This window comes from Pseudomonas sp. Z3-6 (assembly GCF_051131985.1).
Classification (GTDB): Bacteria; Pseudomonadota; Gammaproteobacteria; order Pseudomonadales; family Pseudomonadaceae; genus Aquipseudomonas; species Aquipseudomonas zanjanensis.
In genome coordinates, this window is record NZ_CP071644.1 from 57,672 (window position 1) to 114,517 (window position 56,846).

Below are 56,846 nucleotides of genomic sequence, written 5' to 3' on the forward strand. Positions count from 1 at the left end.
TAGGACGTTCTTGCATCCTGGCGTGCCACGCGCGCAGTGCGGCACATTCATCAGGCACGGGGAGCTGCACCAGCGAGGCGAAGATCATGCCGCCCAATACCGCAATGTCGGCCATCGAAAATCTGTCGCCCGCCACAAAGGGCTGGTCTTTGAGCAAGTTGTCGAAATAGCGCATACCTCTGATCGCCTTATCGCGCATCCGGCCGCCCCACTCGGCATTCTGGTACAGCTCGACCTCTGGGCCGAGGCCCGGCGTGGCATGGTGGAAGTATGTGCTGACGGCGTCGAGAAACTCGATCTCGGCACGCTTGGTCATCATGTGGATGAGGCCTTTTTCAACAGGCGTTTCGCCCGTCAGCGTCGGTTCGCCGACCAGGCTGTCCAGGTACTGGGTAATCGCCGTGCATTCGGCGATCCGCGTCCCATCGCTCAGCTCCAGGACGGGCAATGTCCCCGAGTAGTTGATGGCGCGGAATTCCGGTTTCTTATGCTCACCGGTCCAGAGATTCACTGGAATGAATTCGATTTTTGGCAACAGGCCTTTTTCCGCCAGTGCAATGCGCACGCGGGCGGGGTAGGGGCCGTTGAACCAATCGTAGATTTTCATTTCAGGAACCGTGGAAATGTCAGCGTGTGGATGTGAAGAAGACATGATTGGAATACCTGCCTGTCAATTGGTAGGTAAAAGACTGGACCGATATTTTGGCACTGTCAATCCCCTACCTGACAATTGGCAGGTAAGCGAATCTGGGCGTAGAATCGCATTCAAATGAGTGCATCGACTAGGTAAACGAGGCTGCAACGTGAACGAAAATGCTCGAGAAGCCATCTTGGCGGCGGCGAAATCCGCTGCCCAACTGCACGGTTACAGCGGGATCAATTTCCGTAGCATTGCCGACCAAGTAGGCATCAAGAACGCCAGCATTTACTACCACTTTCCGAGCAAGGCGGGGTTGGCTGCTGCGGTCGCGGAACGCTATTGGCGGGACGTGCAGCGGGCACTAGACGAGATACGCGCCGCCAATGCCGAGCCAAAAGTGTGCTTGCAGCTGTACCCGTCCCTTTTTCGAAAATCGCTTGAGGACGGCAACAGGCTGTGTCTGTCCAGCTTCATGGCCGCCGAATACGAGGACCTTCCCGATGAAGTCTTGCGGGAAATCCGGGCATTTGCGGACGTTAACGTAACGTGGCTCGCCCAGGTGTTGGCGGATGCCGGAATGGGCAGCGCAGCGGAGTGTGAACGTAGAGCCCTGGCCATTTACACCGCTGTGGCGGGTGCTCAGTTAATCGCGCGGACTCGGGCGGATGTCGGTCTGTTCGATGATCTGATTTTGAGCTACCGGGAGGCAGGATTGATCCCGGCCTGATTCCTGTAAAGAAGATGATGCAGTTTGTTTGTAGGAATGGTTGGGGCTGCTGCGCAGCCCAGCGGGAGCAAGCTCCCTCGCCACGGGGTTTCGGTTCAATCGGGGCCTTGGGTGTAATTCAGTTGTTTGCGTTGGTGGCAGGGTGCCACAATCGCCGTTTTCGTTGCGTCACGATCAGGTGGATCAAATGGATGGCCCAAGATCTCGGAACGGCCAGGCTTCTTTCATAGCCGAGCAGGTGCGAACGGACCGATTGCAGCAACTGTTTCGCCAGTCCGTTTCTGCGGTTTTCGGCAGTTACCTGGCTGCCATCATGCTGAGTTGGCTGTGTTGGGATCGGTTTGAGCACAGCGTCATTTTTTGGTGGATTGCCATCCTGACCGCATCGACGCTGTTGCGTATCGCGATGTTTGTCGCCTATTTCCGCAGCGACGAAAGTGAACGTACACCGCAACGCTGGGAGCGCCGATACTGGGTCACGCTGGTGTTATCCGCCAGCATCTGGGGCGGCGGGGCGTTTGTGCTCATGCCGGCGGATGATCTGTTGTCCCAGGCGTTGGTCATGCTCTTCACCGTCGGAATGTCCGTCAGCGCGGTGTCCTGCTATTCGGCTTACCGCGACATGACGCTGGCTTCCATTGGCGTGGTGCTGTTCCCTTGCACCGCCTGGCTGCTGTTTCAACCGTCGCCGATTCAAGTCGGCATGGCCCTTTCGATCCTGGTGTTTGCGGCATTTGCCGCCCGGGCCACGCACAAAATGTCCGAGGCACTGGAAATCGCCTTTCGACTCACCCGTGAAATGGAACAGGCGAACAGCATTTCGACCCGTGCCGCACAAACCGATGAACTGACCGGCCTGAAGAGTCGGCGGGCTTTTTTCGAGCATGCCCAGCAGCTATATGACGAATGTAAGAGCAGCCGGTTAGGGTTGTGCGCCGTCATGTTGGACATGGATCACTTCAAGCACATCAACGACACCTACGGCCATCAAGTGGGAGACCAGGTTTTACGCGAGATGGGGACGGTGATCAGTTCATCATTTAGGGCAACCGATATCCACGGACGACTCGGTGGGGAAGAGTTCGCCATTCTGCTTCCGGATACGTCCATCGAAGTCGCGACCCAAATTGCAGAACAGCTCATCGATACGATTTCGGGCTTGGTGATCGAGCCTGTTCAGGGCATATCCGCCAGCCTTGGCGTGGCGTCGACGGGGGCCTGTAATAAGGACCTTCACAGCTTGATGAACGATGCGGATAAGGCCCTGTATCGGGCGAAGGCGTTGGGGCGTAATCGAGTGGCGGTTGCTTAGTTGGGTTGATTTGTATTAACAGTCGGAATTCGATCGTTCCTCACGCTCTGCCTGGGAACGATCTCAATAGACTGGGCCTGCCTTTGTCGATGTCGGCTACGCGGATCGAGCTTCGGCTTTAGACAGGTCTATGGAAGCTCTGATGGCATCAATTGCGTCTTGAGCGAGCGCCATAACGATCGTTGTACTGGTTTCAATCCGACTGATGATGTCTTCTCTCGGACCCTGCTTCCAGGCAGCGCTTGCATAAAAAACTGCTTGAGATACCTGGCGATGGCTTTCGTTTTCATAGGAGCGAATCAGGTGATAGCTGTCACTATCATGTAATGAGCAGCCATAAGAAACGACATCCATGCCCGCCTCCAGGTGAAGCGGAACACTGACATTCTGCATTACTTTGTGAAAATCCAATCCCGATCCTGGGCTTAAGGTGTACGTCAGGATTTCAATAATTCGAGTCATTCCAAATCTTCCATGTGGCGTTTCCACGGGAGCATCCGCGCATTTCAGCTTACGCCATCAGGGCGAGCTGCGTTACGGCACGCGTTGGATGATCGAGAAGCCCATCATCGGCCTGTGAGTTTCCCTCCCTTTGAGAGTCTGCAATTGCGCGGGCCCTGCTGATTCCCTAGGCGCGTCCTCCCCTTGCTTCACCTCGCGGCTCACGCGGGCTGGCGATACTGCAAAGCCTAAAAAATAAATTTCCTTCCATATCAACTAGTTAATTCAGATTCAAAAGATTTTCCAAAATTTATCTTGCGCGCAAATTATTCATCCGTTAACTTTATCGCAACTAGTTAGCGCGCAAACATTTAGCGCCAAACTAAATCGATCAAACCCATCAGCAAGCGAGGAAACACCATGAACGTTCTCTACACCGCAGTCGCAACCTCCACCGGTGGCCGTGATGGCCGTGCTGTTTCCAGCGACAAGATTCTCGACGTGAAACTGGCCACTCCAAAAGCCCTGGGCGGCGCTGGTGGTGAAGCTACCAACCCTGAGCAGTTGTTCGCCGCCGGCTACTCGGCCTGCTTCATCGGCGCATTGAAGTTTGTCGCCAGCCAGAGCAAACGCAGCATTCCTGCTGACGCCTCGATCACGGCACACGTCGGCATCGGCCAGATCCCTGGCGGTTTCGGCCTGGACATCGACCTGCACATCAGCCTGCCAGGCCTGGATCAAGCCGATGCTCAAGCGCTGGTCGACGCGGCTCACCAGGTTTGCCCGTACTCCAACGCGACTCGCGGCAACGTCGACGTCCGTTTGCACGTGACCGTCTAACTCACATCATCTAAAGGATCAGGACATGAACACTCTCGGCAAAACTCTCGTTGGCTCGCTTCTGGCGCTGTCGCTCAGCAACGCGTTTGCGACTTCTTTTGTTCAACCTACGTTCGCTGAGGGTGGTTCGGATCGCCTGATCGAAAGCCGTGTCGCTGAAGGTGGCTCGGATCGATTGATCCAGAACCGCGTCGCTGAAGGCGGCTCCGATCGACTGATCCAAAACCGCATAGCGGAGGGCGGCTCGGATCGACTGATCCAAAACCGCATAGCCGAGGGCGGCTCGGATCGACTGATCCAAAACCGCATAGCCGAAGGTGGCTCGGATCGACTGATCCACAACCGTGTCGCCGAAGGTGGCTCGGATCGACTGATCGAAAACCGCGTGGCCGAAGGCGGCTCGGATCGTCTGATGGAAAACAGAGTGAGCTGAACGATCCCTTCACCACTCCGAAAGCCGGTCGAACCCACCCATGTTGCTTCCAAAACAAAAGCGCCGCTTATCTCTCACGAGGAAGCGGCGTTTTTTTTCAACGTGGCATAAGTCCTAGACGATGCTATCCACCACACCGCCATCGACGCGCAGCGCCGCTCCGGTGGTGGCCGAGGCCTGTTCCGAACTGGCGTAGATGATCATGTTGGCGACTTCCTCGACGCGCGCCGCGCGCTGGATGATCGAGGTGCTGCGGTGCTCGTTGACGAAATCTGCCGCGACCTTTTCCAGGCTTTCCCCGCTGCGCTCGACGTCTGCCTGGAGCATCTGGGCAACGCCTTCGGAAAGGGTCGGCCCTGGCAACACCGAGTTCACCGTCACACCCGTGCCGGCGAGGCGCTTGGCCAGGCCGCGAGCGATGGACAGTTGCGCGGTTTTGGTGAAGCCGTAGTGGATCATGTCGGCAGGAATGTTCACGCCCGATTCCGACGAGATAAACACAATCCGCCCCCAACCGCGCTCGACCATGCCCTGGGCGTAGGCCCTGGAAATTCGCACGCCGGACATTACGTTGGTTTCGAAGAAGCGCTGCCATTCGCTGTCTGGCGTTTCGAAGAAGTCTTGCTGTTTGAAAATGCCCAGGTTGTTGATGACGATATCGAAGCTTGGGTGCTTGGTGACGAGTGCCTGGCAACCGGACTCATGGCTGAGATCGCCGACAAAGCCAGTCGCCCTTGAAGAGAGGGTGCCCAAGCGTTGCAACGCATCCTCCACACTGCTCTCGCTGCGACCGTTGATGACCACGTGGGCGCCGGCTTCCAGGAAGCCTTTGGCGGTCGCAAAACCTATACCGCTGGTGGAACCGGTGACCAGGACGTGACGTCCGGTGAAGTCGATGTTCATGAGGGGACTCCTTGATGAATAGACCAGAGGAAGTGCGATCGTTCTGGCTGGACAGTCATCCAACGGACGTAGAGATGGCGTTGCCATCCCGACGTCGCCGATATCGCAGGTCTTTAATCATGGACACAATTGAGGCTTTGCGCCTCTTTGTGATCAGTCAGTCATCAGGAAGCCGACCACACGGCCAGTTCATAACCATCCGGATCGATAAAGTGGAAACGTCGGCCACCCGGAAAAGCGAACACTTCACGGCAGATGGTCGCCCCTGCGGCTTCGAGCCTGGATTGAGTGGCTTCAAGGTCATCGGCGTACAAGATGATCAACGGGCCGCCCGGGCGCACCGGTTCGCCGGTCGTGAAGCCACCGGTCAGGCGACCGTCGCTGAATTCGGTGTAGGTCGGGCCGTAGTCGACGAAATTCCAGCCAAACACACCGCCATAGAAGTCTTTGCTTCGGGCGATGTCGTTGACATTGAACTCGATGTTATCGATCTGACGGTCTTTTCCGCGAATGCCCATTGATGCTTCCTTGGCGAGTGGGGACAAGCAAGCTTAGGGCATCAGCCGACATTCATGTAAATGTGCCGGCCTCTTCGCGAGCAAGCTCGCTCCCACAGGGGTTGGTGGTGTTTGCTCATGGGGTGGGGCTGCTGCGCAGCCCAACGGGAGCAAGCTCCCTCGCCACAAGATTCGGTAGACCAACCTTTCAGGCCTGCGCGCTGAATCGCTGTGCAGCACGCCGTGCAAGCATCGCGGCTTCGGTCTCTCGCGTCGCCCGTTCGCCTTTGTAGGCCAGTTGGTTGAAAAACAACCCGTCCGAAAACTCCTGGGGAGACACCGAGCCTCTGGGTTTGAGCATCGGCGCCAAGTCGATGGTGTTGGCGAAGTTTTCCTTGGTCAGGTTGTAGCGGCCCAAGTAGCTGCCGGACCAGGGCGAGTCGGCGTCGACCATGTCGATAGAGGCGTCGCGGAACGCAACGGCTGCGGTTTTCAGGTCGCTGGATTCATTGAGCAAATCGGTCAGCCGCTGGGTGTCTGCGCTGCTGAGTTGGCCGGCCGTGTTGAGCACCTTGAGTCGGCCATCGGCCTCGACGGTGAAGCCGTACTTCTTGCCGGCCAGGTCCGGATGGGTTGCCGACAGCGTTGACTGGAAGGTCTCGAAAGAGGTCTTCAGGGTGTTTTTCGCGCTCTCGGCAAGTGCGGCGAATCGAGGGAAGTCTGGCGATTGGGAGCGACCGACCCAGGTTTCGATGACCACTGGCGATTCCACCATGATCTGGGCGTCGTCACTGGGGTGGTAGATCGCTGCAGGGCCGGCGTTTGCCAGCTGCTTTACGGCGTCTGCGGGAGGATTGGTTACCAGCTTCTGGTCGGAGCGGGTGAGGTTGGTGTTGGCGGGAGCGATAGCGGCAGAGCTAACTGAGAATTCCATTTCATCGGTCCATGATTGGCGGATACATCGGGTTATCGACAGCGGGGGACCGAGCTTTAGGAGCGAGGGCTGCTGCGCAGCCCGGCGGGAGCCAAGCTCCCTCGCCACAGGAGAGTGGCGTCCGTGGTTATGCGGCGGCTGACGGGGCGCTATCGCGAGCAGGCTCGCTCCCACAGGGATTTGGGATGGATGTGATGCGTGTGAATGACCTGGAAAAATTGTGGGAGCTGAGCTTGCTCGCGATGGCGGCGGCGCATTCAACATCGATGCAAGCAGACCCACCGCTATCGCGAGCAGGCTCGCTCCCACAGGGATTTGGGATGGATGCGATGCCTGTGAATGACCTGGAAAAACTGTGGAAGCTAAGCTTGCTCGCGATGGCGGCGGCGCATTTAACATCGATGCAGGCAGACCCACCGCTATCGCGAGCAGGCTCGCTCCCACAGGGATTTGGGATGGATGCGATGCCTGTGAATGACTTGGAAAAACTGTGGGAGCTGAGCTTGCTCGCGATGGCGGTGGCACATTCAACATCGATGCAGGCAGACCCACCGCTATCGCGAGCAAGCTCGGTTCCCACCGGGGTCTTGGGTGTTCACAGTTTCTGCATCCACCATAAATCCCAAGCCGCCTCGCTCATATGAAGCAACAGGCCTTCAGTACCACCGCGCCTCGCCCGGCGGGCGTTTCTTGAAGCGTTTCATGCTCCACATGTACTGGCTTGGGTAGGCCCGTACATAGCGCTCCACCACTTGGCTCATGGCGGCGCACGAGGTTTCGGTGTCGGTGCTGTACATCGCGTCCGGGGCGGCTTCGAGGATGACTTTGTAGCCCGAGCCGTCCGGCAGGCGCAGGGCATGAAGGAACACGCCGACTGCTTTACCGCCAGCCAGCATGTTCGGCACGAACTTGCTGGTCAGGGCCTGGGTGGCGAAGAAGGGCACGAAGATGCCGGCGGATTCGGACGGTTCCGGGTCGGCGGGAATGCCCACCTGGCCGCCTTTGCGCACTTCCTTGATGACGCTGAGAATGCCTTCCTTGGTCGACGCCGCGACTTTGTTGCCCAACTGTACGCGTTGTTTTTGCAGCAGTTCATCCACCGCCTTGAGCTTGGGCGGACGGTAGAAAATGATCGGTTTGCACTGGCTGCAATAGAAGTGGTTGAGCACTTCCCAATTGCCCAGGTGGCTGGTGATGCCAACCACGCCTTTTCCGGAAGCCAGGGCTTCTTTCAGCACTTCCAGGCCTTCGACTTCGCGCACCAGTTCGATGGAACGCTGGGCCGGCCAGATCCAGGCGCAGGCGCTTTCGGTCAGGGATTTGCCGATGTCCTTGAGGCTCTGGCCCACCAGGCGTTCGCGCTCGGCCGGGTCCATCTCGGGAAAGCACTTGGCGAGGTTGATCCGCACCACGTCGCGGGAACGGTTGGGAAATTTCCACATGAGCCAGCCAATCGCCGAACCCACTGCCTGCACCGCTCGCCAGGGCAGCAGCGCAAACAACCGCAGAGCGCCGACCAGCAAGGCGCCTTTCAACTTATCCACAGGTCACTCCTGAATGTATGGGCCGTGTTGCGAGCCGGCTATTCTAACCGCCGTTTACCAACTCGGCGTAGCGGTCGCAGTCCTGGGTGTGGTCCATGACCATGCCCGAGGCCTGCATCAACGCATAACAAATGGTCGGGCCGACGAAAGTGAATCCGGCTTTCTTCAGGCCTTTGCTCATCGCCACTGCCTCGGGCGTGATGGCCGGCACTTCGGTGCGGTCCTTGAAATGATTGATGATGGGTTGGTCGCCCACGAACGACCAGAGGAACGCCACCGGGTCTTCCAGCGCCAGCCAGGCCTGCGCATTGCGGCGGGCGGCCTTGAGCTTGAGACGGTTGCGGATGATACCGGGGTCGAGCATCAGTTCATCGATTTCCGCATCGCTCATTTGCGCCACCCGCTGCACATCGAAGCCGTACAACACTTCCCGGTAGCGCTCGCGTTTGCGCAAAACGGTGATCCAGGACAACCCGGCCTGGAACCCTTCGAGCAAAAGCAACTCGAACAAACCCTGCGCATCGCGCAGCGGCGTGCCCCACTCCTGATCGTGATAAGCCATGTACAACGGATCGTCAGAACACCAAAAGCAGCGTGGCATAAGGCTCCAGGGGGCGTGCGCACGAACGAATCGGGTATACTCCCGCTCTTTAAATCGCAGCCCAAGAAACAGGTGAATTTCGTGAGCCAGCCTACGCCAGCCGTGCGTACCTTCCAAGACTTGATCCTCGCCCTCCAGCAATACTGGGCCGAGCAAGGTTGCGTGGTACTTCAGCCCTACGATATGGAAGTAGGCGCCGGCACTTTCCACACTGCCACGTTTCTGCGTGCCATCGGCCCGGAAACCTGGAACGCCGCTTATGTGCAGCCCAGCCGCCGCCCGACTGACGGCCGCTACGGCGAAAACCCGAACCGCCTGCAGCACTACTACCAGTTCCAGGTGGTGCTGAAGCCGAACCCGGAAAACTTCCAGGAACTGTACCTGGGCTCCCTCAAGCACGTCGGCCTCGACCCGCTGGTGCACGACATTCGTTTCGTCGAAGACAACTGGGAATCGCCAACCCTGGGCGCCTGGGGCCTGGGCTGGGAAGTCTGGCTCAACGGCATGGAAGTGACTCAGTTCACTTACTTCCAGCAAGCGGGCGGCATCGAGTGCTACCCGGTTACCGGCGAGATCACCTATGGCCTGGAACGCCTGGCCATGTACCTGCAGGGCGTGGATTCGGTCTACGACCTGGTGTGGGCCGACGGCCCGTTCGGCAAAGTGACCTACGGCGACGTGTTCCACCAGAACGAAGTGGAGCAGTCCACCTACAACTTCGAACACGCCAACGTCGAGAAGCTGTTCGAGCTGTTCGATTTCTATGAGAGCGAAGCCAAGCGCCTGATCGAGCTGGACCAGCCGCTGCCGTTGCCGAGCTATGAAATGGTGTTGAAGGCGTCCCATACCTTCAACCTGCTGGACGCACGCCGGGCGATTTCCGTGACCGCGCGCCAGCAATACATCCTGCGTGTACGCACCCTGGCGCGTTCTGTTGCGCAAGCCTACCTGCTGGCCCGTGCCAAGCTGGGCTTCCCGATGGCGACCCCGGACCTGCGTGATGAAGTGTTGGCTAAGCTGGAGGCTGCACAATGAGTGCTCAAGATTTTCTGGTTGAACTGGGCACCGAAGAACTGCCACCCAAAGCCCTGAACACCCTGGCCGATGCGTTCCTGGCCGGTATCGACAAGGGCCTGCAAGCCGCCGGCCTGAGCTACGAAGCCAAACAGGTGTACGCCGCGCCGCGCCGCCTGGCCGTGCTGATCACCGCCCTGGCGACCCAACAGCCGGACCGCAGCATCAACCTCGATGGCCCGCCGCGCCAGGCCGCGTTCGATGCCGACGGCAACCCGACCCAGGCCGCCCTGGGCTTCGCCAAGAAGTGCGGCGTGGACCTGAGCGAAATCGACCAGAGCGGTCCGAAGCTGCGCTACAGCCAGAGCATCAAGGGCAAGCCGACCGCCAGCCTGTTGCCGACCATCGTCGAAGACTCGCTCAATGACTTGCCGATCCCCAAGCGCATGCGCTGGGCTGCGCGCAAGGAAGAGTTCGTACGTCCAACTCAGTGGCTGGTCATGCTGCTCGGTGACCAGGTCATCGATTGCACGATCCTGGCCCAGAAGGCCGGTCGCGATTCCCGCGGTCACCGCTTCCATCACCCGCAAAGCGTGCGCATCACCTCGCCGGCCAACTACCTGGCCGACCTGCGTGCCGCCTACGTGCTGGCCGACGCCAACGAGCGCCGCGAGCTGATCAGCAAGCGCACCGAAGAGCTGGCCACCCTGCAGGAAGGCACCGCCATCGTGCCGGCCAGCTTGCTGGACGAGGTGACCGCGCTGGTGGAATGGCCGGTGCCGCTGGTGTGCTCGTTCGAGGAACGTTTCCTTGAAGTGCCGCAGGAAGCACTGATCACCACCATGCAGGACAACCAGAAGTACTTCTGCCTGCTGGACGCCGAAGGCAAGTTGCTGCCGCGCTTCATCACGGTCGCCAACATCGAAAGCAAGGACCCGCAGCAGATCATCGCCGGTAACGAAAAAGTCGTTCGCCCGCGCCTGACCGATGCCGAGTTCTTCTTCAAGCAAGACAAGAAACAACCCCTGGAAAGTTTCAACGAGCGCCTGCGCAACGTGGTGTTCCAGGAGAAACTCGGCAGCGTCTACGACAAGGCCGAGCGCGTGTCCAAACTGGCCGCGTTCATCGCCCCACGCATCGGCGGCGATGCCCAGCGCGCCGCCCGTGCCGGCATCCTGTCCAAGTGCGACCTGTCCACCGAAATGGTCGGTGAGTTCCCGGAGATGCAAGGCGTCGCCGGTTACTACTACGCCCTCAACGATGGCGAACCGCAGGATGTGGCCCTGGCACTGAACGAGCAGTACATGCCCCGCGGTGCCGGCGCTGAGCTGCCGACCACCCTGACCGGTGCGGCCGTGGCAATCGCCGACAAGCTCGACACCCTGGTGGGCATCTTCGGCATCGGCATGCTGCCCACCGGCAGCAAAGACCCGTATGCCTTGCGTCGCGCGGCGCTGGGCGTGTTGCGGATCCTGATCGACAAGCAATTGGACCTGGACCTGAACGACGCCGTGGCGTTCGCCGTCAATGCGTTCGGCAGCAAGGTCAAGGCCGCCGGCCTGGCCGATGCGGTGCTGGAATTCATCTTCGACCGTCTGCGTGCGCGTTATGAAGATGAAGGCGTCGACGTTGCGACCTACCTGTCGGTGCGTGCCCTGAAGCCGGGCTCCGCCCTGGACTTCGACCAGCGCGTACAAGCGGTGCAGGCGTTCCGCAAATTGCCGGAAGCGGCAGCGTTGGCGGCGGTGAACAAGCGCGTGTCGAACCTGCTGGGCAAGGCCGAAGGCAATATCGCGGCCACCGTCGAAGCCAAGTACTTCGACAATGCCAACGAGTTCTCCCTGTATTCGGCGATCCAACAGGCGGACCAGGCGGTCCAGCCGATGGCGGCAGCGCGTCAGTACAGCGAAACCCTGGCGCGCCTGGCGGCACTGCGCGAGCCGGTGGATGCGTTTTTCGAGGCGGTGATGGTCAATGCCGAAGACCCCAAAGTACGGGCCAACCGTTACGCGCTGCTGGCGCGTCTGCGTGGGCTGTTCCTCGGCGTCGCCGATATTTCGCTGCTGGGGTAACGCTTGAAACTGCTGATTCTCGATCGGGACGGGGTGATCAATCACGACTCCGACGCTTACATCAAATCGGTGGAGGAGTGGCTGCCGCTGCCCGGATCGATCGAAGCCATCGCGCAGTTGAGCAAGGCCGGCTGGACGGTGGCGGTGGCCACCAACCAGTCGGGCATTGGCCGCGGTTACTATGACCTCACGGTCCTGGACGCCATGCACGAGCGCTTGCGCGCCCTCGTGGCGGAGCAGGGCGGGGAAGTCGGCTTGATCGTCTATTGCCCGCATGGGCCGGACGACGGCTGCGATTGCCGCAAGCCCAAGCCGGGCATGTTGAAAACCATTGCCGCGCATTACGATGTGGCTTTGGCAGGTGTGTGGTTCGTCGGTGACAGTCTCGGTGACCTGGAGGCGGCCAAGGCCGTCGATTGTCAGCCAGTTTTGGTAAAGACCGGGAAAGGCGAGAAGACTCTGGGCAAGACCCTGCCGGTGGGCACCTTGATTTTTGACGACCTGGCGGCGATTGCCGCTGAACTTATCCACAATTAGAGCTCCCAAGACATCCTGATCAAGGACTGTTCGGGAAGCGCTTAAACAGGCGGGCAGTGCCCGCAACGGTAAACGCCGCTATGTCGATATTGCAGGCCATCAGAAGCTTCCTCTTTTACCTGCTGCTGGGCACCAGTTCCTTGTTGTGGTGTTCCTTGAGTTTTTTTATCGCGCCTTTTTTGCCGTTCCGGGCGCGCTACCGTTTCATCAACGTGTACTGGTGCCGCTGCGCACTGTGGCTGAGCAAGGTGTTCCTGGGCATTCGCTATGAAGTGAAGGGCGCCGAGAACGTGCCGGACCGGCCCTGCGTCATTCAGTCCAACCACCAGAGCACCTGGGAGACGTTCTTTCTCTCGGCCTATTTCGAGCCGTTGAGTCAGGTTCTCAAGCGTGAACTGCTGTTCGTACCGTTCTTCGGCTGGGCCATGGCGATGCTGCGCCCGATTGCCATCGATCGCGACAACCCCAAACTGGCGCTCAAGCAAGTGGCGAAGAAGGGTGATGAGCTGCTGAGGGACAATACCTGGGTGCTGATCTTTCCCGAGGGCACCCGTGTTCCTTACGGGACGGTTGGAAAGTTCTCCCGCAGCGGTTCCGCATTGGCGGTGAACGCTGAACTTCCGGTGCTGCCGATTGCACACAATGCTGGCAAATTCTGGCCAAAGGCTGGCTGGATCAGGACGCCGGGGGTCATCACCGTGGTGATCGGCGCGCCGATGTATGCCGAAGGCACTGGCCCCCGCGCCATCGCCGAGCTCAATGACCGCGTACAAGCCTGGAATGAACAGGCACAACGGGACATGGGCTCGCTTCCTCCCGGCCCTGTGGCGGAAGTCCCTACGGAACAAGCCGCTGTTTGAGATCTGTGGATAACCTGTGTACCGTTTTTTCGGAATTCGTTGTTTTTATGCTGTATGTATTTGTTTTTAATACATATTTCCTAAACACATAAAAGCCGTGTTCAGGTGCATAAGTTTTTATAGCACTCAAAAGATCGCAGCCTTCGGCAGCTCCTACAGGTTGTAATCCAATCCTGTAGGAGCTGCCGAAGGCTGCGATCTTCATTCTTCCAACAGCGGGAAGCGCAGGCTGAACGTCGTCCCCTTGCCCACTACGCTGTGGCACTCGATTTTCCCCTCGTGATGGTCCACCACGGCCTTGACCATCGATAATCCCAGGCCAATGCCATCCACCCCTTGGGCCGACGAAAATCGTCGATACTGGCTGAACAGGTCCGGCAGTTCTTCGGCGCTGATGCCTTTGCCCTGGTCGGCGACATTGCAGATCAACCAGCCCGACGCGCAATGCACCTGCAGGGAAATGCAGGCGTCGGGCGGGCTGTACTTGATGGCATTTTCCAGCAGATTGAACAGCGCACGGGTCAGCAACGATTGATCCGCCCTCACCATCGCCTCTTCATCTTCCAGTTCATGAACCAACTGGATGCGCTTTGCCTGGGCGATGGGTAGCGCTTGGTCGAGCACATCCAGCACCAGCATCGCGAACAGCGTGGGTTGGAACTGATACGCCTCGGATTCCGCCTTGGCCAATTGCACGAAGCCCTCGGTCAGGTCCAGCGCGCGACGTACCTGGCGCTCGATCTGGTCGAACAACGGATGATCGCCGCCCGCCTGGTGCCGCTGCACATCGAGCAGCGCAAGGATTGCCGAGTGAGGCGCGCGTAAATCATGGGAGAGGAAACGCAGCATGACGCTACGCTGTTCTTCCGCCTCGCGTTCGGCGCTCAGATCCGTGAGGCTCAGCAACCAGCCAATCGGCGCATCGCCATCAACCGGGAACAGCGCCGCCCGTTCCAGGCGCAAGCTGCGCTCGCGAATATCGCGAAACTCCACCAAGGGCAGTGTGGATAACCGGTGATGCGCCCCATGCTCCAACCCGGGATAACCCAGTTGCGCGAGATGCTCGAGCACATCGCCGCCCGCCAGGCCATGGCCGAAAAGCTCACGGGCCTTGCGATTACCGAGCAGCAACTTGCCTTGAGGATCGCTGATCATAGTCGCCACGGGCAGGTATTCCAGGCCGTCGGCGATGAAGCGCCGGGTGTCGCGGGTTCGGCTCATGGCTTGTTCCAGGGCCATGATTTGCCCCTGCAAACGGTCGCTGCCGGTGTACGAAGTACGACGACGTTCCGGGAAGACCTTGGGCTCCGCGTCCAGACGCGCGAGCTCCCAGCCGAAATAGGCCAGCACCACACTCAGGCGCCGCCAATTCCAGATCAAGTAGCCGAACATGATGCCCAGCACACTAGCCATGGGCGACCACCACCAACCCTGCGCACCCAGTACGGCGCTGATCAGCAAGGCCAGGCTCATGCCGCCCACGGTTGTCCACAGGGCCAGGCGCGGGCGCAACAGCAACAAACCCAACACGCCCGCCACCAGGCACACCGACAACAACGCAGCACCTGAATGGTCACCCGTTGATTGGCTGCTCAATGACAGCAAGGCCGTCAACGGCAACAGCAGCAGACTTATCCACAACCACTCCCGCACCAACTGGCGGAACAACCGCTGGACCTGGGTGGGCTCACGACTCTCACGGCGACGCTGGTTACTCATAGGCCTCCTGGCCGAACTCAAGAACTGGATTTCTTCACAGGTCTGTATCAAGCCCACGACTATAACGAACTCGATGGGTGGCGCGCTGCTGCCTTTCCCTCCGTGCCGCGAGCCGGTATTGTCGCAGCCAGCGACAGGTCAATGGATCAGCCCCTGGCGGCCTTTCATTGCCACCTGAAGATGTCCGTTATTTTCGAGATCAAGGAATCGCATTCCATGCGTGTCGCCATACTGGACGATGAACCGGCCGAGCTGCGCCGGGTAGAGCAGACCTTGCAACAAATCCCCGGCAGGAACGAGCCAGCCTGGACCCTGCACAGCTTTGAGCGAGGCGAAGACCTGTTACGGCAATTGCGCCGGGAAACCTTCGACTTGTTGATCCTCGACTGGCAACTGCCCGACCTCAGCGGGCTCTCGCTACTGCGCTGGACCCGCGAACACATGGATTCGCCACCGGCCGCCATCATGCTGACCAGCCGCGACGGCGAACACGACATCGTCCAGGCCCTCAACGCCGGTGCCGACGACTATGTGAGCAAACCCTTCAGGCCCAACGAGCTCAAGGCCCGAGTCACCGCTGTGCTGCGCCGTCATAACCTGCAACGCGCGCCCGCCAGCGACGTGCTGGTGTTCAACGACCTGGCGTTCGACGACGCCGAACTGACCATCACCCGCGCCGGCATTCCCATCAGCCTGACCGAACGGGAATACCGCCTGGCCCGGTGCCTGTTCGCCAACCTCGGCCGACCGCTGTCCCGGGAATACTTCTACGAGCGCTTCTGGACCCACGAGGAAATGACCTCGTCCCGCCCGCTCGACACCCACATCTACCGTCTGCGCAACAAGCTCGGGCTGACGGCGGATCGGGGTTGGCAGTTGCTGACGATTTATGGGTATGGGTATCGGTTGGAGAGTGTCGCGGCGGGGAGTGAGGCGTCTGTCGCAAGTTAAAAAAGATCAGTTGGATACCTCTGTGGCGAGGGAGCTTGCTCCCGCTGGGCTGCGCAGCAGCCCCTTTTCTGTGAGTGCTCCGTCCTCAAGCGGGAGCAAGCTCCCTCGCCACAACGAATATCAGCCGATCGTCCGCACCAGGCTCCCAGCCTTTGCGATCCGGCGGCGCTGTATCAGCAATCCGGACACGACCACCAGCCCGCTGAGCAGCCCCGTCGCCAGGATCTCCACACGGTGGGCTTCCTGGAACAGCATGATGGTCAAAGCCCCGACGATGAAGATAATCACCGCGTAGGTCAGGCCGGGGAACAGCCACATGCTGAAGGCGATTTTTTCACCACGGGCTATACGTTGCTTGCGCATACGCAACTGCGAAACCGCGATGACCAGGTACACCAACAACGCAATGGCACCCGAACTGGCCAGCAGGAATTCAAAGACCGCCGCCGGTGCCACGTAGTTGGCAAACACCGCGAGGAAGGCCGCACCGGTTGACAGCATCACCGCCCAATAAGGCGTACCGCTCTTGTTAGTGCGCTGGGAAACGACCGGCGCATCACCGCGCTTGCCTAACGAGAACATCATCCGGGAGGCCGTGTACAGCGCCGAGTTCAAGCAACTGGTGACCGCCACCAACACCACGATATCGACGATCAGCTTGGCATTGGGAATGCCCATGCGTTCCAGCACCGTCTGGTAGGAGCCGACGCTGGCCAGGAGTGGGTCGTTCCACGGCACCAGGGCCACGACGATGAAGATGGAGACGAGGTAGAACAAGCCAATCCGCCAGATCACCGAGTTGGTCGCCTTGGAAATCTGCTGGCCTGGGTTCTTCGATTCGGCCGCGGCGATGGTCACGATCTCGGTGCCCATGAACGAAAACATGGTGGTCAGGATCGCCCCCAGCACCGCGCCCATACCGTTGGGCAGGAAGCCCTGGGTGTCGAACAGATGCGAAACGCCGCTGACCTGGCTGGAGGGCAGAAAACCAAAGATCGCCATCACACCCAGCCCGATGAAGCCAATGATCGCCAGCACCTTGACCAGGGCGAACCAGAATTCGAACTCGCCGTAATTCTTCACGCTGAACAGGTTGGTGACCGTCAACAGCAGGGTAATGACCAGCGTGAAGGCCCAGATTGCAATGTCCGGGAACCACGCATGAAGAATCGTTGCGGCAGCGTTGGCCTCCAGCGGAATCACCAGGACCCAGAACCACCAGTAGAGCCAGCCGATGGTGAAACCGGCCCAGTGCCCAATCGCTCGGTCCGCATACGTCGAGAAGGAGCCGGTGTCCGGCGAAGCCACTGCCATTTCGCCGAGCATCCGCATCACCAGCACCACCAAGGCACCCGCGGCAGCGTAGGCCAGCAGCACGGCGGGACCGGCCGCAGCGATCGCGTGGCCGGAGCCGACGAACAGGCCGGCGCCAATCACACCGGCGATGGAGAGCATCGTCACATGACGGGGCTTGAGCCCTTGCGTCAGATTATCGGAAGTTTGCGTACCACTCATTGAGACAACCCTTGGCATTTGGATTTATTCGTACCACCTCGATTTCATCGTTTCCTGTAAATTTAAAAAAACGATGTGTATGTTATTAAACACGCAAGTTTTACGCCAGAAAACCTGAGGCCCCCGGTAGCCGGGGCTTTTCACAGATTCCTAACCCATTGAGAATGAAGGCTTTATGCCAGGATGTTACCCAGCTACCCCGTTTGTGACCGATGGGTCCGAGAAGAAGCGGACATTTTCAAGCGTAAAAAAAAGCCAACGCATGTGCGTTGGCTTTTGTTGGAGCGGAGCGCTGCAGAAGAATCAGAAATCCAGGTTAGATACCGCCAGCGCGTTGCTCTCGATGAAGTCACGACGAGGCTCGACCGCATCCCCCATCAGGGTGTTGAAGATCTGGTCCGCGCCAATGGCGTCTTCGATGGTCACTTTCAGCATCCGGCGCGAGCCCGGGTCCATGGTGGTTTCCCACAGCTGATCCGGGTTCATCTCACCCAGGCCTTTGTATCGCTGGATGGTGTGGCGCTTGGTGCTTTCGGCCATCAGCCATTCAAGGGCTTCCTTGAACTCGGTCACGGCTTTCTTGCGTTCGCCACGTTGGATGTAGGCACCTTCGTCCAGCAGCGTGCTCAGTTGCGCGCCGAGGGATACCACGGTCTTGTAGTCGTTGCTGCCGAAGAAGTCGCGGTTGAAGGTGACGTAGTTCGACAGGCCGTGGGAGATCAGTTCGACCTCCGGCAGCCAGACGTTACGCTCACGGTCTTCACGCAGGCTGGCTTTGTAGACCAGGCCGGATTTCTCAACCGTGCGCAGGCGTACTTCGTACTGGGCCAGCCAATCCTGCATCGCTGCATGATTGGACAGTTGCTCCAGGCTCACGGCTGGCAGGTAGATGAAGTGCTCGGTCAGTTCCTGTGGGTACAGGCGCGACAGGCGCTTGAGGGTCTTCATCACCAGGCGGAAGTCGTTGACCAGGCGCTCAAGGGCTTCGCCGGAAATGCCTGGGGCATCTTCGTTCAGGTGCAGGCTCGCGTCTTCCAGGGCCGACTGCGTCATGTACTCTTCCATGGCGTCGTCGTCTTTGATGTATTGCTCTTGCTTGCCTTTCTTGACCTTGTACAGCGGCGGCTGGGCGATGTAGATGTAGCCGCGCTCGATCAGCTCCGGCAATTGACGGAAGAAGAACGTCAGCAGCAGGGTACGGATGTGCGAACCGTCGACGTCAGCATCGGTCATGATGATGATGTTGTGATAGCGCAGCTTGTCGATGTTGTACTCTTCGCGGCCGATGCCACAGCCCAGCGCGGTGATCAAGGTGCCGACTTCCTGGGAAGAAATCATCTTGTCGAAGCGCGCCTTCTCCACGTTGAGGATCTTGCCTTTGAGCGGCAGGATGGCCTGGGTGCGGCGGTTGCGGCCCTGCTTGGCGGAACCGCCAGCAGAGTCACCTTCCACGAGGTACAGCTCGGACAGGGCAGGGTCCTTTTCCTGGCAGTCAGCCAGTTTGCCCGGCAGGCCGGCGATGTCCAGCGCACCTTTACGACGGGTCATCTCACGAGCCTTGCGCGCCGCTTCACGGGCACGGGCGGCGTCGATCATCTTGCCGACCACCAGCTTGGCTTCGTTCGGGTTCTCCAGCAGGAAGTCGGAGAAGTACTTGCCCATCTCCTGTTCAACCGCGGTCTTCACTTCGGAAGACACCAGCTTGTCCTTGGTCTGGGAACTGAACTTCGGATCCGGCACCTTCACCGAAATGATCGCGGTCAGGCCTTCACGGGCATCGTCACCGGTGGTGGCGACTTTATGCTTCTTCGCCAGGCCTTCCTGTTCGATGTAGTTGTTCAGGTTACGGGTCAGCGCCGAACGGAAGCCCACCAGGTGAGTACCGCCGTCACGCTGGGGAATGTTGTTGGTGAAGCACAACAGGTTCTCGTTGAAGCTGTCGTTCCACTGCAGGGCGATTTCCACGCCGATGCCATCTTCACGCTGGACGTTGAAGTGGAACACCTGGTTGACCGGGGTCTTGTTGGTGTTCAGGTATTCAACGAACGCACGCAGGCCACCTTCGTACTTGAACAGTTCTTCCTTGCCGCTGCGCTCGTCCTTGAGGACGATGCCGACACCGGAGTTGAGGAAGGACAGTTCACGAATCCGCTTGGCCAGGATGTCCCAGCTGAAGTGGATGTTCTTGAAGGTTTCGCTCGAGGCCTTGAAATGGATCTGGGTGCCGGTGGACTCGCTGTCACCAACGATCGCCATCGGTGCCTGGGGCACGCCGTGGACATAGGTCTGTTCCCAGATCTTGCCGCTACGGCGAACCGTAAGAACAAGCTGTTCGGACAGTGCGTTCACTACCGAAACACCTACGCCGTGCAGACCGCCGGAGACCTTGTAGGAGTTGTCGTCGAACTTACCGCCGGCGTGGAGGACGGTCATGATGACCTCGGCGGCGGAAACGCCTTCCTCTTTGTGCACGTCTACCGGGATGCCACGGCCGTTGTCGCGAACGGTGATGGACTCATCCGGGTGGATGATGATGCTGATGTCGTCGCAATGGCCGGCGAGGGCTTCGTCGATGGAGTTGTCGACCACCTCGAACACCATGTGGTGCAGACCGCTGCCATCGTCGGTGTCACCAATGTACATACCGGGACGTTTGCGTACGGCATCCAGGCCTTTCAGCACTTTAATGCTCGTTGAGTCGTACGTATTTTCTTCGCTCAATGCCTTCACTCCCGATGGTCGTGGGTCTGGGTGATACGGCCCTGTTCCACGTGGAACAGGGCGACTGGCGTTTCCGTCTGCCAGCCTTCCCTCAATAATTCGTGGTCTACACAGGTGATGAACACCTGGCAGCGTAAGTCTTCCAGCAAGCGGCACAGGGCGCGACGGTGGGCTTCGTCCAGCTCGGACGGCAAGTCATCCACCAGATAAATACACTGACCGCGACGGGCCTGGCTAACCAGATGCCCCTGGGCGATACGCAAGGCACACACCACCAACTTCTGCTGCCCCCGGGACAAGATGTCCGCGGCGTTATGTGCGCCCAATCTGAGGCGCAAGTCAGCGCGTTGTGGTCCAGCCTGGGTATGGCCCATCTGCTGGTCTCGCTGCAGCGAGCCAGCCAGCACGGTGCTCAGTTCCCGGTCCTTGTCCCAGCCTCGGTAATAGCTGAGCGTCAGGCCCTCAAGCTCAACCAGTTCGCTCAAGGTCTGCTCGAAGACCGGTTTCAAGGCTTTGATGTAAGCGCGGCGGTATTCATCGATTTCAGCGCTGGCCTGACACAGTTCCCTGTCCCAAACCGCTTGCGAAACGGCGTCAAGTGTACCATGCCGCAGCCAAGAGTTTCGCTGGCGCAGCGCCTTCTGCAAGCGTTGCCACGTCGACATGAAACGCGGTTCCACGTGGAACACGCCCCAATCGAGGAACTGCCGGCGAATCTTCGGTGCGCCTTCCAGCAGACGGAAGCTGTCCGGGTTGATCAGCTGCAACGGCAGGATCTCGGCCAGCTGTGCCGCACTGCGAGCGTTCTGCCCATCGATGCGGATCTGAAACTCGCCTTGCCGATCTCGCGATATCCCCAGGGCGCTGTGGCCGCCTTCCGCCAGCTCCACCTGGCCAAACACCGTGCACGCCAACTGATCGTACTGGATGACAGGTAACAGGCGGGTGCTGCGAAACGAACGGGCAAGCCCGAGCAAGTGCACGGCTTCCAGGACGCTGGTTTTGCCGCTGCCGTTGGCGCCGTAAAGGATATTGATGCGGGGGGAAGGGGAGAAGGTCACCGGGTGCAGATTGCGCACCGCGGTGACCGAGACGCGACTTAAGGACATCTAGCTGATTCTGATTACAGACGCATCGGCATGACAACGTAAGCCGAGTCGTCGTTGTCGGACTCTTGCACCAGCGCACTGCTGTTGGAGTCAGACAGGATCAGACGCACTTGCTCGGTAGTCATCACGCCCAGCACGTCGAGCAGATAGCTGACGTTAAAGCCGATTTCCAGGGAGCCGCCGTTGTACTCAACGCCTACTTCTTCTTCCGCTTCTTCCTGCTCCGGGTTGTTCGCCTGGATCTTCAGCTGACCATTGGCCAGTTGCAGACGAATGCCACGGTACTTCTCGTTGGACAAGATCGCGGTACGGCTGAAGGCTTCGCGCAGCGCTTGGCGATCGCCCAGCACCAGCTTGTCGCCGCCTTTTGGCAGCACACGTTCGTAGTCCGGGAACTTGCCGTCCACCAGTTTCGACGTGAAGGTGAACTCGCCCGTGGTGGCGCGGATGTGGTGCTGGCCCAGCACGATGCTGACATTGCCGTCCGGCTCGGTCAGCAGGCGGGCCAGCTCCAGGATACCTTTACGCGGCACGATCACCTGATGGCGATCCGGCTGGCCGATATCGGCCTGCATCGAGCACATGGCCAGGCGGTGCCCGTCGGTGGCAACAGCGCGGATAACGCCGGCCGACACTTCCAGCAGCATGCCGTTGAGGTAATAACGCACGTCCTGCTGGGCCATGGCGAAACTGGTGCGTTCGATCAAGCGACGCAGTTTGCTCTGGTCCAGGCTGCAAGTCAGCGAACCCGGGCCTTCTTCAACGGTCGGGAAATCGTTGGCTGGCAGTGTGGACAAGGTAAAGCGGCTGCGACCGGCCTTGACCACGAGCTTCTGCTCATCGACCTTGATGTCGATCAGCGCGTCGTTGGGCAGGCTCTTGCAGATGTCCATCAGCTTGCGCGCCGGCACGGTGATGGAACCCGGATCAGCCGGTTCCTCAAGTTGCACGCGACCGACCAGCTCGACTTCCAGGTCGGTACCGGTCAGCGATAATTGCTGGCCTTCGACAACCAGCAGCACGTTGGAAAGTACCGGCAAGGTCTGGCGGCGTTCGACGACGCCTGCGACCAGTTGCAGGGGTTTCAACAGGGCTTCGCGTTGAATGGTGAAATGCATGGTCTAGTCCCTTGCCTTAAAAGCTGCGCTGGTGGTCATCAAGTGGTCAGAGTACGCAGCAGGTTCTTGTAGTCCTCGCGGATGTCCGCGTCGGATTCCTTAAGTTCGTTGATCTTGCGGCAGGCGTGCAACACGGTGGTGTGGTCGCGTCCGCCAAACACATCGCCGATTTCCGGCAGGCTGTGGTTGGTCAGTTCCTTGGACAGGGCCATGGCCACCTGGCGTGGACGTGCCACCGAACGCGAACGGCGTTTGGACAGCAGGTCGGAGATCTTGATTTTGTAGTATTCGGCAACCGTTCGCTGAATGTTATCCACAGAAACCAATTTGTCCTGGAGCGCCAGCAGGTCCTTCAAGGATTCGCGAATCAGCTCGATGGTGATATCGCGACCCATGAAGTGCGAGTGAGCGATCACCCGCTTGAGGGCACCTTCGAGTTCACGCACGTTCGAGCGAATACGCTGGGCAATGAAGAAGGCGGCGTCGTGAGGCAGCTCGACCTTGGCCTGGTCGGCTTTCTTCATCAGGATCGCCACCCGGGTTTCCAGTTCCGGCGGCTCGACGGCCACCGTCAGGCCCCAGCCGAAACGCGACTTGAGGCGTTCCTCGAGGCCCTCGATCTCTTTCGGGTAGCGGTCACTGGTGAGAATGACCTGCTGCCCGCCTTCAAGCAATGCGTTGAAGGTGTGGAAAAACTCTTCCTGGGAACGTTCCTTGCGGGCGAAGAACTGAATGTCGTCGATCAGCAAGGCATCCACCGAACGGTAGAAACGCTTGAATTCGTTGATGGCGTTCAGTTGCAGCGCCTTGACCATGTCGGCCACGAAACGCTCGGAATGCAGGTACACGACCTTGGCATTCGGGTTCTTCTTTAATAAGTGGTTGCCCACGGCATGCATCAAGTGGGTCTTACCCAAGCCTACGCCGCCATACAGGAAGAGCGGGTTATAGCCGTGCTTGGGGTTGTCCGCCACCTGCCAGGCCGCCGCGCGGGCCAGTTGGTTGGATTTACCTTCGACGAAGTTTTCGAAGGTAAAGGTCCGGTTCAGGTAGCTGGTGTGCTTGAGCGCGCCTTCGACCTGGACGGTGCGCTGTTCGGCTCGCACCGGTGCCTGCTGGGAGCTGGCGCCGGCCATAGGGTCGAAGCTGTCCCGGGAAGGCTCTTCGCTGACTTCGGCAACCTTTTGTGTATTGCGCTTGCTCGAAGCAGGCGCGGGCGCCGGGGCTGCATGGTTGTTGACCGGTGCCGGCGCAGCCTGCTGGGCCTGTGACGCGGCGGCAGCCAGCGGCGCATTGGGCGCGGCGCGGGGTGCCGAGCTGCGTTTGCTGCCTATTAATAAGGACAGCGCAGGCGCCATGCCATTGCCATGCTCGTCGAGCAGTTCCATGACCCGGCCCAGGTACTTTTCGTTGACCCAGTCGAGAACGAAACGGTTCGGTGCATAGACACGCAACTCGTCGCCTTCGGCTTCGACCTGTAGTGGACGGATCCAAGTGTTGAATTGTTGGGCAGGCAGCTCATCGCGCAAAAGCTCCACGCACTGCTGCCAAAGTTCCACTGACACGGATATCCCCTAAGTTGAAAGCCGGTGAGGCAAAAACAAGCGGCCATTGTAGCGAGCAGACGTGCACTTATCCACACGCAGCTTGCTCATCGGCCATGATTTATCAGTGCGTTAACCGAGAGAAAGACGACCAGCGGTCGGTGGATAAGCTCTGTGGATAACCGCGCCTGAGGTCGTTGCACAACTGGGGGCGAAACTCGGTGGATAACCGGCCTGTGGATAACCAGGCATTTCACCCACAGCTTATCCGACAGCGCAGCACAGGCTGGCCACTGCTTTCCCGTGTAGTTGTCATTCTCTGTACATGGCGGATTACAAGGTCTTGGCATGGTTATCCACAGATAAGTGGCGGCCTAGCTTTTATAAGCTTTACAGAAAAGCTTTAAATAATTCCCTTCTTTATATCTATATCTAGCGCTCGGTGATGAATCCGCGAAAAACGCCTGGATATCTATTTAAAGGAAACGCTGGTTGGAAATTGACCTAGAGGCTTGCTTTCTCTAGAATCCCCGGTCTCTTAAAACGGGGGCCATTCCGGCCCGTTGTGGACGAACCAGGTAACACGACAATGAAACGTACTTTCCAACCAAGCACTATCAAACGCGCTCGTACCCACGGTTTCCGTGCTCGCATGGCTACCAAGAACGGTCGTGCCGTCCTGTCGCGTCGTCGCGCCAAAGGTCGTGCGCGTCTGGCAGTTTGATAATCCGGCACTGGAGGTGAGTCAGGACTTCAGTCGGGAAAAGCGTCTGCTTACCCCCCGGCATTTCAAGGCAGTCTTTGACTCCCCTACCGGCAAGGTTCCGGGGAAAAATCTCCTGCTCCTTGCGCGCAGTAACGATCTCGATCACCCCCGACTAGGGCTGGTCATCGGGAAAAAGAGCGTCAAGCTCTCCGTTCAGCGCAATCGCCTCAAACGTCTGATGCGCGAATCGTTTCGCCTGAACCAGGATTCACTGGTCGGATGGGACATCGTTATCGTCGCGCGCAAAGGTTTGGGTGACGTAGAAAACCCCGAATTGATTCAGCATTTCGGCAAGCTCTGGAAGCGTCTGGCACGCAACAAGCCAGTACCAGCAGTCAACACCGAAACTGTAGGGGTAGACAGTCCCGATGCGTAAACTGGCACTCGTTCCGATCCAGTTTTATCGCTATGCCATTAGTCCTTTGATGGCCAGTCACTGTCGTTTCTACCCCAGTTGTTCCTGCTACGCGTACGAAGCCATAGAAAATCATGGCCTCCTGCGCGGTGGCTGGCTGACCTTTCGTCGTTTAGGTCGCTGTCATCCGTGGAATCCCGGCGGTTATGACCCGGTTCCGCCTATCCCTACCTCCCGTTCTTCTTCGATGGCCGAGTAATCATGGATATCAAACGCACGATCCTGATCGTCGCCCTGGCAATCGTGTCCTACGTCATGGTCCTTAAATGGAACCAGGACTATGGCCAGGCTGCCCTGCCGACTCAGAATGTTGCAGCCAGCAATACCGCACCGAGCCTGCCGGATGCTCCAGTTGGCAACAACGCTGCCAGCAATGACGACATCCCGCGCGCGGCAAGCGATACCAGCGCTCCTGCCGAAGCCCCAGTGGCCGTAAGCAAAGATCTCATCCAGATCAAGACGGACGTGCTCGAGCTGGCAATCGATCCACAAGGTGGTGACGTCGCCCAGCTGAAGCTGCCGCTGTACCCACGTCGCCAGGATCATCCGGAAATCCCGTTCCAGTTGTTCGACAACGGTAACGAGCGCACCTATCTGGCCCAAAGTGGCCTGATCGGTACCAACGGTCCGGATTCGAACCCGGCCGGTCGCCCGATCTACTCTGCCGAGAAGAAGACTTATCAACTGGCTGATGGCCAGGACCAACTGGTCGTGGACCTGAAGTTCAGCAAGGATGGCGTCAACTACACCAAGCGTTTCACTGTGAAACGTGGCATGTACGACGTAACCGTCTCTTACCTGATCGACAACCAGAGCGCCCAGCCTTGGTCCGGTGCGATGTTCGCGCAACTCAAGCGTGACGCCAGCGACGATCCTTCTTCCAGCACCGCCACCGGCACCGCGACTTACCTGGGCGCAGCCCTGTGGACAAGTTCGGAACCGTACAAAAAAGTGTCCATGAAGGACATGGACAAGGCTCAGCTGAAGGAAACCGTCCAAGGTGGCTGGGTTGCCTGGCTGCAGCACTATTTTGTAACAGCCTGGATCCCGCAGAAAGGCGACAGCAACGTCGTCCAGACGCGTAAAGACAGCAAAGGCAACTTCATCATCGGTTACACCGGCCCGACATTGACTGCCGCGCCCGGTGCAAAAGCCGAAACCAGTGCCGTCCTGTACGCCGGTCCAAAAAGCCAGGCCGTGCTGAAAGAGTTGTCCCCAGGCCTGGAACTGACCGTTGACTATGGCTTCCTGTGGTTCATTGCCCAGCCTATCTTCTGGCTGCTGCAACATATCCACAGCCTTGTCGGCAACTGGGGTTGGTCGATCATTTTCCTGACCATGCTGATCAAGGGGATCTTCTTCCCGTTGTCGGCCGCCAGCTACAAGTCGATGGCGCGCATGCGTGCAGTGGCACCGAAACTGGCCGCCCTGAAAGAACAACATGGCGATGACCGGCAGAAAATGTCCCAGGCCATGATGGAGCTGTACAAGAAAGAGAAGATCAACCCGCTGGGTGGTTGCTTGCCAATTCTTGTCCAGATGCCGGTTTTCCTCGCGCTTTACTGGGTTCTGCTGGAAAGCGTGGAGATGCGCCAGGCGCCGTTCATGCTGTGGATTACCGACCTCTCGATCAAGGATCCGTTCTTCATCCTGCCGATCATCATGGGCGCGACCATGTTCATCCAGCAGCAGCTGAACCCAACGCCTCCGGATCCGATGCAGGCGAAGGTCATGAAAATGATGCCAATCATCTTCACCTTCTTCTTCCTGTGGTTCCCGGCGGGTCTTGTGCTGTACTGGGTTGTGAACAACGTGTTGTCCATCACTCAGCAGTGGTACATCACGCGTAAGATCGAAGCGGCGACGAAAAAAGCCGAGGCGTAACTTGCTCTGTGGATAACCACACAAAACGCCCCCTAGTGGGGCGTTTTGCTATCTGCCACTTTTGTCTGGATACCGGTTTATGAGCGCACCGCGTGAAACCATCGCCGCCGTCGCCACCGCCCAAGGTCGCGGTGGTGTCGGCATCGTCCGTATTTCCGGGCCGTTGGCCAGTGTCGCGGCCAAGGCCATCAGCGGCCGTGAGCTCAAGCCGCGGTTCGCCCATTACGGCCCGTTTTTCAGTGATGACCAACAGGTGCTCGACGAAGGACTGGCCTTGTATTTCCCGGGGCCGAATTCGTTCACGGGCGAAGACGTGTTGGAACTGCAAGGGCATGGCGGCCCTATCGTGCTGGACATGCTGCTCAAGCGTTGCCTTGAACTGGGCTGCCGCCTGGCCCGGCCGGGGGAATTCAGTGAACGCGCCTTTCTCAACGACAAGCTCGACCTGGCCCAGGCGGAGGCGATTGCCGATTTGATCGAAGCCAGTTCCGCACAGGCCGCTCGCAACGCCTTGCGTTCGTTACAGGGAGCGTTTTCCCAGCGTGTGCATAACCTCACCGAACAATTGATCGGCCTGCGGATCTACGTCGAAGCCGCCATCGACTTTCCGGAGGAGGAAATCGACTTCCTTGCCGATGGCCACGTGCTGAGCATGCTCGATAAGGTGCGCGATGAGTTATCCACAGTTCTGCGCGAAGCCGGGCAGGGTGCCTTGCTGCGCGATGGGATGACCGTGGTGATTGCCGGACGGCCGAATGCCGGCAAGTCCAGCTTGTTGAATGCCCTGGCCGGTCGCGAAGCGGCGATCGTCACCGAGATCGCCGGCACCACCCGGGACATCCTGCGTGAACATATCCACATCGACGGCATGCCGCTGCACGTAGTGGATACCGCAGGTTTACGCGACACCGATGACCAGGTGGAAAAAATCGGCGTTGAACGGGCTCTGAAGGCCATTGGTGAAGCCGACCGGGTATTGCTGGTGGTCGATGCCACCGCGCCGGAAGCCGACGATCCATTTGCCTTGTGGCCTGAATTCCTCGAGGTCCGCCCGGATCCGGCGAAAGTCACCTTGATCCGTAACAAGGCCGACCTGACCGGGGAAGCGATTGTCCTTGAGGTCAGCAACGACGGCCATGTGACCATCAGCCTGAGCGCGAAGTCAGCGGGTGAGGGCTTGGAACTGCTGCGCGAGCACCTCAAGGCCTGCATGGGCTACGAGCAGACGTCGGAAAGCAGCTTCAGCGCCCGGCGGCGGCACCTTGAAGCGTTGCGCCATGCCAGCGCGGCCCTCGAACACGGTCGCGCGCAGCTGACCTTGGCAGGGGCAGGGGAGTTGTTGGCTGAAGACTTGCGCCAGGCGCAACAGTCCCTGGGGGAAATTACCGGCGCCTTCAGCTCCGATGACTTGCTGGGACGAATCTTTTCCAGCTTCTGCATCGGTAAATAACCCCACCGGACTGACGACGAACCCGTGGCGAGGGAGCTTGCTCCCGTTCGGCTGCGAAGCAGTCGTAAACCGGCAGGTGTGGTGTGTCAGGTACTCCGCATTCGGCGGGTTTTGGGGCCGCTTCGCGACCCAGCGGGAGCAAGCTCCCTCGCCACAGGCCTATCGAGCGCAACACAAACCCGCTACCACCTCTCTTTTTTGAACTGATTGCCGTTAATGGCGGCTTGCCTGTGGGCGCTTCGGCGACCCCTTGTCGGCTGTTTTCTGTGGATTAAGGCCTGTGAATAACTGCTATTGAGGTCGGTTGATAAACCGCCTTCAAAACTGAAGATAACCGCCTCTGTGGATAACCACCTCATTCATCCACAGGCTTACACCGGTTATCCAAGCCCCTCAGTGGCACATGACCACAGGGTTTTGAATCTCTGTACACATTGCAAATAAAGGCCTATAGGATGTTATCCACAGATATTGGGCTCAGTAAGAATAAACATAAAAACAAAGATTTTATAAATTTCTTTCTTTTTTATTTTTTTAACCGCGAGTTCTCCACAGCTGGTTAAATTTTGTGCAAAGGGTTCTTTAGAAAGGGCGAAGTCCCTATACTTGCCGACCTGGTTCGAAAAACGCCCAGGGCCAGACTCAAAACCTAATTCCGAATTACCTGAATAAAGCAGGCACGAGGTGCGTGGTGGATTTCCCTTCCCGTTTTGAAGTGATCGTCATCGGCGGCGGTCATGCCGGTACCGAGGCAGCACTTGCATCAGCGCGCATGGGGGCAAAAACCCTGTTGCTGACGCATAACGTGGAAACCCTCGGCGCCATGAGCTGCAACCCTGCCATTGGCGGGATCGGCAAAAGCCACCTGGTCAAGGAGATCGATGCCCTTGGGGGCGCGATGGCCATGGCCACCGATAAGGGTGGTATCCAGTTTCGCGTATTGAACAGCCGCAAAGGCCCGGCCGTGCGCGCCACTCGCGCCCAGGCCGACCGAGTCCTCTACAAGGCCGCTGTCCGCGAAATCCTGGAAAACCAGCCGAACCTGTGGATATTTCAACAAGCGGCCGATGACCTGATCGTCGAGCAGGACCGGGTACGTGGTGTCGTCACACAGATGGGCCTGCGTTTCTTCGCCGATTGCGTGGTGTTGACCACCGGGACCTTCCTCGGCGGACTTATCCACATCGGTTTGCAGAATTTTTCCGGCGGTCGCGCCGGGGATCCGCCGTCGATTGCTCTGGCTCACCGTCTGCGTGAGTTGCCATTGCGCGTCGGGCGCCTGAAAACCGGTACGCCACCTCGCATCGATGGCAAGTCCGTGGATTTCTCGGTGATGACCGAGCAGCCTGGCGATACGCCAATCCCGGTGATGTCGTTCATGGGCAACAAGGAACAGCATCCACGGCAAGTCAGTTGCTGGATCACCCATACCAACGCCCGCACCCACGAAATCATCGCGGCGAACCTCGATCGTTCGCCGATGTACTCCGCCGCCGGTGAAATCGAAGGTGTCGGCCCGCGCTATTGCCCGTCGATCGAAGACAAGATCCATCGCTTTGCCGACAAGGAAAGCCATCAGGTGTTCATCGAACCGGAAGGCTTGACCACCCATGAGCTGTATCCGAACGGAATATCCACAAGCCTGCCGTTCGACGTGCAGTTGCAGATCGTGCAATCGATCCGTGGCATGGAAAGCGCGCACATCGTGCGTCCGGGTTATGCGATCGAGTACGACTACTTCGATCCGCGCGATTTGAAATACAGCCTGGAAACCAAGGTTATCGGCGGTTTGTTCTTTGCCGGGCAGATCAACGGCACCACCGGTTACGAAGAAGCGGGTGCCCAGGGTTTGCTCGCCGGCGCCAACGCCGCACTGCTCGCCAAGGGCAAAGAAGCCTGGTGCCCGCGCCGCGATGAGGCGTACATCGGTGTGCTGGTAGACGACCTGATCACCTTGGGTACCCAGGAACCGTATCGGATGTTCACCTCCCGCGCGGAATATCGCCTGATCCTGCGGGAAGACAACGCCGACCTGCGCCTGACCGAGAAAGGTCGTGAACTGGGATTGGTGGATGAAGCGCGCTGGGCCGCGTTCTGCCAGAAACGCGAAAGTATCGAGCTGGAAGAGCAGCGCCTGAAAAGCACCTGGGTGCGTCCCGGTACCGAGCAGGGCGATGCCATCGCGGCGAAATTCGGCACGCCGCTGACTCACGAATACAATCTGCTGAACCTCCTGAGCCGCCCTGAAATCGACTATGCCGGGCTGGTGGAAGTGACCGGCCAGGGCGCCGAAGATCCACAGGTGGCCGAACAGGTCGAGATCAAGACCAAGTACGCCGGTTACATCGACCGCCAGCAGGACGAAATCGCCCGTCTGCGCGCCAGTGAAGACACCAAGCTGCCTGTGGATATCGATTACACCGGCATTTCCGGGTTGTCGAAGGAAATCCAGAGCAAGCTCGGTGCGACCCGTCCAGAGACCCTGGGCCAGGCTTCGCGCATTCCCGGCGTCACGCCGGCGGCGATTTCCCTGTTGATGATTCATTTGAAAAAACGCGGCGCCGGCCGCCAGTTGGAGCAAAGCGCTTGAGTTCGATGGTCACCTCGCAACACGCTGAAGAGTTATCCACAGGTGCCCGTCAGCTCGGCGTCAGCCTGAGCGAAGCCCAGCACACGCAATTGCTGGGTTATCTGGCGCTGTTGATCAAATGGAACAAGGCCTACAATCTGACCGCCGTGCGCGATCCGGATGAAATGGTCTCGCGGCATTTGCTCGACAGCCTCAGCGTGATGTCCTTCATCGAGAACGGTCGTTGGCTGGATGTCGGCAGTGGCGGCGGCATGCCGGGCATCCCGCTGGCGATCCTGTTTCCCGACTCGCAAGTGACCTGCCTGGACAGCAACGGCAAGAAAACCCGCTTCCTGACCCAGGTCAAACTCGAACTCAAACTGGATAACCTGCAAGTTATCCACAGCCGCGTCGAAGCGTTCCAGCCTGCCGAGCCGTTCAACGGGATCATCTCCCGGGCGTTCAGCAGCATGGAGAACTTCAGCAACTGGACTCGCCACCTGGGCGACGCCGATACGCGCTGGCTGGCAATGAAGGGCGTTCATCCGGCCGATGAGCTGGTAGCATTGCCGGCAGACTTCCACCTCGATAGCGAACACGCCTTGGCCGTACCCGGTTGCCAAGGCCAACGCCATCTGCTGATACTGCGCCGCACGGCATGATTGGGAACACAAGCAAGAATGGCTAAGGTATTCGCGATAGCGAACCAGAAGGGTGGTGTGGGCAAGACCACCACCTGTATCAACCTCGCAGCATCCCTGGTCGCGACCAAGCGCCGGGTGCTGTTGATCGACCTCGATCCACAGGGCAACGCCACCATGGGCAGCGGTGTGGATAAGCATGGCCTGGAAAACTCCATCTACGACGTCCTGATCGGCGAATGCGATCTGGGCCAGGCCATGCACTTCTCTGAACATGGCGGTTATCAACTGCTGCCGGCCAACCGCGACCTGACGGCGGCGGAAGTGGTACTTCTGGAAATGCAGATGAAGGAAAGCCGCCTGCGCAGCGCCTTGGCGCCGATCCGGGAAAACTATGACTACATCCTGATCGATTGCCCGCCGTCGCTGTCGATGCTGACCCTCAACGCCCTGGTGGCCGCCGATGGGGTCATTATCCCCATGCAGTGCGAGTACTTCGCGCTGGAAGGGTTGAGCGACCTTGTGGATAACATCAAGCGCATCGCCGAACTGCTGAACCCGGAACTGAAGGTCGAAGGCCTGTTGCGAACCATGTACGACCCGCGCCTGAGCCTGATGAACGACGTTTCGGCCCAGCTCAAGGAACATTTCGGCGAGCAGCTCTACGACACCGTCATCCCGCGAAACATCCGTCTGGCCGAAGCCCCGAGCTACGGCATGCCGGCCCTGGCCTACGACAAACAATCCCGTGGTGCGTTGGCTTACCTGGCCCTGGCGGGCGAGATGGTTCGCCGTCAGCGCCGCAACCCACGCACCGCTGCAGCCCAGCCAACTTAAGGAAACCCCATGGCCGTCAAGAAACGAGGTCTCGGACGTGGACTGGATGCACTGCTCAGCGGTCCGACTGTCAGCTCGCTGGAAGAACAGGCCGTGCAGGCCGACCAGCGCGAGTTGCAGCACCTGCCCCTGGACCTGATCCAGCGCGGCAAATACCAGCCGCGCCGGGACATGGACCCGCAGGCGCTGGAAGAACTGGCCCAGTCGATCAAGAGCCAGGGCGTGATGCAGCCGATCGTGGTCCGGCCGATCGCCAATGGCCGCTTCGAGATCATCGCCGGAGAACGTCGCTGGCGCGCCAGCCAGCAGGCCGGCCAGGAAACCATCCCGGCAATGGTCCGTGACGTCCCGGATGAAACGGCCATCGCCATGGCGTTGATCGAGAACATCCAGCGCGAAGACCTCAACCCGATCGAGGAAGCCGTTGCCCTGCAGCGCTTGCAGCAGGAATTCCAGCTGACCCAGCAACAAGTTGCCGAGGCGGTGGGCAAATCCCGCGTGACCGTGGCCAACCTGTTGCGCCTGATTGCGTTGCCTGAAGTCATCAAGACCATGCTGTCCCATGGCGACCTGGAAATGGGTCATGCCCGGGCATTGCTCGGTTTGCCGGAAAATCAACAGGTTGAAGGGGCGCGACATGTTGTCGCACGCGGCCTTACCGTGCGCCAGACCGAGGCACTGGTTCGTCAATGGTTGAGCGGTAAACCCGCCCCTGTCGAAGCACCAAAACCTGATCCGGATATTGCCCGTCTTGAACAGCGCCTAGCCGAGCGCCTGGGCTCTGCGGTGCAGATTCGCCACGGAAAGAAGGGCAAAGGGCAATTGGTGATTGGCTATAACTCTCTCGATGAGCTGCAAGGTGTTCTTGCGCACATTCGCTGAAACAATTGCTCTTGTAGCGCGCAGTCGGAAATCACTACCTGAAGGTTGAATAGGGGCAGAACCGCCCCTATACTCTGCGCGCATTTTGTCGGCACAAATTATGCCAAGTTATTGAATTATGGCGGCCGACTATTGGAGAGCAAAAGCGATGGAAACCCGCACGCCAAACCGCTTGCCGTTCCATCGTCTGGCAGTTTTCCCGGTTCTGATGGCTCAATTTACCGTCGTACTGATCGCCACATTGGCGCTCTGGCAATGGAAAGGAGTCGTCGCCGGATACTCAGGGCTTTGCGGAGGCCTGATAGCCTTGCTTCCCAATATTTACTTTGCTCACAGGGCCTTTCGGTTTTCCGGCGCCCGAGCAGCCCAGGCTATCGTCCGGTCTTTTTATGCCGGCGAGGCGGGGAAACTGATTTTGACGGCAGTGCTGTTTGCATTGACGTTCGCAGGTGTGAAGCCATTGGCGCCGCTGGCTGTATTCGGCGTCTTCGTGCTGACCCAACTGGTCAGCTGGTTCGCTCCCCTGCTAATGAGAACAAGACTTTCGAGACCTTAGGGCGTTTGAGGCAACCATGGCAGAGACAACCGCTTCGGGCTATATCCAGCACCACTTGCAGAACCTGACCTTCGGTCAGCTACCCAACGGCGGCTGGGGCTTCGCCCATACCGCAGCAGAAGCCAAGGAAATGGGCTTCTGGGCTTTCCACGTCGATACCCTCGGCTGGTCGGTCGCACTGGGCCTGATCTTCGTTCTTCTTTTCCGCATGGCGGCCAAGAAGGCGACTTCCGGTCAGCCAGGTGCACTGCAGAACTTCGTTGAAGTACTGGTCGAATTCGTCGATGGCAGCGTGAAAGACAGCTTCCATGGGCGCAGCCCGGTGATCGCACCGCTGGCACTGACCATCTTCGTCTGGGTGTTCCTGATGAACGCCATCGACCTGGTACCGGTCGACTGGATTCCTCAGTTGGCCATCCTGATCTCCGGCGATGCACACATCCCATTCCGCGCCGTGTCGACCACCGACCCGAACGCGACCCTGGGCATGGCGTTCTCGGTTTTCGCACTGATTATTTTCTATAGCATCAAGGTCAAGGGCATCGGCGGCTTCATCGGCGAACTGACCCTGCACCCGTTCGGCAGCAAGAACATCCTCGTTCAGGCCCTGCTGATCCCGGTGAACTTCCTGTTGGAATTCGTGACCCTGATCGCCAAACCGATTTCTCTGGCACTGCGTCTGTTCGGCAACATGTATGCCGGCGAACTGGTGTTCATCCTGATCGCTGTGATGTTCGGCAGCGGCCTGCTGTGGCTCAGCGGCCTGGGTGTAGTCCTGCAATGGGCGTGGGCTGTGTTCCACATCCTGATCATCACCCTGCAGGCGTTCATCTTCATGATGCTGACCATCGTCTACCTGTCGATGGCGCACGAAGAAAACCATTAAGGCCAGTCTCGACTAGTCTGATGTCCTTCCCGGTCAAACGGGAAGGAGCCCGAACCGGGCTGAGAAACGATTTGTTTTACCGCTTTAATCTAAAAAACCTAAACCATACGACGTAAAAGTCGGGAGGAAAGATGGAAACTGTAGTTGGTCTAACCGCTATCGCTGTTGCACTGTTGATCGGCCTGGGCGCACTGGGTACCGCAATTGGTTTCGGCCTGTTGGGCGGCAAGTTCCTGGAAGGCGCCGCGCGTCAGCCAGAAATGGTTCCAATGCTGCAAGTCAAAATGTTCATCGTGGCCGGTCTGCTCGACGCCGTGACCATGATCGGTGTTGGTATCGCGCTGTTCTTCACCTTTGCGAACCCGTTCGTTGGTCAAATCGCTGGCTAATTACTCGGATGTCTCGAGTAGATTGGTGTGATGGACAACGTAACTGCGAGGTGTTGGCGTGAACATTAATGCGACCCTGATTGGCCAGTCCGTTGCGTTCCTGATTTTTGTACTGTTCTGCATGAAGTTCGTATGGCCTCCGGTCATTGCGGCATTGCACGAACGTCAAAAGAAGATCGCTGATGGTCTGGACGCTGCCAGCCGTGCAGCTCGCGACCTGGAGTTGGCCCATGAGAAAGTGGGTCAGCAACTGCGCGAAGCGAAAGCTCAGGCAGCTGAAATCATCGAGCAAGCCAAGAAACGCGGTACCCAGATTGTCGACGAAGCCCGTGAACAGGCTCGCGTCGAAGCTGACCGTGTGAAGGCTCAGGCTCAAGCCGAGATCGAACAGGAACTCAACAGTGTCAAAGACGCGCTGCGTGCCCAAGTGGGTGCCCTGGCCGTTGGCGGTGCTTCGAAGATCCTGGGTGCCACAATCGATCAAAACGCGCACGCAGAGCTGGTTAACCAACTGGCTGCTGAAATCTAAGCGAGGGCGATCATGGCAGAACTGACCACGTTGGCCCGACCTTACGCTAAGGCGGCCTTCGAGCACGCTCAGGCCCACCAGCAACTGGCCAATTGGTCAGCCATGCTCGGCCTGGCTGCAGCGGTGTCGCAAGACGACACCATGCAGCGCGTGCTCAAGGCCCCGCGACTGACGAGCGCAGAAAAGGCCGCCACGTTCATTGACGTGTGCGGCGACAAGTTCGATGCCAAGGCACAGAATTTCATTCACGTCGTTGCCGAAAACGACCGTCTCCTGCTTCTGCCGGAGATCGCCACTCTTTTCGACCTGTACAAGGCCGAGCAAGAGAAGTCGGTAGACGTGGAAGTGACCAGTGCTTTCGCATTGAACCAAGAACAGCAAGACAAACTCGCCAAGGTTCTCAGTGCACGACTCAACCGGGAAGTGCGCCTGCAAGTCGAGGAAGACAAGTCCCTGATAGGGGGCGTTGTAATCCGCGCCGGCGACCTGGTTATCGATGGCTCGATTCGCGGCAAAATCGCGAAACTTGCCGAAGCATTGAAATCTTGAGTTTGAAGGGGCAGCAGAGCAATGCAGCAACTCAATCCTTCCGAAATAAGTGAAATTATCAAGGGCCGCATCGACAAGCTCGATGTGACCTCCCAAGCCCGTAACGAAGGCACTGTCGTCAGCGTATCTGACGGTATCGTGCGGATTCACGGTCTGGCCGACGTCATGTACGGCGAGATGATCGAGTTTCCGGGCGGCGTCTACGGTATGGCCCTCAACCTGGAGCAAGACTCCGTAGGTGCCGTTGTACTGGGTTCCTACCAGTCGCTGGCCGAAGGCATGAGCGCCAAGTGCACCGGCCGCATCCTCGAAGTTCCGGTTGGTAAGGAACTGCTGGGTCGCGTCGTCGACGCACTGGGCAACCCTGTTGACGGCAAAGGTCCGCTGAACAACACCGAGACCGACGCGGTCGAGAAAGTTGCTCCTGGCGTGATCTGGCGTAAGTCGGTAGACCAGCCTGTACAGACTGGCTACAAGGCTGTCGATGCCATGATCCCTGTCGGCCGTGGCCAGCGTGAGCTGATCATCGGTGACCGTCAGATCGGTAAGACCGCTCTGGCGATCGACGCGATCATCAACCAGAAGAACAGCGGCATTTTCTGCGTCTACGTAGCCATTGGTCAGAAGCAATCGACCATCGCCAACGTGGTTCGCAAGCTGGAAGAAAACGGCGCCCTGGCCAACACCATCATCGTGGCGGCCAGCGCATCGGAATCTCCTGCGCTGCAGTTCCTGGCACCGTACTCCGGTTGCACCATGGGCGAATACTTCCGCGACCGCGGTGAAGACGCGCTGATCGTTTATGACGATCTGTCCAAGCAGGCAGTGGCTTACCGCCAGATCTCCCTGCTGCTGCGCCGTCCACCAGGCCGTGAAGCCTACCCAGGCGACGTGTTCTATCTCCACTCCCGTCTCCTGGAGCGCGCATCCCGCGTTTCGGAAGAGTACGTAGAGAAGTTCACCAACGGCGCAGTGACCGGCAAGACCGGCTCCCTGACCGCTCTGCCGATCATCGAAACCCAGGCTGGCGACGTTTCCGCGTTCGTTCCGACCAACGTGATTTCCATCACCGACGGTCAGATCTTCCTGGAATCGGCCATGTTCAACTCCGGGATCCGTCCTGCTGTGAACGCCGGTGTTTCGGTATCCCGTGTGGGTGGTGCCGCTCAGACCAAGATCATCAAGAAGCTGTCCGGTGGTATCCGTACCGCCCTGGCCCAGTATCGTGAACTGGCGGCATTCGCCCAGTTCGCTTCTGACCTGGACGAAGCGACCCGTAAGCAACTTGAGCATGGTCAGCGCGTTACCGAGCTGATGAAGCAGAAGCAATACGCACCAATGTCGATCGCTGACATGGCGCTGTCGCTGTATGCCGCTGAGCGTGGGTTCCTGACTGACGTTGAAATCGCCAAGGTCGGCAGCTTTGAACAAGCGCTGATTGCTTACTTCAACCGCGATCACGCCGACTTGTTGGCCAAGATCAACGTGAAGGGTGACTTCAATGACGAAATCGACGCTGGCATGAAAGCCGGTATCGAGAAGTTCAAGGCCACCCAAACCTGGTAAGCCGCAGCGGGAGTCGCAAGGCTCCCGCTTGCTAACCTGATAGGTGTTACATGGCAGGCGCAAAAGAGATTCGCAGTAAGATTGCGAGCATCAAAAGCACGCAAAAAATTACCAGCGCCATGGAAAAAGTGGCGGTCAGCAAAATGCGCAAGGCTCAAATGCGCATGGCTGCTAGCCGCCCTTATGCGGAGCGCATCCGCCAGGTTATTGGTCATCTGGCCAACGCCAACCCGGAATATCGCCACCCGTTCATGATCGACCGTGCTATCAAGCGCGTCGGTTACGTCGTGGTGAGCAGTGACCGTGGTCTGTGTGGTGGCTTGAACACCAACCTGTTCAAGGCCCTGGTCAAGGACATGGCTGTAAACCGCGAACAAGGCGTCGAGATCGATCTGTGCGTGATTGGTAGCAAGGGTGCGGCTTTCTTCCGCAACTTCGGCGGCAACGTCGTCGCTGCTATCAGCCACCTGGGTGAAGAACCGTCGATCAATGACCTGATCGGCAGCGTCAAGGTGATGCTGGATGCTTACCTGGAAGGCCGGATTGACCGCCTGTCCGTGGTATCCAACAAGTTCATCAACACCATGACGCAACAGCCAACCGTGGAGCAATTGGTTCCACTGGTGGCGACCCCGGAACAGGAACTCAAGCACCACTGGGACTATCTCTACGAACCGGATGCCAAGGAGCTGCTTGACGGCTTGATGGTCCGCTACGTGGAGTCGCAGGTCTACCAGGCGGTGGTCGAGAACAACGCAGCTGAACAAGCGGCGCGGATGATCGCGATGAAGAACGCTACCGACAACGCCGGTGATTTGATCAGCGATTTGCAGCTGATCTACAACAAGGCGCGTCAGGCTGCGATCACCCAAGAGATCTCGGAAATCGTCGGCGGCGCTGCCGCGGTTTAACGGTTCAAATATTCAGAGGATCCAGCTATGAGTAGCGGACGTATCGTTCAAATCATCGGCGCCGTTATCGACGTGGAATTCCCACGCGACAGCGTACCGAGCATCTACAACGCGCTGAAAGTACAAGGCGCGGAAACTACCCTGGAAGTTCAGCAGCAGCTGGGCGACGGCATCGTTCGTACCATTGCGATGGGTTCTACCGAAGGCTTGAAGCGCGGTCTGGACGTTGTCGACTCTGGCGCTGCCATCTCCGTACCGGTCGGTAAAGCGACCCTGGGCCGGATCATGGACGTACTGGGTAACCCGATCGACGAAGCGGGTCCGATCGACACCGAAGAGCGCTGGGGCATTCACCGTCCTGCGCCATCCTTCGCTGAACAGGCGGGCGGCAACGACCTGCTGGAAACCGGCATCAAGGTTATCGACCTGGTTTGCCCGTTCGCCAAGGGCGGTAAAGTCGGTCTGTTCGGTGGTGCCGGTGTAGGCAAGACCGTAAACATGATGGAACTGATCCGTAACATCGCCATCGAGCACAGCGGTTATTCCGTGTTCGCGGGTGTGGGTGAGCGTACTCGTGAGGGTAACGACTTCTACCACGAGATGAAGGATTCCAACGTTCTGGACAAAGTGGCACTGGTCTACGGCCAGATGAACGAGCCGCCGGGAAACCGTCTGCGCGTAGCCCTGACCGGCCTGACCATGGCCGAGAAGTTCCGTGACGAAGGTAACGACGTTCTGCTGTTCGTCGACAACATCTACCGTTACACCCTGGCCGGTACCGAAGTTTCCGCACTGCTGGGCCGTATGCCTTCGGCCGTAGGTTACCAGCCGACCCTGGCTGAAGAGATGGGCGTTCTGCAAGAACGTATCACTTCGACCAAGGAAGGTTCGATCACTTCGATCCAAGCGGTATACGTACCTGCGGATGACTTGACCGACCCGTCGCCAGCGACCACCTTCGCCCACTTGGACGCCACCGTCGTTCTGTCCCGTGACATCGCTTCCCTGGGTATCTACCCAGCGGTTGACCCACTGGACTCGACTTCGCGCCAGCTGGACCCGAACGTGATCGGCCAGGAGCACTACGACACCGCTCGCGGCGTCCAGTACGTGCTGCAGCGCTACAAAGAGCTGAAGGACATCATTGCGATCCTGGGTATGGACGAGCTGTCGGAAGCCGACAAGCAGTTGGTATCCCGCGCTCGTAAGATCCAGCGCTTCTTGTCGCAGCCGTTCTTCGTGGCTGAAGTCTTCACCGGTGCCTCGGGTAAATACGTTTCCCTGAAAGACACCATTGCTGGCTTCAAAGGCATCCTCAACGGTGACTACGACCACCTGCCAGAACAAGCGTTCTACATGGTCGGCGGCATCGAAGAAGCGATCGAGAAAGCCAAGAAACTGTAATCCCGGCGCCCGGCAACGGGCGCTAATTTAGGTTGAGGCAATCAGATGGCTATGACAGTCCATTGCGATATCGTCAGTGCGGAAGGGGAAATCTTCTCCGGTCTGGTCGAGATGGTGATTGCGCATGGTGAGCTGGGGGATCTTGGTATCGCTCTGGGTCACGCACCGCTGATCACTAATCTGAAACCGGGTCCGATCCGCTTGATCAAGCAGGGCGGGGAAGCCGAGGTGTATTACATCTCCGGTGGTTTCCTCGAGGTTCAGCCGAACATGGTCAAGGTCCTTGCCGACACTGTGCAACGTGCTGCCGACCTGGACGAAGCCTCCGCTCAGGAGGCCGTCAAGGCCGCCGAGAAGGCCCTGCACGAGCGAGGCGCGGAGTTCGACTACGGTTCTGCTGCTGCACGTCTGGCAGAAGCCGCAGCCCAGCTGCGTACGCTTCAGCAGATCCGCAAGAAGTAAGCGGCTAAGCCGTCTGCTTTCTGTGCGATTGATTAAAAAGGGTAGCCTCGGCTACCCTTTTTTCTTTTCCCGACATTCATTACCTGGTCGCAGCCGCTGACCACCCAGGATTGGTAGCCAGTCATGTCTCTTGAAATCGTTATCCTCGCGGCCGGCCAAGGCACCCGCATGCGTTCGGCGTTGCCCAAGGTCTTGCACCCGATCGCCGGCAATTCCATGCTCGGTCATGTTATCCACAGCGCCCGGCAACTTGATCCACAGCGCATTCACGTGGTGATCGGCCATGGTGCCGATGCGGTGCGCGAGCGCCTGGCGGCGGACGACCTGAATTTCGTCCTGCAGGACAAGCAACTGGGCACTGGCCATGCCGTGGCCCAGGCCGTGCCGTTCATCACGGCCAATACGGTGCTGATTCTCTACGGCGATGTGCCGCTGATCGAAGTCGAGACCTTGCAGCGCTTGCTCAAGCAGGTCGCGCCACAGCAGTTGGGTTTGCTGACCGTCGAACTGGATGATCCCACCGGCTATGGCCGCATTGTGCGCAACGCCGACGGCCAAGTGACGGCAATCGTCGAGCAAAAAGACGCCAACGAAGCCCAGCGCGCGATCACCGAGGGCAACACCGGTATTCTCGCGGTGCCGGCCGAGCGCCTGGGTGACTGGATGAGTCGTCTGTCGAACAACAACGCCCAGGGCGAGTATTACCTGACCGATGTGATTGCCATGGCCGTTGCCGACGGGCTGGTCGTCGCCACCGAGCAGCCGCTGGACGCCATGGAAGTGCAGGGCGCCAACGATCGCCGACAACTGGCCGAGCTGGAGCGCCACTACCAACTGCGCGCCGCCCGCCGCCTGATGGCCCAAGGCGTGACCCTGCGCGACCCTGCCCGTTTTGACGTGCGCGGTGAAGTCAGCGTAGGTCGCGACGTGGTCATCGACATCAATGTCATTCTCGAAGGCAAGGTCGTCATCGAAGATGACGTGATCATCGGCCCGAACTGCGTGATCAAGGACAGCACCCTGCGCAAAGGCGTGGTGATCAAGGCCAACAGCCATCTCGACGGCGCGGTCATGGGCGAAGGCAGCGATGCCGGCCCGTTTGCCCGCTTGCGCCCAGGCTCGGTGCTGGAAGCCCGGGCCCATGTGGGTAACTTCGTCGAGCTCAAGAACGCTCATCTGGGCGAAGGCGCCAAGGCTGGCCACCTGACCTACCTGGGTGACGCTGAAGTCGGTGCGCGCACCAACATCGGCGCCGGCACCATCACCTGCAACTACGATGGCGCCAACAAGTGGAAAACCGTTCTAGGCGAAGATGTTTTCATCGGTTCCAACAACTCTTTGGTGGCGCCTGTGGATATCTCCAGCGGTGCGACCACGGCGGCCGGTTCGACCCTGACCCAGAATGTGGATAACGGCCAATTGGCAGTCGGACGCGCCCGCCAGCGCAACATTGATGGCTGGAAGCGACCAGAGAAAATCAAGAAGCCCTGAAGTTATCCACATCCCCCTTGTGGGAGCGGGCTTGCTCGCGAAAGCGGTGGTTCAGCCAATTAATTCGTTGCTGACCCAACGCATTCGCGAGCAAGCCCGCTCCCACATTCGATTTGCGGGATTTCTGAATTTTTCTATCGGCGCCTTGACGATACCGTCGCAATAGGTTTTGATTGCTTACGTTATCTTTCGAATCGAAACTTAAGCCGCCATGTCGAAACGCAACACGCCACAGCGCCGTCACAACATCCTTGCTTTGCTCCAAGAGCAGGGCGAGGTCAGTGTGGATGAGTTGGCCAAGCGCTTCGAAACCTCGGAGGTTACGATTCGCAAGGACCTTGCCGCCCTGGAGACCAATGGCCTGCTGCTGCGTCGCTACGGTGGTGCGGTGCCGATGCCGCAGGAGTTGGTGGCCGATAACGGGCAAACCGTTTCCAAGTACAAACTCGCCATTGCCCGGGCCGCTGTGAAGCGGATCCGCGAACATGCGCGGATCATCATCGACAGCGGCAGCACGACCGCCGCCATGATCCCTCAACTCGGCCAACAGCCGGGCCTGGTGGTGATGACCAATTCCCTGCATGTCGCCAATGCCTTGAGCGAACTGGAGCACGAACCGGTACTGTTGATGACCGGCGGTACCTGGGACCCTCACTCCGAGTCGTTCCAGGGGCAGGTGGCCGAGCAAGTGCTGCGTTCCTACGATTTCGACCAGTTGTTCATCGGCGCCGACGGCATCGATCTGGTTCGAGGTACCACCACCTTCAACGAACTGCTGGGCCTGAGCCGCGTGATGGCTGAGGTTGCCCGGGAAGTGATCGTGATGGTGGAGGCCGACAAGATCGGCCGCAAGATCCCCAACCTGGAACTGCCGTGGAGCAGCGTCCATACCCTCATTACCGATGATCGCCTGCCCGTAGAGGCCCGCGATCAGATTCAGGCCCGCGGCATTACCGTGATCTGCGCGCCTGTCAGCCAGGAGAAGTAGCATGTGTGGAATTGTCGGCGCCGTTGCTGAACGCAACATCACTGCCATCTTGCTTGAAGGTCTCAAGCGTCTCGAATATCGCGGCTACGACAGCGCGGGTGTAGCGGTGTTCACCCAAGACGAGAAGCTCGAGCGCATGCGTCGCCCAGGCAAGGTCAGCGAGCTGGAACAGGCGCTGGACGCCGAACCACTGCTCGGTCGCCTGGGCATCGCCCACACCCGTTGGGCCACCCATGGCGCGCCATGCGAGCGTAACGCTCACCCGCATTTCTCCGGCGACCTGGCGGTGGTGCACAACGGCATCATCGAAAACCATGAAGCCCTGCGTGAACAGCTCAAGGCGCTCGGTTATGTGTTCACTTCGGACACTGACACTGAAGTCATCGCCCATCTGCTCAACCACAAGCTCAAGGACCTGGCAGACCTGACTGTCGCCCTCAAGGCAACCGTCAAGGAACTGCACGGTGCCTACGGCCTGGCGGTCATCAGCGCGAAACAACCCGATCGCCTGGTGGCAGCCCGCAGCGGCAGCCCCTTGGTCATCGGCCTGGGCCTGGGGGAAAACTTCCTCGCTTCCGATCAGTTGGCGCTGCGTCAGGTCACCGACCGCTTCATGTACCTGGAAGAAGGCGACATCGCCGAGATTCGCCGCGACAGCGTGCAGATCTGGGACCTGGATGGCAAAAGCGTGGAACGTGAAACCGTCCAGTACCGCGACGGGGCCGAAGCCGCCGACAAGGGCGAGTTCCGCCACTTCATGCTCAAGGAAATCCACGAGCAACCGGCCGTGGTGCAACGCACCCTGGAAGGCCGCCTGAGCCAGAGCCAGGTGCTGGTCCAAGCGTTCGGTCCACAGGCGGCCGAGTTGTTCGCCAAGGTCCGCAACGTGCAGATCGTCGCCTGCGGCACCAGTTACCACGCCGGCATGGTCGCCCGTTACTGGCTGGAAGAGCTGGCCGGTATCCCGTGCCAGGTCGAAGTCGCCAGCGAGTTCCGTTATCGCAAGGTAGTGGTGCAACCCGACACGCTGTTCGTCACCATTTCCCAATCCGGCGAAACCGCCGACACCCTGGCTGCCCTGCGTAACGCCAAGGAACTGGGTTTTCTCGCCAGCCTGGCGATCTGCAACGTCGGTATCAGCTCGCTGGTGCGTGAGTCCGACCTGACCCTGCTGACCCAGGCCGGTCGTGAGATCGGCGTGGCGTCGACCAAGGCGTTCACCACGCAACTGGTGGGTCTGCTGTTGCTGACACTGTCCCTGGGCCAGGTCCGTGGCACGCTGGGTGAGGGCGTCGAGGCCAAGCTGGTGGAAGAACTGCGTCGCCTGCCGGCCCGCCTGGGCGAAGCCTTGGCCATGGACAGCACTGTGGAAAAAATCGCCGAGCTGTTCGCCGAGAAGAACCACACCCTGTTCCTGGGCCGTGGCGCGCAATTCCCGGTGGCGATGGAAGGAGCCTTGAAGCTCAAGGAAATCTCCTACATCCACGCCGAGGCCTACCCGGCCGGCGAGCTCAAGCACGGCCCGCTGGCGCTTGTGGATAACGACATGCCCGTGGTCACGGTCGCGCCGAACAACGAGCTGCTGGAAAAGCTCAAGTCCAACTTGCAGGAAGTGCGCGCCCGTGGCGGCCAGTTGATTGTCTTCGCCGACGAGAAGGCCGGCATGACCAACGGCGAAGGCACCCACGTGGTGCACATGCCGCACATCCACGACATCCTGTCGCCGATTCTCTACACCATCCCGCTGCAGTTGTTGTCGTACTACGTCGCCGTGCTCAAGGGCACCGATGTGGACCAGCCGCGTAACCTGGCGAAATCGGTCACGGTCGAGTAAGGCCGGAGCGCGGGCCAGGGAGCTAGCCTGTCGGCTAGGATCCGAAACGCTCAAAAACCAACCCCCTGAAATTCAGGGGGTTTTTTATTGGGAGCAAAAAACTTCAGGCCGACTTCGCCCAAGGAGCAACGATTCGATACGCCTGGTTCACCCGCCCTGTTCGTCGTATTCACGGTACGCCGCTGAACAACTGCGTTGACAACGTGAGGCATAGGTGATGATATCGAGTCATACGACAACGTATGACATCAAAAATAATAAAAACGAAAGGCGCAGTCATGTTTTCTACATTTGCCGCCCAGCGAATTTGCAGTCCATCGGCCCCACGCGTTATCGCCGTGCGCCCGCTATCTTCTTTTTTACCTTCCGAAAAACCCTGCCCTCCAATGCAGTCGAATTCCGCGATCTCAACGCTCGATCAGTCTCGCCTGGCGTTAGTGCTGGGCCTGTTCGTTTCCTGCTCAACTTCAAACCCACAATGAATGGCCGTACCCGGAGAACAATAATGAAGAAAACACTCTGCGCCTCTTTGATCGCCTCGTTCCTGAGCCTGACCGCCGGCACGGCAGTGGCCGCCGACGCAAGCGATTGGCCAAGTCGTCCGGTACAGGTCGTAGTGATCGCCAACGCCGGCGGTGACACTGATTTCAACGCACGGATGATGGCCAAGTACTTCACCAAGGTCACTGGCAAGACCATGGTGGTCACCAACATGGCCGGTGGGGGCGGCACCATCGCCGCCGATGCGGTCAAGAGCGCAGCGCCGGATGGCAATACCATCCTGTTTACTCACACCGGCCAGTTGATCGTCAACGAGGTCGCGGGGCTGTCCGAAGACCGTTTCGATGCGTTCGATATTTCCTGCATCGCTGGCGTCGACAAGGGCGCTGTGTTCGTCTCGGCGAAAAGCTCGGGCATCGACAGCCTCGACCAGCTGATCGAGAAGGCCAAGGCCAAGCCCGGCACCATCACCTACGGCACCGAGATGGGTAACTTCTCTCATCTGCAAGGCTTGATGTTCGAGAAGCTCGCCGGCGTGAAATTGAAAATGGTCGACAGCGGCACCGTCTCGGAAAAAATCGTTGCCTTGCTGGGCAAGCGCATCGACCTCGGTGCGATCAGCTATGGCTCGGTCCAGGATTACATTTCCAGCGGCAAGATGACCGCCCTGGGCCAACCTAACGCTGAGCGCAACGCGCTGCTGGGCGACGTCAAGACCTTCAAGGAACAAGGCGTGGACCTGGTCCTGGACAAGCCTTACGTCGTCGCTTTCCCGAAAGGCACCGACCCGGCCATCGTCAAGAAAATGGCCGACACCATGAAGAAAATCACCGAAGAGCCGGAATATGCCGAAGAACTGAAGAAGTCCTTCAAGCAGCCGGTCAGCTTCCAGGGCACCGAAGAAGCCATCGCTACGTTGAACAAAACCCGCGACAGCTTCATGCAGTTCAAGGACGAGATGCGTAAAGCCAAATAATTTTGCGTAACGGTTCGGGTGCGCGCCGCGCTGGCCAGCACCCGACACCCCGTCCTTCCCAGCAAGAGGAGCCTGTATGGATTCCTATAAAAGAAACGAGTTGATCGCCGGCCTGGCCATGCTCGGCGCCGGCATCGCTTACTTGGTATTGACCATGAACCTGCCGCGTCGCGGGACGGTCGATGCCGCGTTTGTCCCTTGGGTGCTCGCCGTGGCGTTGTGCCTGTTGGGTGCGTTGCAGTTGTGGGCCTGGCGAAAGCTGCCGGACAAAAGTGCCGAACCGGCGGAAAAGCCCGAGGCGATCGATTACCCAACGGTTATTAAATCCGTGGCATTGGTGCTGCTTTATACGGCGCTGATGGAGCCGGTGGGTTTCGTGATCACCACTGTGCTTTATCTCTATGCCCAGTTCATCGTACTCACTCCGGCGGATGAAAAGGTCAAGCACCTGCGATACGCGTTGATCGCGGTCGTCTCGTCTGTCCTGATCTTTTACATCTTTCGTCATGGCTTCGACTTGCTCCTGCCTGTCGGTTTATTGGATTTCTAGGGGACGGCCATGATTGAGCTCATGCAAACAGGCTTCGCAGCCGTACTGACACCCTACGTTTTTCTGCTGATCACCCTTGGCGTTGCAGTGGGGATCGTTTTTGGCGCGGTGCCCGGCCTCTCGGCCACCATGGCGATCGCGCTGTGCTTGCCGCTGACGTACTCGATGGGCCCCGGCCCTGGCCTGGCGCTGTTGGTTGCGTTGTTCGTTGGCGCTACCTCGGGAGGGCTGATATCGGCGATATTGCTCAACATACCGGGAACGCCGGCCTCCATCGCGACGACGTTCGATGGTTGGCCGCTGATGAAGAAGGGACTGGGCGTGAAGGCGCTTGGGATTGGCGTGGTGTTCTCGTTCCTCGGCACGATTTTCAGTATCGCCGCGCTGATGTTCATCGCCCCGATCCTGGCGGAACTGGCCCTGAGCTTTGGCCCGCACGAATATTTCTCCATCGCGATCTTTTCGCTGACGTTGATTGCCACGCTGTCCACCGGCTCGCTGGTCAAAGGCTTGTTTGCCGGTGCCCTGGGCTTTGCTTTCTCCACCGTGGGGATCGCCCCGGTCGAGGCTATCCGTCGGTTCACCTTTGACCTGCCGAGCCTCAATGGCGGCTTCGCCATGCTCACCGTGATGATCGGTATGTTCGCGGTCGCCGAGGTGCTGAAGTTCGCGGAAAGCGCGCGCCTGAGCCACCGAGCCAAACCCCAGCACGTCAGCATGAAAGGCGTGAAAGGTTTTGGTTTTTCGATGAAGGAGTTCGTCGGCCAACTGCCCAATGCCACCCGTTCATCCTTGATCGGCCTGGGCATCGGCATCTTGCCCGGCATCGGTGCCGGTACGTCGAATATCGTCTCCTACATCGTGGCGAAGAAACGTTCCAAGACCCCGGAGGAGTTCGGCAAAGGCAAGATCGACGGCGTGGTCGCCAGCGAGACGGCGAACAATGCCGGTATTGGCGGCGCGATGATTCCCCTGCTGACGCTGGGCATTCCCGGCGACACCACCACGGCGGTGATGCTCGGTGGTTTCATGATCCACGGCATCCAGCCCGGGCCTCTGCTGTTCATCAGCCAGGCACCGTTGGTCTATACGATCTTCGCCGCGCTGATCCTCGCTTCCGTGCTGATGCTGGTGCTGGAGTTCTACGGCCTGCGCATGTTCATCAAGTTGCTGGCGGTGCCCAAGCACATCCTGTTGCCGATCATCCTGGTGCTTTGTGTGGTCGGTGCCTTTGGCCTGAACAGCCGGATCTTCGACGTCTGGGCGGTGCTGCTGTTTGGCTTGCTGGGGTATGGGTTCGTCAAGGCCGGTTTGCCGATTGCACCGTTCATCATCGGTTTCATCCTCGGTCCGATGGCTGAAACCAACTTGCGTCGCGGCTTGATGCTGTCCGATGGCAATTTCGGCGGCTTCCTGACCAATCCCATCTCGGCGGGCTTCCTCATCCTGGCCGCCGCGTCCATCTCCTGGCACCTGGTGACTGTCATTCGCAACCGCAAAAGTGCGGCGATTGAATTGATGCGCAGCTAGCCCATTGCATTCGCTGCTGTAACACGACGCCGTGTTGCAGCAGCCGAACCCAACCGTTCGGAGCACAGTCATGCAAGACACGCCTCAAACGCCTTCGGCCGACGACGACCGCATTGCCTGGGTGCGCGTGGCCTCGGTTTTCCTGCCGTTGGCCAACCCCATCAGCGACGCCAAGGTGTTGACCGGTCGGCAAAAGCCAATGACCGAAATCGCCATTCTGTTCGTGGAAATCGAAACCAGGGACGGCCACCGTGGCCTGGGGTTCAGCTATTCCAAGCGCGCCGGTGGCCCCGGGCAATTTGCCCATGCCCAGGAAGTCGCCCCCAGTCTGCTTGGCGAAAACCCCAGCGACATTTCCAAGCTATGGGACAAGCTCTGCTGGGCAGGTGCCTCGGTGGGGCGCAGCGGCTTGGCAACCCAGGCGATCGGCGCATTTGATGTCGCCCTGTGGGATTTGAAAGCCAAGCGGGCCAATCTTTCCCTGGCTCGCTTGCTGGGTGCCCATCGCGATTCTGTCCAGTGCTACAACACATCGGGTGGATTCCTGCATACACCGCTTGATCAGTTAATGATCAATACTGACCTCTCTCGGGAGAAGGGTATCGGCGGGATCAAGCTCAAGGTCGGCCAGCCTGACCAGGCGCTGGATCTGCACCGGGTCAGCACCATCCGCAAACACCTGGGGGATGACTTCCCTTTGATGGTCGACGCCAACCAGCAATGGGACCGGCCCACTGCGCAGCGCATGTGCCGACGCCTTGAGCCGCTCAACCTGGTCTGGATCGAGGAACCGCTGGATTGCTACGACGCCGAAGGTCATGCCGCGCTGGCCGAGCAATTCGATACGCCGATAGCGACCGGTGAAATGCTCACCAGCGTTGCCGAGCATTGGGAATTCATCAAGCTGCGTGCGGCGGATTATCTGATGCCCGACGCGCCTCGTGTCGGTGGCATCACTCCCTATCTCAAGGTCCAGGCATTGGCCGAGCAAGCGGGGCTGATGATCGCGCCGCACTTTGCCATGGAATTGCACATCCATTTGGCCGCCACTTACAGCCGCGAGCCTTGGGTGGAACATTTCGAATGGCTGGAGCCGTTGTTCAACGAGCGCATGCAAACCCGTGATGGGCGCATGCTGGTGCCCACTCGGCCTGGCCTTGGGCTGTCCCTGAGCGAGCGCGTGGCGGGCTGGACGGCCGGTCAGGCAGAGTTTGGGCAGCGTCCGTAACCGGGAGAGGAAGTATGTCGTCGTTGAGCGATGAAGTGCTCCAGCGGATCGAGCAAGTGGTCGGGCAGGCAGGGTTGGTGCGCGACCCTGAACTGATGCACCGCTATCTGACGGACTGGCGTAACGCCTATCAAGGCCGGGCTGCGTTGGTGGTGCGCCCGGCAACGACCAAAGAAGTCGCCGAGGTTGTCCGCATCTGCCATGACGCCCAGGTTGCCTTGGTGCCGCAGGGCGGCAACACCGGGTTATGTGGCGGCTCGATCCCTGATGCCTCCGGCAACCAAGTGGTGTTGTCCTTGACCCGTATGCGGCGCATCCGTGAAATCGACCTGGCCAATGAAACCATCACGGTCGAGGCCGGGGTGATCCTGCAGCAGCTACAGGACGCCGCCAGCCAGGCCGGTCGCCTGTTCCCGCTGTCGTTGGGGGCGGAGGGCAGTTGCACGGTGGGCGGTAATCTGGCGACCAATGCCGGCGGCACGGCGGTGCTGCGCTACGGCAACATGCGTGAGCTGACCCTCGGGCTGGAAGTGGTGCTGCCTGACGGTCGTGTCTGGAATGGCTTGCGAGGCTTGCGCAAGGACAACACCGGTTACGATCTCAAGCATTTGTTCATCGGCTCGGAGGGCTCGCTGGGCATCATCACGGCGGCGGTGCTGAAACTGTTTCCGGCGACCCACAGCACCGCGACAGCCTGGGTGGCGCTGCCTTCGCCGCAAGCGGCGGTGGACTTGATCGGCCATGTGCGCAGCCTGTGCGCCGACCGCCTGACGGGCTTCGAGATGATGTCGCGCCAGAGCCTGGAGTTTGTCCTGGACCATGTGGCGGGTTGTACGGATCCCTTGGAAGCGAAGCACCCTTGGTACGCCTTGATTGAACTGCGCGACACAGTGCCCGATGCGCCCTTGGCCCTGTTGCTGGAAAACGGCCTGGCCCATGCCTTCGAATGCGGTTGGGTCATCGACGCGGTATTGGCCTGCAGCCAGGCACAGGCCGCCGCGCTGTGGGCACTGCGCGAAGGTATTTCCGAGGCGCAAAACCATGAAGGCCCCAGCCTCAAGCACGACATCAGCGTGCCCGTGAGTCGGATACCGGAATTCATTGAACGCACCGACAAAGCCCTGCAACAGGACTTTCCCGGCGTGCGCATCGTTTCCTATGGCCACATGGGCGACGGCAACCTGCACTACAACATCAGCAAGCCGGTCGGCGATGACGACGCCTCGTTCAAGGCCCGCGAACACGCGATCATGCAAGTCATCTACCGGATGACCAGTGCCTTCAATGGCAGCATCAGTGCTGAACATGGGCTGGGACAAGCCAAGCCTCATGCCGCAGCCCAGTTCAAGGATCCCCTGGAGATCGAGCTGATGCGTGCCATCAAACGCACGCTAGACCCGGCGGGGCTGATGAACCCTGGCAAGGTCTTTACTGCCGGGCTGGAGTGATTGAAAGTATTTTTCGATTATTCTCGCAATGATGAAAAAATATTTTCATCCGGCGATCTGACCGACATTCACCGAGAACTGGAAGCCGCTAGAAAACAACAGCATCCATTGCAACTGGTGGCCGATAGCTGGCAACGTTACCAAGCCTTGCAAGAGCAATACATGAATTGAAGCGACAGCGAGCTCTTGGAATCAGAAAAACTAGCGCTGGGCAGCTTCAGGGTGGCCGGTCTATAGTCGTTCTATAATTGTCTATAAATGCCCAATGAGACGCGATGTCTAAAAAAATAATTGGGCTATAGTCGCTCTATAATTTTCTATAGAATCCCGCCAGAGGTCCCCAATGGTCGAGATCGTTTACCACCGTCCCGTTTTGGCTGCCCGCCTTTCAAAGCTGATCATGCAGGTTGCCATTGGTAGCGCTGCCAGTTCGGGCGTCTTTCTGGCTGCTCCTCGGCGTACGGGAAAGTCCACCTTCGCTCGAGAAGATTTGCGGCCAGCATTGGAGGCCGCAGGAGCGATCGTACTGTATGCCGATCTTTGGAAAGACCTGACGAAAGATCCTGGCTTGGTCATCGTAGAGGCTGTCCGAGAAGCCGTTGGCCAGAGCGAAGGATTCGTGACCCGTCTGGCGAAAAGTGCTGGTATGGAGAAGGTGACTGTCGGTGGCCTGAGTTTCAGTCTGGACAAGATTGGGCTGGGCAGGGATATCGACTTGACCACCGCGCTCGCGGCGCTTTCGGATGAGTCGAAAAAGATCATCGTCCTGATGATCGACGAAGCTCAACATGCTATCACCACGGATGAAGGCGTTGCGGCGCTTTTCGCACTGAAAGCGGCAAGGGACGAGCTAAACAGTTCGAAGCACCACGGTCTTCGCATCGTGTGCACCGGATCGAACCGTGACAAGCTCGCCATGCTCCGGAACAGTAAGGACCAAGCTTTCTTTGGGGCCTCCATGGTTCAATTTCCAACCCTGGATCAGGATTTCATAAACTGGTTCTGCGCGAATATCGACCTCGCCTATCCGCTCGATCCCTCTAATGTGTTCGAGTTGTTCAAGGAGAGTGGTTACCGACCTGAGTTGCTAGGTGCCGCCGCCGATGAAATCAGGTTCGATTTTGCGTTGGATCCTGCAACCATCCCCGAGCGATTCGCAGTGTTGGTTCGGGCACAAGCTGACGAGCTCAACGCAAACCTTAAGAAAGTTCTCCATAGCCTGACCCCTATCCAGTCCGCCGTTATCCGTGTCATGAGTGCCAAAGGCGATAACTATGCGCCCTTCGAGGCACCTACCATGGAACTCTATGCGAAAGCGATGGAGCAGGCTGGTATCGCTGAACGCGATATAAAGGTCGAAGTGCCGGGTGTTCAGCAAGCGCTCATCGCCCTTCAGGAAAAGAAGCTGGTCTGGAAAGCCTCTCGTGGGGTCTACGCGGTTGACGAGCATGTCATCGTGGACTTATTGGGCGAGGCCGGATTGCTCGAAGGCCTCTCCTAAGCTGTTTTCTGATCTAGCAGAGACTCCATGGCCTCTGATATCGGGCCAGGAAGGTGTGCTGGCCATACGCAAAAGTCACTCCAGAAAACACCGATCAAAAAGATAAACGCTAGCCGGTTTGAGATTTTCCACCGTGCGTTGCGGGCGTCCGCCGTCGCCGGCTTTTTTGCGGCCGGTTTCCTGCAAATAGCCCGCCTCGGTCATCTTCAGCAAGCGCTGGCGCATGCTGGTCTTGAGCACTGGGCGGTCGAGTACTACGGAGAAGATGTTCACCGCTTCCGGCGCGCTGAATTCCGGGCCCAGGAACATCAGCGGCAGGCTGCTGTAGAGGGCTTTGGACAACAATCGCTCCTGGACCGTCGCCACCAGGCGGTTGTGATCAAAAGGGAGTTTGATCGAGGCGTTCGCGACGTCCTTGAATGGGAAAAACCCCTGGTGTTCGGCGAGCTGGACCGCTTCGCTGACAATCGCCAGGTAGAACGTCGAGGACGACCAGCAGCGCGGATCGCGGAACGCGTCGCCGACGGTGCCGACCTGTTCGATCCACGCCAGCGGCATGCCGACCTTGTTTGAATTGCGCAGGCGCTCCACGGCGTCGTTCAGCGTGAGGTCTTCGACGTCCCCGTTGACCACGATCCCGGGCAGCGCCCAATGGCCGGCGAACGGCTCGGCTTCCCGTCGGTTCAGGAGGATTTCCAGCGCCTGGGTCTCCCGGCAACAGCGCAGCACACAGAGGTCGATAGTGTGCAGATAACCGCGCGCAGGGGCTGTGCTAGTGGGCATGTCGATTTCCGTGGGTAGCGTAAAGGTCATAGTTTAACGGGTTCATGCCGGGTGCCATCCAGTCGGTGGGAAGCGGCTTGCCCAAGGCCAGGCGCTCGCGAACCCCGGTGCTGCGCACGTGGATCTTTTCCTCCACGCAAAGGACAGAAAACCGCTCCAGCAATTCCTGGCCGCGATAGAAGGTCGGCAGCGAATCCGCGACATCCTGGCCCACCACCAACGCGATCCGCTTGCCATCCAGGGCCAGGCTGTCGGCGAGGTGGGTGAGCAGGGTGTAACTGTAGATGGCGCCTTCGACGCCACGGGCCACAACTTGCTCCACCCGGCTTGCACGCACTTCGGCGCAACACAGCGGCTGCACGTTCTCGACGATCGATTCCAGCCAGTTCAGGCGCACCTCATAGTCGACCATTTGCTTGCCATAAGGATGCCGGAAGCTGGGGACCACCAGCACGCGCCTGGCCTGGCGTGAGGCCTCGATCATCACTTGGGCGTGGCCGGCGTGAGGGGGATTGAAGGCGCCGCCATACAGGGCAATCTCGAACATGGCCTATCCTCTTCTGGTACATGACGTGTACTCTAGCAGCAAAGTCTTTTTGATGGAAACCTGCTTTTTTGGCGCTACTTCATTGGATAAGTATGAGTCATCAAAAATATTTCTCCGAATAGCTTGTTATGAAAGTACACCTTATGTACTCTCGTGGCCATGAAGAGGAGAAACCCAGCATGAACAGCCTGACCCGGAAAACCGCTTCCTTCGATGTCGATGCGCAAAAGAGCTTCACGCCGCTATGCCCCGATGAGCTCCCGGTGCCGGGCGGTGACCAGATTGCCGGTGAGCTGAATTTCATCGCGTCCCTGGCCAGCCTCCGCATCGGCAGCAAGGACGCCCATTCGCCCAAGGCCCCTTGGGTGGTCGCCGATCACGCACAGATGTTCGTGCCGACCGGGCTGGAGCACGCCGACATCACTTGGGTCAGCCACTGCGTTCCCGGCACCGAAGGTTTCGCCTTGCTGGACCAACTGCCGACCCCCTACGACTACGACTATTTCGTCTGGAAGGGCGTCGAGCCGGATTTGCACCCGTACGGCGCCTGCTACCACGACCTGCACGGCAAGCTGTCCACCGGGGTGATCGAGTACCTCAAAGGCCAGGCTGTGGAGCAGGTCATCGTTGGTGGGCTGGCGCTGGACTTCTGCGTCAAGACCACCGCGCTGCAACTGGCCGCCGCTGGCTTCAAGGTGATCGTTCACCTTCCGGCCTGCCGGGCCATCAGTGAGCAGGGGGCCGTTCAAGCCATTGCCGACATGCAGCAAGCGGGCATCTCGGTCGCCGCGACGCGCGAAGACATCCTCCGCTTGGCAAACGCATAAGGAACAGACATGGACAGTGCATTCGACACAAACAGCGGCACCATCCAGAGTCTTCTGGATACCGACTACTACACCTTCACCATGATGCAGGCGGTCTTGCACCAGCACCCGAATGTCGAGGTGGAATACCAGTTCATCGTGCGTTCCAAGGAGCGGCTCGGTCACCTGATCCCGGACATTCGTGTCGAACTGGAAAAACTCGCCGGGTTGCAACTGCGCGAGGGAGAGCAGCGGTTTTTGTTCAACAAGCGTTTCCGTGAGTACCTGACACCGGACTTCGAACAGTTTCTCGGCCTGTTTCGCTTCAATTTGCGCTACATCCACGTTTCGGAAGTCGACGGCCAACTGCACATCCGCGTCCGCGGGCCGATGCTGCACTGCATCATGTTCGAGCAACCGGTATTGGCGATGGTCAGCGAACTGCGCAACCGCGAGAAGTACCCCGAAGTCGAGTTGGCCGACGTCACTCGCAAGCTGTACCAGAAGTTCGAATGGCTGGAGAAAAATGCCAGCCGTGAAGAGCTCGCCGAGTTTCGCGTTTCAGACTTCTCCACCCGGCGGCGGCTGTCGTTCTGGGCCCAGCGTGAAGTGGTGAACGTCATGCGCAGCGATTTTCCTGGCGTCTTTGTCGGCACCAGTAACGCGCACCTAGCTTACGAGTTCGATCTCCCCCTGATCGGCACCATGGCCCACCAATGGCTGATGGTGCACCAGCAACTCGGGCGTTTGCGCGAGAGCCAGAACGCGGCGTTGGAAAATTGGGTGCGCGAGTATCGCGGCCGCCTCGGTATCGCCTTGACGGACTGCATCAGCACCGATTTTTTTCTCAAGGATTTCGACCTGTACTTTGCCAAGCTCTATGACGGCCTGCGCCAGGATTCCGGTGACCCGATCGTCTGGGCGGACAAGGTGCTGGGGCGTTACCAGGCGCTGGGCATCGACGCGCGCACCAAGGACCTGATGTTCTCCGATGGCCTCAATTTCGAGAAGTGCCTGCCGATCCTGCGTCATGTTCGCGGCAAGGCCAAATTTGGTTTTGGCATGGGCACCAGCCTGGCCTGTGATGTCGACGGTGTCGAACCGCTGAGCATTGTCATGAAACTGGTGCGGGTCCACGGCGAGCCGGTGGTGAAGTTCTCCGACGATCCGATCAAGAACGTCTGCGAGGATGCCTCGTTCCTGCGCTACGCCGCCCAAGTGTTCAACGTCGCCCTGATCAATCCACAAATGGGAGCCTGATATGACTACGCTCGCGCAAGAACGCATTGCCCGGGAGCTGGGCATCGACCGCCAACTTACTCGGGGTGGCGAAGCCACTGAGATTGCTCGCCGGGTCGAGTTCATCAAGCAGATCCTGCGCGAGTCGGGCTGCCAGTCCCTGGTGCTGGGGATCAGCGGCGGCGTCGACTCGCTCACCGCCGGCCGCCTGTGCCAGTTGGCGGTGGAGCAACTGCGGGGGGAAGACTACGCGGCGCGGTTTATCGCCGTCCGACTGCCGTACAAGGCCCAGGCCGATGAGCAGGACGCCAAGGCGTCCCTTGACTTCATCCGACCGGACGCGATCACCACCAGCAACATCGCCGCGTGTGTCGACGGGCTGATGGGCAGTATCGCCATCGACGGCTTGCAATCTTCGGCCGAACTCACCGACTTTACCAAAGGCAACGCCAAGGCCCGGGCACGGATGCTGGCGCAATACGCCATTGCCAACTTGAGCAACGGATTGGTGGTGGGAACCGATCATGGGGCGGAGGCGGTGATGGGGTTCTTCACCAAGTTCGGCGACGGCGCTTGCGACCTGGCACCGCTGTCCGGGCTGACGAAAACCCAGGTGAGATTATTGGCCGACGCGATGGGTGCCCCCGCGTACCTGGTGCGCAAGGCGCCGACCGCGGATTTGGAGGACCTGGCGCC

The 56,846-nt window shown here is 59.1% G+C and carries 56 protein-coding genes (2 of these 56 cut by a window edge); 41 read left to right on the top strand and 15 right to left on the bottom strand.

Going from position 1 to position 56,846, the window contains the following annotated elements:
- On the bottom strand, positions 1 to 607 hold the 5' portion of the coding sequence (locus J3P88_RS00265) for a glutathione S-transferase (protein ID WP_434573351.1). The gene continues 44 nt to the left of window position 1, outside the view; 607 of the gene's 651 nt are visible here — the first part of the coding sequence; it begins with the start codon at positions 605 to 607; its stop codon lies beyond the left edge, outside the window.
- A 196-nt stretch (positions 608 to 803) separates the two neighbouring features.
- Between J3P88_RS00265 and J3P88_RS00270 the strand changes: the two genes are divergently transcribed.
- Positions 804 to 1,367, top strand: coding sequence for a TetR/AcrR family transcriptional regulator (locus J3P88_RS00270; protein ID WP_434573353.1), 564 nt, complete (start codon positions 804 to 806; stop codon positions 1,365 to 1,367).
- A gap of 187 nt (positions 1,368 to 1,554) precedes the next feature.
- Complete coding sequence (locus tag J3P88_RS00275; protein ID WP_434573355.1) at positions 1,555 to 2,679, top strand: diguanylate cyclase; 1,125 nt, start codon at positions 1,555 to 1,557, stop codon at positions 2,677 to 2,679.
- 96 nt (positions 2,680 to 2,775) lie between these two features.
- Here J3P88_RS00275 and J3P88_RS00280 read toward each other — a convergent pair whose 3' ends face one another.
- Positions 2,776 to 3,141 carry an NIPSNAP family protein gene (locus J3P88_RS00280; RefSeq protein ID WP_434573357.1) on the bottom strand — a complete coding sequence of 122 codons (366 nt, stop codon included), beginning with the start codon at positions 3,139 to 3,141 and terminating at the stop codon, positions 2,776 to 2,778.
- A 399-nt stretch (positions 3,142 to 3,540) separates the two neighbouring features.
- Here J3P88_RS00280 and J3P88_RS00285 point away from each other — a divergent pair, with 399 nt between their 5' ends.
- Positions 3,541 to 3,960, top strand: coding sequence for an organic hydroperoxide resistance protein (locus tag J3P88_RS00285; RefSeq protein WP_030139009.1), 420 nt, complete (start codon positions 3,541 to 3,543; stop codon positions 3,958 to 3,960).
- A gap of 25 nt (positions 3,961 to 3,985) precedes the next feature.
- A complete protein-coding gene (locus J3P88_RS00290; protein ID WP_434573359.1) occupies positions 3,986 to 4,393 on the top strand; it encodes a hypothetical protein in 408 nt (135 codons plus the stop codon).
- Positions 4,394 to 4,507: 114 nt separating this feature from the next.
- On the opposite strand, the gene J3P88_RS00295 is transcribed toward J3P88_RS00290, so the two are convergent.
- The 3 genes from J3P88_RS00295 to J3P88_RS00305 form a co-directional block, all read right to left on the bottom strand.
- Positions 4,508 to 5,296, bottom strand: coding sequence for an SDR family NAD(P)-dependent oxidoreductase (locus J3P88_RS00295; protein WP_186706446.1), 789 nt, complete (start codon positions 5,294 to 5,296; stop codon positions 4,508 to 4,510).
- A 164-nt stretch (positions 5,297 to 5,460) separates the two neighbouring features.
- The gene (locus J3P88_RS00300) at positions 5,461 to 5,814 is read right to left on the bottom strand and encodes a VOC family protein (RefSeq protein ID WP_434573362.1); all 354 of its coding nucleotides are present in this window, start codon (positions 5,812 to 5,814) and stop codon (positions 5,461 to 5,463) included.
- Positions 5,815 to 6,001: 187 nt separating this feature from the next.
- Positions 6,002 to 6,727, bottom strand: coding sequence for a hypothetical protein (locus tag J3P88_RS00305; RefSeq protein ID WP_434573364.1), 726 nt, complete (start codon positions 6,725 to 6,727; stop codon positions 6,002 to 6,004).
- Between the two features lie 185 nt (positions 6,728 to 6,912).
- Between J3P88_RS00305 and J3P88_RS00310 the strand changes: the two genes are divergently transcribed.
- Entirely contained in the window at positions 6,913 to 7,371 is a 459-nt protein-coding gene (locus J3P88_RS00310; protein WP_434573365.1) for a hypothetical protein, read from the top strand.
- A 12-nt stretch (positions 7,372 to 7,383) separates the two neighbouring features.
- On the opposite strand, the gene J3P88_RS00315 is transcribed toward J3P88_RS00310, so the two are convergent.
- Both J3P88_RS00315 and J3P88_RS00320 read right to left on the bottom strand, forming a co-directional pair.
- Complete coding sequence (locus tag J3P88_RS00315; protein ID WP_207963584.1) at positions 7,384 to 8,271, bottom strand: lysophospholipid acyltransferase; 888 nt, start codon at positions 8,269 to 8,271, stop codon at positions 7,384 to 7,386.
- Positions 8,272 to 8,314: 43 nt separating this feature from the next.
- On the bottom strand, positions 8,315 to 8,872 hold the full coding sequence (locus J3P88_RS00320; protein ID WP_186706450.1) for a DNA-3-methyladenine glycosylase I: 558 nt from the start codon (positions 8,870 to 8,872) through the stop codon (positions 8,315 to 8,317).
- A gap of 81 nt (positions 8,873 to 8,953) precedes the next feature.
- Between J3P88_RS00320 and glyQ the strand changes: the two genes are divergently transcribed.
- From glyQ to J3P88_RS00340, 4 genes are all read left to right on the top strand, one after another.
- A complete protein-coding gene (glyQ, locus tag J3P88_RS00325) occupies positions 8,954 to 9,907 on the top strand; it encodes a glycine--tRNA ligase subunit alpha (protein WP_003177094.1) in 954 nt (317 codons plus the stop codon).
- On the top strand, positions 9,904 to 11,958 hold the full coding sequence (gene glyS, locus J3P88_RS00330; protein WP_434573368.1) for a glycine--tRNA ligase subunit beta: 2,055 nt from the start codon (positions 9,904 to 9,906) through the stop codon (positions 11,956 to 11,958). The genes glyQ and glyS overlap by 4 nt, the downstream gene beginning before the upstream one ends.
- A gap of 3 nt (positions 11,959 to 11,961) precedes the next feature.
- Positions 11,962 to 12,495 carry a D-glycero-beta-D-manno-heptose 1,7-bisphosphate 7-phosphatase gene (gene gmhB, locus J3P88_RS00335; protein WP_434573370.1) on the top strand — a complete coding sequence of 178 codons (534 nt, stop codon included), beginning with the start codon at positions 11,962 to 11,964 and terminating at the stop codon, positions 12,493 to 12,495.
- Positions 12,496 to 12,575: 80 nt separating this feature from the next.
- Positions 12,576 to 13,355 (top strand): lysophospholipid acyltransferase family protein, encoded by a 780-nt coding sequence (locus J3P88_RS00340; RefSeq protein ID WP_250961599.1) that lies wholly within the window; start codon positions 12,576 to 12,578, stop codon positions 13,353 to 13,355.
- A gap of 201 nt (positions 13,356 to 13,556) precedes the next feature.
- Here the strand turns inward: J3P88_RS00340 and J3P88_RS00345 are convergent, their stop codons facing one another.
- Positions 13,557 to 15,074, bottom strand: coding sequence for an ATP-binding protein (locus J3P88_RS00345; RefSeq protein WP_434573373.1), 1,518 nt, complete (start codon positions 15,072 to 15,074; stop codon positions 13,557 to 13,559).
- Between the two features lie 216 nt (positions 15,075 to 15,290).
- Here J3P88_RS00345 and J3P88_RS00350 point away from each other — a divergent pair, with 216 nt between their 5' ends.
- The gene (locus tag J3P88_RS00350; protein ID WP_186706455.1) at positions 15,291 to 16,025 is read left to right on the top strand and encodes a response regulator transcription factor; all 735 of its coding nucleotides are present in this window, start codon (positions 15,291 to 15,293) and stop codon (positions 16,023 to 16,025) included.
- Between the two features lie 120 nt (positions 16,026 to 16,145).
- Here J3P88_RS00350 and gabP read toward each other — a convergent pair whose 3' ends face one another.
- From gabP to dnaA, 5 genes are all read right to left on the bottom strand, one after another.
- Positions 16,146 to 17,540, bottom strand: a complete 1,395-nt coding sequence (gabP, locus tag J3P88_RS00355) for a GABA permease (RefSeq protein WP_434573375.1) — start codon at positions 17,538 to 17,540, stop codon at positions 16,146 to 16,148.
- A gap of 303 nt (positions 17,541 to 17,843) precedes the next feature.
- Entirely contained in the window at positions 17,844 to 20,261 is a 2,418-nt protein-coding gene (gyrB, locus tag J3P88_RS00360) for a DNA topoisomerase (ATP-hydrolyzing) subunit B (protein WP_434573377.1), read from the bottom strand.
- Positions 20,262 to 20,266: 5 nt separating this feature from the next.
- Complete coding sequence (gene recF / locus J3P88_RS00365) at positions 20,267 to 21,370, bottom strand: DNA replication/repair protein RecF (protein ID WP_092167953.1); 1,104 nt, start codon at positions 21,368 to 21,370, stop codon at positions 20,267 to 20,269.
- A gap of 14 nt (positions 21,371 to 21,384) precedes the next feature.
- Positions 21,385 to 22,488 (bottom strand): DNA polymerase III subunit beta, encoded by a 1,104-nt coding sequence (dnaN, locus tag J3P88_RS00370; protein ID WP_003196145.1) that lies wholly within the window; start codon positions 22,486 to 22,488, stop codon positions 21,385 to 21,387.
- Between the two features lie 38 nt (positions 22,489 to 22,526).
- Positions 22,527 to 24,053, bottom strand: a complete 1,527-nt coding sequence (gene dnaA, locus J3P88_RS00375; protein WP_186728442.1) for a chromosomal replication initiator protein DnaA — start codon at positions 24,051 to 24,053, stop codon at positions 22,527 to 22,529.
- 568 nt (positions 24,054 to 24,621) lie between these two features.
- Between dnaA and rpmH the strand changes: the two genes are divergently transcribed.
- The 28 genes from rpmH to J3P88_RS00515 all read left to right on the top strand — a co-directional run bounded on the left by rpmH (position 24,622) and on the right by J3P88_RS00515 (position 52,775).
- Positions 24,622 to 24,756 carry a 50S ribosomal protein L34 gene (rpmH, locus tag J3P88_RS00380; RefSeq protein WP_003213577.1) on the top strand — a complete coding sequence of 45 codons (135 nt, stop codon included), beginning with the start codon at positions 24,622 to 24,624 and terminating at the stop codon, positions 24,754 to 24,756.
- A gap of 16 nt (positions 24,757 to 24,772) precedes the next feature.
- Positions 24,773 to 25,174 carry a ribonuclease P protein component gene (gene rnpA, locus J3P88_RS00385; RefSeq protein WP_003207107.1) on the top strand — a complete coding sequence of 134 codons (402 nt, stop codon included), beginning with the start codon at positions 24,773 to 24,775 and terminating at the stop codon, positions 25,172 to 25,174.
- Positions 25,167 to 25,412: a membrane protein insertion efficiency factor YidD gene (yidD, locus tag J3P88_RS00390; protein ID WP_010465488.1), complete on the top strand. Its 246-nt coding sequence runs from the start codon at positions 25,167 to 25,169 to the stop codon at positions 25,410 to 25,412. Before rnpA ends, yidD begins: the two co-directional genes overlap by 8 nt.
- Before the next feature lie 2 nt (positions 25,413 to 25,414).
- Positions 25,415 to 27,097 carry a membrane protein insertase YidC gene (yidC, locus tag J3P88_RS00395; protein WP_411386043.1) on the top strand — a complete coding sequence of 561 codons (1,683 nt, stop codon included), beginning with the start codon at positions 25,415 to 25,417 and terminating at the stop codon, positions 27,095 to 27,097.
- A 79-nt stretch (positions 27,098 to 27,176) separates the two neighbouring features.
- The gene (gene mnmE / locus J3P88_RS00400; RefSeq protein WP_434573380.1) at positions 27,177 to 28,547 is read left to right on the top strand and encodes a tRNA uridine-5-carboxymethylaminomethyl(34) synthesis GTPase MnmE; all 1,371 of its coding nucleotides are present in this window, start codon (positions 27,177 to 27,179) and stop codon (positions 28,545 to 28,547) included.
- 691 nt (positions 28,548 to 29,238) lie between these two features.
- The gene (mnmG, locus tag J3P88_RS00405) at positions 29,239 to 31,137 is read left to right on the top strand and encodes a tRNA uridine-5-carboxymethylaminomethyl(34) synthesis enzyme MnmG (protein WP_434573382.1); all 1,899 of its coding nucleotides are present in this window, start codon (positions 29,239 to 29,241) and stop codon (positions 31,135 to 31,137) included.
- 5 nt (positions 31,138 to 31,142) lie between these two features.
- Positions 31,143 to 31,778 (top strand): 16S rRNA (guanine(527)-N(7))-methyltransferase RsmG, encoded by a 636-nt coding sequence (gene rsmG / locus J3P88_RS00410; protein ID WP_014340992.1) that lies wholly within the window; start codon positions 31,143 to 31,145, stop codon positions 31,776 to 31,778.
- A gap of 18 nt (positions 31,779 to 31,796) precedes the next feature.
- The gene (locus J3P88_RS00415; RefSeq protein WP_003187199.1) at positions 31,797 to 32,594 is read left to right on the top strand and encodes a ParA family protein; all 798 of its coding nucleotides are present in this window, start codon (positions 31,797 to 31,799) and stop codon (positions 32,592 to 32,594) included.
- 9 nt (positions 32,595 to 32,603) lie between these two features.
- The gene (locus tag J3P88_RS00420) at positions 32,604 to 33,476 is read left to right on the top strand and encodes a ParB/RepB/Spo0J family partition protein (RefSeq protein WP_053126822.1); all 873 of its coding nucleotides are present in this window, start codon (positions 32,604 to 32,606) and stop codon (positions 33,474 to 33,476) included.
- Between the two features lie 148 nt (positions 33,477 to 33,624).
- Positions 33,625 to 34,032: a F0F1 ATP synthase subunit I gene (locus tag J3P88_RS00425; RefSeq protein ID WP_053126821.1), complete on the top strand. Its 408-nt coding sequence runs from the start codon at positions 33,625 to 33,627 to the stop codon at positions 34,030 to 34,032.
- A gap of 16 nt (positions 34,033 to 34,048) precedes the next feature.
- Entirely contained in the window at positions 34,049 to 34,918 is an 870-nt protein-coding gene (atpB, locus tag J3P88_RS00430; RefSeq protein ID WP_039593180.1) for a F0F1 ATP synthase subunit A, read from the top strand.
- Positions 34,919 to 35,049: 131 nt separating this feature from the next.
- Positions 35,050 to 35,307 (top strand): F0F1 ATP synthase subunit C, encoded by a 258-nt coding sequence (atpE, locus tag J3P88_RS00435; RefSeq protein WP_003097235.1) that lies wholly within the window; start codon positions 35,050 to 35,052, stop codon positions 35,305 to 35,307.
- Between the two features lie 58 nt (positions 35,308 to 35,365).
- Complete coding sequence (locus J3P88_RS00440; RefSeq protein ID WP_003187193.1) at positions 35,366 to 35,836, top strand: F0F1 ATP synthase subunit B; 471 nt, start codon at positions 35,366 to 35,368, stop codon at positions 35,834 to 35,836.
- A gap of 12 nt (positions 35,837 to 35,848) precedes the next feature.
- The gene (locus J3P88_RS00445; RefSeq protein WP_003207094.1) at positions 35,849 to 36,385 is read left to right on the top strand and encodes a F0F1 ATP synthase subunit delta; all 537 of its coding nucleotides are present in this window, start codon (positions 35,849 to 35,851) and stop codon (positions 36,383 to 36,385) included.
- Positions 36,386 to 36,406: 21 nt separating this feature from the next.
- Positions 36,407 to 37,951 carry a F0F1 ATP synthase subunit alpha gene (gene atpA / locus J3P88_RS00450; protein WP_003207093.1) on the top strand — a complete coding sequence of 515 codons (1,545 nt, stop codon included), beginning with the start codon at positions 36,407 to 36,409 and terminating at the stop codon, positions 37,949 to 37,951.
- Positions 37,952 to 38,001: 50 nt separating this feature from the next.
- Positions 38,002 to 38,862 carry a F0F1 ATP synthase subunit gamma gene (gene atpG / locus J3P88_RS00455; RefSeq protein WP_014340988.1) on the top strand — a complete coding sequence of 287 codons (861 nt, stop codon included), beginning with the start codon at positions 38,002 to 38,004 and terminating at the stop codon, positions 38,860 to 38,862.
- A 27-nt stretch (positions 38,863 to 38,889) separates the two neighbouring features.
- The gene (gene atpD, locus J3P88_RS00460; protein WP_014340987.1) at positions 38,890 to 40,266 is read left to right on the top strand and encodes a F0F1 ATP synthase subunit beta; all 1,377 of its coding nucleotides are present in this window, start codon (positions 38,890 to 38,892) and stop codon (positions 40,264 to 40,266) included.
- A 45-nt stretch (positions 40,267 to 40,311) separates the two neighbouring features.
- Positions 40,312 to 40,728 carry a F0F1 ATP synthase subunit epsilon gene (locus J3P88_RS00465; RefSeq protein WP_186706462.1) on the top strand — a complete coding sequence of 139 codons (417 nt, stop codon included), beginning with the start codon at positions 40,312 to 40,314 and terminating at the stop codon, positions 40,726 to 40,728.
- A gap of 123 nt (positions 40,729 to 40,851) precedes the next feature.
- Entirely contained in the window at positions 40,852 to 42,219 is a 1,368-nt protein-coding gene (gene glmU, locus J3P88_RS00470) for a bifunctional UDP-N-acetylglucosamine diphosphorylase/glucosamine-1-phosphate N-acetyltransferase GlmU (RefSeq protein ID WP_186706463.1), read from the top strand.
- A 211-nt stretch (positions 42,220 to 42,430) separates the two neighbouring features.
- Complete coding sequence (locus J3P88_RS00475) at positions 42,431 to 43,207, top strand: DeoR/GlpR family DNA-binding transcription regulator (RefSeq protein ID WP_060739917.1); 777 nt, start codon at positions 42,431 to 42,433, stop codon at positions 43,205 to 43,207.
- 1 nt (position 43,208) lies between these two features.
- Entirely contained in the window at positions 43,209 to 45,041 is a 1,833-nt protein-coding gene (glmS, locus tag J3P88_RS00480; protein ID WP_186706464.1) for a glutamine--fructose-6-phosphate transaminase (isomerizing), read from the top strand.
- A 505-nt stretch (positions 45,042 to 45,546) separates the two neighbouring features.
- Positions 45,547 to 46,518 (top strand): tripartite tricarboxylate transporter substrate binding protein, encoded by a 972-nt coding sequence (locus tag J3P88_RS00485; protein WP_434573389.1) that lies wholly within the window; start codon positions 45,547 to 45,549, stop codon positions 46,516 to 46,518.
- Positions 46,519 to 46,594: 76 nt separating this feature from the next.
- Entirely contained in the window at positions 46,595 to 47,068 is a 474-nt protein-coding gene (locus J3P88_RS00490) for a tripartite tricarboxylate transporter TctB family protein (protein WP_434573391.1), read from the top strand.
- A 9-nt stretch (positions 47,069 to 47,077) separates the two neighbouring features.
- Entirely contained in the window at positions 47,078 to 48,598 is a 1,521-nt protein-coding gene (locus tag J3P88_RS00495; protein WP_207963613.1) for a tripartite tricarboxylate transporter permease, read from the top strand.
- Between the two features lie 70 nt (positions 48,599 to 48,668).
- Positions 48,669 to 49,826 carry an L-talarate/galactarate dehydratase gene (locus J3P88_RS00500; protein WP_186706467.1) on the top strand — a complete coding sequence of 386 codons (1,158 nt, stop codon included), beginning with the start codon at positions 48,669 to 48,671 and terminating at the stop codon, positions 49,824 to 49,826.
- A 14-nt stretch (positions 49,827 to 49,840) separates the two neighbouring features.
- The gene (locus tag J3P88_RS00505) at positions 49,841 to 51,274 is read left to right on the top strand and encodes an FAD-binding oxidoreductase (RefSeq protein WP_434573394.1); all 1,434 of its coding nucleotides are present in this window, start codon (positions 49,841 to 49,843) and stop codon (positions 51,272 to 51,274) included.
- Positions 51,275 to 51,445, top strand: a complete 171-nt coding sequence (locus J3P88_RS00510) for a hypothetical protein (RefSeq protein ID WP_434576664.1) — start codon at positions 51,275 to 51,277, stop codon at positions 51,443 to 51,445. It abuts the gene before it with no gap.
- Between the two features lie 172 nt (positions 51,446 to 51,617).
- Positions 51,618 to 52,775 (top strand): ATP-binding protein, encoded by a 1,158-nt coding sequence (locus tag J3P88_RS00515; RefSeq protein ID WP_434573396.1) that lies wholly within the window; start codon positions 51,618 to 51,620, stop codon positions 52,773 to 52,775.
- Between the two features lie 75 nt (positions 52,776 to 52,850).
- Here J3P88_RS00515 and J3P88_RS00520 read toward each other — a convergent pair whose 3' ends face one another.
- Both J3P88_RS00520 and J3P88_RS00525 read right to left on the bottom strand, forming a co-directional pair.
- Complete coding sequence (locus tag J3P88_RS00520; protein ID WP_434573398.1) at positions 52,851 to 53,558, bottom strand: NUDIX hydrolase; 708 nt, start codon at positions 53,556 to 53,558, stop codon at positions 52,851 to 52,853.
- A complete protein-coding gene (locus J3P88_RS00525) occupies positions 53,548 to 54,105 on the bottom strand; it encodes an adenylyltransferase/cytidyltransferase family protein (protein ID WP_434573400.1) in 558 nt (185 codons plus the stop codon). The genes J3P88_RS00520 and J3P88_RS00525 overlap by 11 nt, the downstream gene beginning before the upstream one ends.
- 179 nt (positions 54,106 to 54,284) lie before the next feature.
- On the opposite strand from J3P88_RS00525, the gene J3P88_RS00530 reads away from it, so the two are divergent.
- The 3 genes in view from J3P88_RS00530 to nadE are tightly spaced (at most 9 nt apart) and all read left to right on the top strand, a layout consistent with a single transcriptional unit that may run on beyond the window.
- Positions 54,285 to 54,932 (top strand): nicotinamidase, encoded by a 648-nt coding sequence (locus J3P88_RS00530; RefSeq protein WP_186706471.1) that lies wholly within the window; start codon positions 54,285 to 54,287, stop codon positions 54,930 to 54,932.
- Positions 54,933 to 54,941: 9 nt separating this feature from the next.
- Positions 54,942 to 56,171, top strand: coding sequence for a nicotinate phosphoribosyltransferase (gene pncB / locus J3P88_RS00535; protein ID WP_186706472.1), 1,230 nt, complete (start codon positions 54,942 to 54,944; stop codon positions 56,169 to 56,171).
- A gap of 1 nt (position 56,172) precedes the next feature.
- Positions 56,173 to 56,846, top strand: the 5' portion of a protein-coding gene (gene nadE / locus J3P88_RS00540; RefSeq protein ID WP_434573403.1) for an ammonia-dependent NAD(+) synthetase. The gene runs 160 nt beyond the window's last position; the window shows 674 of its 834 coding nt (coding positions 1-674); its start codon is at positions 56,173 to 56,175; its stop codon lies off the right edge, out of view.

Bases quoted from the DNA above. Each gene is read 5' to 3' on its own strand.
- J3P88_RS00350 (WP_186706455.1), top strand. From the start codon at position 15,291: ATGCGTGTCGCCATACTGGACGATGAACCGGCCGAGCTGCGCCGGGTA.
- J3P88_RS00340 (WP_250961599.1), top strand. From the start codon at position 12,576: ATGTCGATATTGCAGGCCATCAGAAGCTTCCTCTTTTACCTGCTGCTG.
- atpG (WP_014340988.1), top strand. From the start codon at position 38,002: ATGGCAGGCGCAAAAGAGATTCGCAGTAAGATTGCGAGCATCAAAAGC.
- J3P88_RS00475 (WP_060739917.1), top strand. From the start codon at position 42,431: ATGTCGAAACGCAACACGCCACAGCGCCGTCACAACATCCTTGCTTTG.
- rsmG (WP_014340992.1), top strand. From the start codon at position 31,143: ATGGTCACCTCGCAACACGCTGAAGAGTTATCCACAGGTGCCCGTCAG.
- mnmE (WP_434573380.1), top strand. From the start codon at position 27,177: ATGAGCGCACCGCGTGAAACCATCGCCGCCGTCGCCACCGCCCAAGGT.
- J3P88_RS00345 (WP_434573373.1), bottom strand. From the start codon at position 15,074: ATGAGTAACCAGCGTCGCCGTGAGAGTCGTGAGCCCACCCAGGTCCAG.
- yidD (WP_010465488.1), top strand. From the start codon at position 25,167: ATGCGTAAACTGGCACTCGTTCCGATCCAGTTTTATCGCTATGCCATT.
- pncB (WP_186706472.1), top strand. From the start codon at position 54,942: ATGGACAGTGCATTCGACACAAACAGCGGCACCATCCAGAGTCTTCTG.
- atpD (WP_014340987.1), top strand. From the start codon at position 38,890: ATGAGTAGCGGACGTATCGTTCAAATCATCGGCGCCGTTATCGACGTG.
- yidC (WP_411386043.1), top strand. From the start codon at position 25,415: ATGGATATCAAACGCACGATCCTGATCGTCGCCCTGGCAATCGTGTCC.
- glyS (WP_434573368.1), top strand. From the start codon at position 9,904: ATGAGTGCTCAAGATTTTCTGGTTGAACTGGGCACCGAAGAACTGCCA.
- J3P88_RS00525 (WP_434573400.1), bottom strand. From the start codon at position 54,105: ATGTTCGAGATTGCCCTGTATGGCGGCGCCTTCAATCCCCCTCACGCC.
- gabP (WP_434573375.1), bottom strand. From the start codon at position 17,540: ATGAGTGGTACGCAAACTTCCGATAATCTGACGCAAGGGCTCAAGCCC.
- J3P88_RS00520 (WP_434573398.1), bottom strand. From the start codon at position 53,558: ATGCCCACTAGCACAGCCCCTGCGCGCGGTTATCTGCACACTATCGAC.
- atpE (WP_003097235.1), top strand. From the start codon at position 35,050: ATGGAAACTGTAGTTGGTCTAACCGCTATCGCTGTTGCACTGTTGATC.
- J3P88_RS00280 (WP_434573357.1), bottom strand. From the start codon at position 3,141: ATGACTCGAATTATTGAAATCCTGACGTACACCTTAAGCCCAGGATCG.
- J3P88_RS00290 (WP_434573359.1), top strand. From the start codon at position 3,986: ATGAACACTCTCGGCAAAACTCTCGTTGGCTCGCTTCTGGCGCTGTCG.
- J3P88_RS00415 (WP_003187199.1), top strand. From the start codon at position 31,797: ATGGCTAAGGTATTCGCGATAGCGAACCAGAAGGGTGGTGTGGGCAAG.
- J3P88_RS00295 (WP_186706446.1), bottom strand. From the start codon at position 5,296: ATGAACATCGACTTCACCGGACGTCACGTCCTGGTCACCGGTTCCACC.
- rpmH (WP_003213577.1), top strand. From the start codon at position 24,622: ATGAAACGTACTTTCCAACCAAGCACTATCAAACGCGCTCGTACCCAC.
- J3P88_RS00445 (WP_003207094.1), top strand. From the start codon at position 35,849: ATGGCAGAACTGACCACGTTGGCCCGACCTTACGCTAAGGCGGCCTTC.
- J3P88_RS00320 (WP_186706450.1), bottom strand. From the start codon at position 8,872: ATGCCACGCTGCTTTTGGTGTTCTGACGATCCGTTGTACATGGCTTAT.
- J3P88_RS00305 (WP_434573364.1), bottom strand. From the start codon at position 6,727: ATGGAATTCTCAGTTAGCTCTGCCGCTATCGCTCCCGCCAACACCAAC.
- atpB (WP_039593180.1), top strand. From the start codon at position 34,049: ATGGCAGAGACAACCGCTTCGGGCTATATCCAGCACCACTTGCAGAAC.
- J3P88_RS00420 (WP_053126822.1), top strand. From the start codon at position 32,604: ATGGCCGTCAAGAAACGAGGTCTCGGACGTGGACTGGATGCACTGCTC.
- J3P88_RS00485 (WP_434573389.1), top strand. From the start codon at position 45,547: ATGAAGAAAACACTCTGCGCCTCTTTGATCGCCTCGTTCCTGAGCCTG.
- J3P88_RS00310 (WP_434573365.1), top strand. From the start codon at position 6,913: ATGGATGTGATGCGTGTGAATGACCTGGAAAAATTGTGGGAGCTGAGC.
- glmS (WP_186706464.1), top strand. From the start codon at position 43,209: ATGTGTGGAATTGTCGGCGCCGTTGCTGAACGCAACATCACTGCCATC.
- J3P88_RS00490 (WP_434573391.1), top strand. From the start codon at position 46,595: ATGGATTCCTATAAAAGAAACGAGTTGATCGCCGGCCTGGCCATGCTC.
- J3P88_RS00495 (WP_207963613.1), top strand. From the start codon at position 47,078: ATGATTGAGCTCATGCAAACAGGCTTCGCAGCCGTACTGACACCCTAC.
- J3P88_RS00530 (WP_186706471.1), top strand. From the start codon at position 54,285: ATGAACAGCCTGACCCGGAAAACCGCTTCCTTCGATGTCGATGCGCAA.
- recF (WP_092167953.1), bottom strand. From the start codon at position 21,370: ATGTCCTTAAGTCGCGTCTCGGTCACCGCGGTGCGCAATCTGCACCCG.
- J3P88_RS00275 (WP_434573355.1), top strand. From the start codon at position 1,555: ATGGATGGCCCAAGATCTCGGAACGGCCAGGCTTCTTTCATAGCCGAG.
- J3P88_RS00285 (WP_030139009.1), top strand. From the start codon at position 3,541: ATGAACGTTCTCTACACCGCAGTCGCAACCTCCACCGGTGGCCGTGAT.
- atpA (WP_003207093.1), top strand. From the start codon at position 36,407: ATGCAGCAACTCAATCCTTCCGAAATAAGTGAAATTATCAAGGGCCGC.
- J3P88_RS00500 (WP_186706467.1), top strand. From the start codon at position 48,669: ATGCAAGACACGCCTCAAACGCCTTCGGCCGACGACGACCGCATTGCC.
- J3P88_RS00505 (WP_434573394.1), top strand. From the start codon at position 49,841: ATGTCGTCGTTGAGCGATGAAGTGCTCCAGCGGATCGAGCAAGTGGTC.
- dnaN (WP_003196145.1), bottom strand. From the start codon at position 22,488: ATGCATTTCACCATTCAACGCGAAGCCCTGTTGAAACCCCTGCAACTG.
- J3P88_RS00300 (WP_434573362.1), bottom strand. From the start codon at position 5,814: ATGGGCATTCGCGGAAAAGACCGTCAGATCGATAACATCGAGTTCAAT.
- J3P88_RS00465 (WP_186706462.1), top strand. From the start codon at position 40,312: ATGGCTATGACAGTCCATTGCGATATCGTCAGTGCGGAAGGGGAAATC.
- J3P88_RS00425 (WP_053126821.1), top strand. From the start codon at position 33,625: ATGGAAACCCGCACGCCAAACCGCTTGCCGTTCCATCGTCTGGCAGTT.
- J3P88_RS00515 (WP_434573396.1), top strand. From the start codon at position 51,618: ATGGTCGAGATCGTTTACCACCGTCCCGTTTTGGCTGCCCGCCTTTCA.
- glmU (WP_186706463.1), top strand. From the start codon at position 40,852: ATGTCTCTTGAAATCGTTATCCTCGCGGCCGGCCAAGGCACCCGCATG.